Raw genomic sequence first — 55249 nt, 5'->3', positions numbered from 1 at the left:
CCGGCTCCGACGGGTCCTGCCTGGACGCCGAGGCCGCCGCCGCCGACCCCAACCAGCCGCTGAGGACCACGAGTTGCGCGGGGACGGCGGCCCAGGACGCCACGGTCGGCTCGGACGGCAGCCTCGGCGTCCTGGGGGGCTGCCTCACCCCGGCCGGCTCCGACGACGGCGCCGCCGTCCTACTGCGGGACTGCCACCCGGACGTTCGGGGCACCGAACAGGTCTGGCGGCCGAGCCCGGACAACTCGCTCCAGAACCCGGCCTCCGACCGCTGCCTCACCGCCGCCGACGGCCGCCTGCTGCTGCGCGACTGCTCGGGGGCCCCCGGGCAGCACTGGGCCACCCCCCGTCCGAGCGGACCGCTGACCGGCGTCGCCGGACAGTGCGTGGACATTGCCCGGGCCGCGACGGCCAACGGCAGCGCCGTCCAGCTCTACCACTGCAACTCCACCGGCGCCCAGGACTGGTCCGTCCAACAGGACGGCTCGCTACGGGCCCTCGGCAAGTGCCTGGACGTCACCAACGGCTGGACCGCCGCCGGCACCGCCGCCCAGCTCTACGACTGCAACGGCACCGGCGCCCAGAAGTGGCTGCCCCGCGCCGACGGAACCCTCCTCAACCCGGTCTCCAACCGCTGCCTGGACGCCCGCGACGGCAGCAGCGCCGACTGGACCAGACTCCAGATCTGGGACTGCCAGGCCAGCCCCAACCAGCTCTGGAAACTGCCCGGTTGAGCCGGTTCATCCGATCAGCCCGGCGGCCCGGCTCATGGCGCCGACCGGCGCTGACCATCCGGGCGGGGCGTCGGCGGTCCGGCGGCGGCGATGCCGCTGCTCCGGGGCCCGGTTCGCCGCTCGGCCCGCCGCACGGCCGTACGCTGTCCCGCAGCACGTGCACCACGCAGCGAGCACCAGCCAGCGAGCACCACGCGGCACGCACCACGCGGCGAGCACCAGGCAGTCGTGCGAGCACGCGCGGGCGCTCGGGGGAACCGGAGAAACCAGTGGAACTTCGTCAGTTGCGCGTCTTCGAGGCCGTGGTCACCCACCGCACCGTCAGCGCCGCGGCCGTGGCGCTCGGCCTCGCGCCGTCCTCGGTCTCCGAGCAGATCCGCACCCTCGAACTCGGCCTGGGCACCGAGCTGTTCGACCGGGCCCCGCACGGCATGGCCCTCACCGCCGCCGGTGAACGGCTGCTGCCCTGGTCCCGCAAGCTGCTCGACCAGGCCGAACAGGCCCGCCGGGAGGTGGTCGCCGACCGCGCCCGGCTCCGGCTCGGCGCCCTGGAGACCATAGCGACGACCCACGTCCCGGCCGTCCTGGCCCGGCTCGCCGAACGCCGGCCCGACCTCGACGTCTCCCTGCACACCGACACCGCCCGGGACGGCCTGCTCGGCGGCGTCGCGGCCGGGGCCCTGGAGGCCGCGCTGATCCTGGACACCGCCGGCCCGCTCGGCGACCTCGGCTTCTACCTGCCGCCCGCCCCGCTCGACCACCTCGACCTCAACGAGGTCCCGCTCGCCCTGGTCGCCGCCCCGGTCCACCCGCTCAGCGGCGCCACCGCCCTCACCCGCGCGGACCTGCACGGCCAGCGCCTCCTGGTGAGCGCCCCCGCCTGCTCCTTCCGGCTCGCCGGCGAACGCCTGCTCGGCCACGACGTCGAACGCGTCCGCACCGGCGGGGTCGCCGTCACCCGCGCCTGCGCCGAGCAGGGCCTCGGCATCGCCCTCCTCCCCGAGTTCGCCGTCCAGGACCCGCTGGCCTCCGGCGCCCTCGTCCGCCTCCCCCTCGTCCCCCCGCCCCTCCGCCTCCGCCTGGTCTGGCGCGCCGACCGCGAGACCGTCCCCGGTCTGCGCGAGGCCGCCGCGGCCTGAAACGCCGCGCGCCCCGGGCTCGCGGAGCCCCGGGGCGCGCCGTTCGACGTACCGGACGTACGGGCCGTCAGGCCTTCGGGCCCGCCGACTGGACGACCTCGAAGGACCACAGCGTCGACCCCGAGGCGGCCGGCCGCTTCGGCGCCTCGCCGCCCTCACCGCCACCCTGGTGGGCCGCCTTCATCGGGCCCTCCATCCAGGCCTTGAAGTCCTCCTCGCTGCGCCACCGGGTGTAGACGAGGTACTGGTCGGTCCCCTCGACCGGGCGCAGCAGCTCGAACCACTCGAAGCCGTCGGAGTTCTCCACCGCGCCGGCCCGCGAGGCGAAGCGCTGCTCCAGCACCTCGCGCTGCTCGGCGGGCACCGTCAGTACGTTGATCTTGACGACGGACATGCCGCTCCTCACTGATACGCCGGGGCCCCGCGTACGGCGCGGCCGCCGGCCCGGTTGCTGCCTAGGGTCAGCAGTCTCCTACACCTCACGCGCCGCGGCTCAGGCGATCCACGCCGGGAGCAGGCGTTCGGCGTCGCGCGGGGCGAGGGCGCAGGCGCCGTCGGGGGTGCGGGCGTCGGGGTTGTAGGCGTGGGACGGGGAGGGGGAGGCGACGACGGCGGTGAAGCCTTCGGCGGTGGCGATCCGGCGCGGGGCGTCGGCGGGGAGGACGAGGGTGTCGCCGGCGGCGACCGCGATGCTCTCCCCGGCCAGGTCCACTTCCGCCGAGCCGGTCAGGAAGGTCCAGATCTGCTCGGTGTCCATGGCGTGCAGCGGGCCCTGTCGGTCGGCGGGCATCTCGACCTTCCACTGGGCGAGGGCGGTCGAGCCCTGGGTGGGCGAGGCGTGGGTGGTCATGACGGCGTTCGGAGTCTCGGTGCGGCGGGCGTCGGCGGAACGGATCACGGGCATGGCGAAGGGACCCCCTAGAATGGACAATGAAGTTGTCTATATGGTCAATGAGGTTGTCTATCGTGTCAAGCGAACCCGCCCCGCCCGGCTTCGAGCTTCCACTGCGCCTGCTGCTGGCCTTCCGGACGATCATCGACGAGCTGCACGAGCGCATCGCCCACGAAGGGCACCCCGACCTGCGGCCGATGCACGGCTTCGTCTTCCAGGCGATCGGCCCGCAGGGCACCACCGCCGTCGAGCTCGGCCGCCGGCTCGGCGTCTCCAAGCAGGCGGCGGGCAAAACCGTCGAGAACCTGGAGCAGCTCGGCTACGTCGAGCGCGGCAGCGACCCGGCCGACGCCCGCCGCAAGGTCGTCCGGCTCACCGACCGGGGCGTGGACTGCCTGGTCCGCTCGGCGCGGATCTTCGACGAACTGCGCGCGGAATGGTCCGAAGCCCTCGGCGAGGAGCAGCTCCGCCGGATCGAGGACGGCCTGCGGCGGCTCGCCCCCGGAGACCCGTTCCGGCTCGATACCCCGCGCTGGTTCGGCGCTCCGTGACCCGTGCGGCGCCAAGACCCTAGAACGACCGCCCCTCGCCGTGGTAGGGCGGCTGGAGGCCGAGGGGTGGGTCCGGGCGGTCGCGCCGGTCGGCGCAGAGGGCGGAGCTGAGCCGGGTGAGGAGTTCGGCGAGGTCGTCGTACTGCTGCTCGTCCCAGTCACCCAGCAGTTCCGCCAGCTGGGTGCGCCGGGCGTCGACCAGGCGCAGCGCGGCCTCCTGGCCGGGCTCGGTGAGGCGCAGCGGCAGGCCGCCGGTGCGGGCGGCGAGGCCCCGGCTCTCCACTTCGCGGACGGCCTCCTCGACGACCGAGATCGGGACGATCCTCCGCTCGGCGAGTTCGGCGGGCTCGACCGAGCCGTGGTGGTGAATCTGGAGGAGCAGCCAGCTGGAGGCGGGCAGCAGGTCGAGTCCGGCGGTGGCGGTGATCCGCCGGAACAGGTCGTGCCGGGCCTCGCGGGTGCTCAGCACGGACAGCGCGCGGGCGATCTCGTCCAGGGAGGACCGCTCGACCGGGTTGATCCCGATGGACTCGCTCAGGTCGGGCGCGGTCACCGTGGAGCGCAGCTTCTGCTCCCGCAGGAACAGCGACAGCACGAAGGCGACCAGCGTGACGGGCACCGCGTACAGGAAGACCCGGGTGATCGACTCGGCGTAGGCGTGGTGGACCCCGGCCTGGGCGGCGGCCGGCAGCCGGGTGATCAGCCGGGGGTCCGCGCCGATCTGGTCCGCCCGGAAACCCGGCGGCAGCGGCTGCCCGGCCAGGGCGTCGGCGAGCCGGGAGCGCAGACCACTGGCGAAGACCGTGCCGAAGATGGAGACGCCGAAGGAGGCGCCGATGGAGCGGAAGAAGGTGGCGCCGGCGGTGGCGACGCCGAGGTCCTGGTAGCCGACCGAGTTCTGCACGATCAGTACCAGCACCTGCATCACCAGGCCCAGCCCGAGGCCGAAGACCACGAAGTAGAGGCTCATCTCGGCGGTGCTGCTGTGCTCGTCCAGCCGGGAGAGCAGCACCAGTCCGATCGTGGTGACGGCCGTCCCGGCGATCGGGAAGATCCGGTAGTGACCGGTGCGGGCGACGATCTGGCCGGAGCCGATCGAGGTGAGCAGCATTCCGAGCACCATCGGCAGCATGTGGATGCCCGACATGGTGGGCGAGACCTGCTGGACGACCTGGAGGAAGGTCGGCAGGTAGGTGAGCGCGCCGAACATCGCGAAGCCGACCACGAAGGAGATCACCGCGACCAGGCTGAAGGTCTGCGAGCGGAACAGCCGCAGCGGCAGGACGGGTTCGACGGCCGTCCGTTCCACCTGGACGAAGGCGAGCAGCAGCGCCACCCCGAGCACGCCCAGGCCGGCGATCTGCCAGGAGTCCCACGCCCAGGTGGTGCCGCCGAGCGAGGTCATCAGCACCAGGCAGGTGGCGACGGCGGCGATCAGCGCGGTGCCCAGGTAGTCGATCCGGTGCTCGCGCCGGACCTCCAGGCCGTGCAGCACGGCGGCGATCACCACCAGGGCGACCACGCCGATCGGCAGGTTGACGTAGAAGACCCAGCGCCAGCTGAGGTGGTCGACGAACAGGCCGCCGAGCAGCGGTCCGAGCACGCTGGTCACCCCGAAGACGGCACCGAAGACGCCCTGGTACTTGCCGCGGTCCCGGGGCGCGACGAGGTCGCCGACGATCGCCTGGGAGAGCACCATCAGGCCGCCGCCCCCGAGGCCCTGGAGGGCCCGGAAGGCGATCAACTCGCCCATGTTCTGGGCGAGTCCGCAGAGCACCGAGCCGATCAGGAAGATCACGATGGAGGCCTGGAAGAACCGCTTCCGGCCGTACATGTCGCCGAGCTTGCCCCAGAGCGGGGTGGCGGCGGTGGAGGCCAGCAGGTAGGCGGTGACCACCCAGGACAGGTGGTCCAGGCCGCCGAGGTCGCTGACGATCGTGGGCAGCGCGGTGGAGACGATGGTCTGGTCGAGGGCTGCGAGCAGCATCGCCAGCAGCAGGGCGCCGATCGGCACCCAGAGGTTGGGAACGGTGACCTCCGGCGGGCCGGGCTCGGGCGCCGGGGCCCGGTCGGACGCGGGACCAGGGTCCCCCCGGCCGGGGGTTGGGGGAGGGTCCGTCATGGCGTCTCCGTAGGGTCGCGGGGTTGCGGTGCCGGACGACCGGACGCCCGGCGGATGATCACTCCCGGTTCCCCATGCTGGCAGACATGTCCTGGTTTGCGCCGCCTGGTTGAGCCGAACGTAAGCACCGGGCCCGGTCGGGCCCCGTCCCGGCGCCTTCCGGCGGTTTCCCCCGGGCCCAACCACCACCAACCGGCACAACACCCCCGTCGGGGGCCGGACGCCCCTGTCAACCCTCCGGGGCGTCCTGCATAATCAGGCCCGATCGCGAGACCCGAGAACCGAGGAGGACCGGCCGATGCCGGACCAGCACTGCCCGACGTGCGGCACCGCCCGCTCCACCGGGTGCGGCTGCCTCCCCGACCGGAGCCTCGACGACCGGAGCCTCGACGAGACCGCCGTCCTCCCCCATCTGGAGGGGCCGCCGCTGGTCCGCCCGTACGTGCCGCAGGCGCCCGACCAGGTCGTGGACGAGGCACCGCCGACCGCCGACCCGTTCGCGACCACCGTCCTGCCGCCGGTCCAGCCGGGCCAGCAGAGCCACCACGGCCGGCCGGGCCCCCAGGGCGGGCCGAGCGCACCCCCGCTCGGGCCGGACGCGGACGCCTACGCGACGACCGTACTGCCGCCCGTTCCGGGCCCCGCGCCGGACGCGTACGCCGCCGGTGCCACCACCGTGCTTCCGGCGGTCCAGCCGCAGCCGCCCGTCCAGCCCGGCGGCGGGAACGACCTCGGCTACTTCCCGTTCGGCAACGGAGCCCCCGAGCCCGACTCGGCCGCCGGTGGACGGGCCGCGCGGCGGGCCGCCGAGCAGGCGGAGCGGAGTCCGTTCGCCGGGCGCAAGGGGCTGATCGCAGGCGTCGGTGCCGGCCTGCTGGCACTGACCGTGGGCCTCGCGTACGCCGTGACGCCCTCCTCCGGGCCGACCCGCCAGGCGGAGCCGGTGCCCGTCACCACACTCGCGCCCGCCCCGGTGGACCCGCCGACCCTGGCCGCACCGACGACCGGCGCCCCGGCGCCGACCACCGAGGCGCCGAGCCCCACCCCGACCCGGACGGCCAGACCCACACCGACCAGGACGCCGACCCCCACCCCGACCCACTCGGCGGCGCCGACCCCCACCCCGACACCCACGCCGCCCCCGACGCCCACCCCCACGCCGACGCCGACCCCGACCCAGACCCCGCGGTTGCTCCAGCTCGGGATGAGCGGACCCGACGTCCGGGCGATGCAGCAGCAGTTGGTCAACGCCGAATGCGGATTCGTCGACAAGTCGATCGTCACCGGTACCTTCGACGACTGGACCCGGACGGCGCTGCAGCAGTACCAGCGCGAGAACCGCATCAAGGGCGAGAACGGCGTCTACGGTCCCAAGACCCAGGCCGTCCTCACCGCCGACCCGGGCTGCTGAGCGCCGGGCTGCAGGGCAGGGCCGCCGCCGTCAGCCGGTGATCGCCCCGAAGATGCTGACCCCGGCCAGCACTACCATGATCGCCGCCGCCACCCGGATGATCAGCTTCATCGGCACGTACTTGAGCAGCTTCTGTCCGCCCACGATGGCGATCCCGCCGACCGCGCACAGCGCCAGCCAGGAGCCGAGGCCGACGGCCAGCGGATCGGCGTACTTGGCGGCCAGGTTGGCGGTCATGATCTGGGTCAGGTCACCGAACTCGGCGACCGCGACGACCGCGAAGCTGGTCCCCGCCACCTTCCAGAAGCTGTTCGAGGACGGCTCCCTGGCCGCGTGCTCGTCCTCGTCCTCGCCGCCGTGGAACAGCAGCATCGCCGCGCCGACCAGGAACAGCGTGCCGGTGACTCCCTCCACCCAGCGGTGCGGCAGCAGCGAGAGCAGGTGTCCGGCGACCAGCGCCAGCACCACCTGGACCAGCATGGCGGCGGCCACGCCCGCGAAGACGTAGCCCGCCCTGTACTTGGTGCCGAGCACCAGGCTGGCCAGCGCGGTCTTGTCCGGCAGCTCCGCCAGGAAGATGATGCCGAACGTCAACGCGGCAATGGTCGGATTCATCGGAGGAGATCCCTCGGTCGGGCTGCCCGGCCTCCGCAGGTCCGTCAGGGACGCTTCGGCCCGGCAGCACTGGAAACGGTCACAGCACTGCGGCCGAAGGTCTCGCCGGCAACCGCCAACCGAGCGGTGCCCCGGGCGCCGGGCCCGTGGGGGCCAGTATGTCGACGGTCCGGTGGAGGGCTACTCCCCTTCAACGTGCTCAAGGGTACCCGACCCCGCCGGCCGCCCCGGTCGTCGAGAACTCACGGCCCCGGGGCACCGGCCTCAGATCCAGCTGGTGAACCACATCCGGTCCTGCCAGGACGACATCGGGATGACCTCCGCCGTGTACAGCGGGTAGAAGAAGGCGAAGCAGCCGACGATCGCGAGCACGATCAGCCCGGCCCCGATCGCCCCGTACCGGCGGCGCTCGGGGCTGCAGCCCGCCGGGCCGAGGATCGCGCCGAGCATCTGGGCGACGGCCAGGCACAGGAACGGCACCAGCACGACCATGTAGAAGGAGAAGATCGTCCGCTCCTGGTACTGGAACCAGGGCAGGTAGATCCCGGCCACCGCGCACAGCACGGCGCCCGAGCGCCAGTCCCGGCGGAAGAACCAGCGCCACAGCAGGTAGACCAGCGCGAAGCAGGCCGCCCACCACAGGAACGGGGTGCCCAGGCCCAGGATCTGCGCCGCGCAGCCGCCGGAGGAGGTGCAGCCGCGCGTCCCGGCCGGGACCTGCTCCCAGTACATCGAGACCGGGCGGCCGTCGACCAGCCAGGCGAAGGGGTTCGACTGGTAGGTGTGCGGGGTGCTCAGGCCGGTGTTGAAGTCGTACATCTGCGAGTGGTAGTGCCACAGGCTGCGCAGCGCCGCCGGGACCCAGCTCATCGGAACCTGGGGCAGCGGGAGACCGAGGACGTGGTCCGGGGAGAGCCCGGCGCGGCCGTCCGCCCAGTGCCGGTCGTAGCCGCCCCCGCCGTTCGCGCCGCTGGCCAGCCAGCCGCTCCAGGCGCCGACGTACACCACCAGGGCGGAGCCGACCATGGCGAGGAAGGCGGGTACGGCGTCCCGGCGCAGCATCGACCGCCAGGGGTGGCGGGCGCCGGTGCCACGGCGGCCGGCCTGGTCCCACAGCACGGTCAGGACACCGAAGGCGGCGAGGATCGGGGCGCCGTTCCACTTGACCGCGCAGGCGGCGCCGATGAGCACCCCGGCGGCGATCCGCCAGGGGCGCAGCCCGAGCCGTACGGTGTCGCCGTCCTCGCCGGCCTCGACGGCGAGGGCCAGCCGGGCGCGGACGTGGTCGCGGTCGATCAGCAGGGCGCCGAAGGAGGCGAGCACGAAGAACATCTGGATGCCGTCGAGCAGGCCGACCCGGCTCATCACCAGCTGGAGGCCGTCGACGGACATCAGCAGGGCGGCGGTGCAGCCGACCAGAGTGGAGCCGAAGAGCCGGCGGCCGATCCGGGCCAGCATCAGGACGGTGACGGTGCCGAGCAGGGCGGTCATGAACCGCCAGCCGAAGGGGTGCAGCCCGAACAGCTGCTCGCCGATGGTCATCACCCATTTGCCGAGCGGCGGGTGGGCGATGAACTCGGGCGCGGAGCCGAGCGGGACGGCCTGCGGGACGGCCAGGATGTCGGTGTTGGCGTGGTCGGGCCAGGTGCCCTCGTAGCCCTGCTGGAGCAGGGACCAGGCGTCCTTGGGGTAGTACGTCTCGTCGAAGACGAAGGCGTTGGGGTAGCCGAGGTGCCAGAACCGCAGCAGGCCGGCGAAGATCGCGATGCCGATCGGGCCGAGCCAGCCGGAGCGGTCGGCGGCCCAGTGCAGCAGCCCGCGCCGGGCCGGGGCCGGGTCCGGGTCGGCGGTGGCCCGGGCCGCCGGGGGGTGCGTGAGCGCCGCTTGCGTCATTGCCTCGCCAGATTCGCCTGTCTGCGGGGCCGCGGGTGCTGCGCCGGGCCCTGGTCCGCTGCCCGAGCCGGGGCCGGGCGGTCAACAGCCACTGACACTATGTGGCGGTGCCCGGGAAGCCAAGCGGGACGGGCGCCGACCAGGTGACCTGGCCCGCGCCCGTCGCGAACAGCTTTGCGAGTGCCGTCAGGCGGCGGTCTGCAGCTCCCGGACCGGGGCCGGGGTGCGGACCACGGCCGGGGCGGCGTTGTCCTGCTCCGCCGTGAGGTACGGGCGCAGCCGCAGCGCCAGCAGGACGATCAGCAGGGTCGAGCCCGCCATGGCCGCGAGGTAGAGCGGCCAGGTGCCGGAGCCGACCAGCAGCACGCCGACGGCCGGGCCGATCGCGATCGCGATCTGCTTCACCAGGGCGTACCCGGCGTTGTAGGTGCCGAGCAGCCGGGCCGGAGCGAGGTCCGCGACGATCGGGCCCATGGTCGGCGCCAGCAGCGACTCGCCGACGCCGAACAGGGCGTAGATCGAGACGATCGCGACCGTGGCGGCCATGGCCTCGGTCCGGATCAGGCCGGCCACCAGGGCCATCGCCCAGGCACCGAGCCAGACCAGGCCGGCCGCGGCCATCGCCGTGGTGCGGCGGCGGCGCGCGGTGATCCGCACCATGAACATCTGCAGCACCACGATGGTCACCGCGTTGGCGCCGATCGCGAAGCCCAGGGTGGACGGCGCGGTGCCGACGGTGTCGGTGGCGAAGGCCGCGACGCCGGACTCGAACTGGCCGTAGCAGGTGAAGAAGATCAGCCCGGCGAGGATGCTGAGCCGCACCATCGCCTTGTCGGCGAACAGGGCACGCAGGCCGGTCGGGCCGTCGTTCTTCCCCTGGACGACGCTCAGCTGCGCCGTCGGTATCCGTGCGGTGCCGGTGACCAGGGCCAGGCCGAGGAAGGTGGCCGCCTCGATGGTGAACAGCCGGGTGAGGCTGGCCGGGTCGGCGACGTTCACGATCTGCCCGCCGACCAGCGCGCCGATGCCCATGCCCAGGTTGACCAGGGTGAACTGCAGCGCGAAGGCGTGCGAACGGGTCGCCGCCGTCGAGCAGCGGACGATCATCGTGGCGAGCGCCGGCTGGCAGGTGGTGACACCCGCGCCGAACAGGAACGAGGAGACCAGCAGGGTCGGCGTGCCGGTGGCGTGGCCGAAGGCGAAGGCGCCGGTGCCGGCCAGGCCCGCGCCCGCCAGCAGCACCGGACGGGGACCGTACCGGTCGATGCCGCGCCCGGTGAACGGGAGGACGGCGAGCGCCGCCAGCGCGAAGACGGTGAACACCATCCCGGCCGCCAGCGAACCCAGCCCGCGCACCTGGTCCACGTACACGAACATGTACGGCATCGTGAACCCGCTGCCGAACGCACTGAGCGCGTTGCCGATCTGGACGCGGCGCAGCGGGCCGCCCGCTCCACGCCGCTGCTGCCTCTGCTGCTTCACCGTGCCGGTCACCGTGCACATCCCTTCCTGGTTTCGACTGGAACTCTTAAGTCCAGAAGATTTCAGAGCTAAAGTTTGACGAGATAAAGTCTTAGCAGGGCAAGGCTGTGGAGTCAAAGGCTTAAGGGGTGCACGCCCGTGCGACACTGGTCCGCATGACTACGGACAAGCCGTCTCCGGCTGCCGAAAAGCCCCCGCGGGCCACTCCGCTGGAGTTCGGCATCGCCGAGCAAGTGGCCCTGTACCAGCGGGAGTTCCCGACCGTCGACCCTCAGGTCGAGACGATCGTGCAGACCCTCAACCGGGTCTCCCGGCGGATGGGCGTGGCGTACGACCGGCAGTTGACTGTGCTCGGAATCACCTCCGCCGAGTGGGAGGTGCTCAAGGCGCTGGTGGTGAGCGGCAGTCCGTACCGGCTGGGGCCGGGCGACCTGGCCAAGCGGCTGGGGCTCACCCCGGCCGCGATGACCCACCGGATCGACCGGATGGTGACCGAGGACCTGGTCACCCGGGAGCGCGACGAGTCCAACCGGGTGCGGGTGATCATCGAGCTGACCGAGAACGGCCGCGACAAGTGGCTGGAGTCGATGCGGATGGCGGCGGTGTTCGAGGAGGAGCTGCTCCAGGACATTTCGAGCGAGGAGCGCGCCGCGCTGTCCGGCCTGCTGGCCCGGATGCTGCGGCGGATCGAGGAGAGCCAGCCGGACGCGCTCGGGCGCACGGCCGACCTGGCGCCGTAGCGCCCGGGAGCGCGAAACGCACGGGTCCGGCCCGCCGGGGGGATGCTCCCTCGGCGGGCCGGACCCGTGCTCGTTCAGGTGCTGCGGGGCCCGTCAGGCCCCGGGCGGTCGACCGCCCGGTCGCTCAGCCGCTCAGCAGGGACCGTTGTCGGTCCAGACGCCCCACTGGCCGCTCTGGGACGGGTCCTCACCCTTGGTCCACCACTTGTTGGTGTAGTAGTGGCCCTTCCACGAGACCTTGGTGCCACCGGCCGCGTAGGTGGTGTTCGGGTCCCAGCTCGGGGCGGCCGGGCAGCCGGCCGGCGAGGTCGGGGTGCCGGTCGGGGTGCCGGTGGGGGTGCCCGTCGGTGTGCCGGTCGGGGTCTGGGTCGGCGTCGGGGTGCCGGTCGGCGGGGCCGGGCAGCCGGCGGCGGAGCCGCTGGTGGCGCTCACCATCTTGTCGAACAGGGTGGTGTTGGTGCCCAGGTCGTACAGCGAGAAGGCGAACGAGCCGCCGAGGCCGTTGCAGTGCGCGTAGTCGAGCTTGGCCTGGATGGACCGGACGTCCTCACCGCTCCAGAAGGTGTTGCCGTCGTAGAAGTAGGTCGCCTTGGCGTCGTCGTCCCAGAAGGTCTTGGACGGGTTGTCGACGAAGCCGGCCAGCTCCTTGTACATCTGGATGCCCGCGACGTTGCCGGACATCGCGGCGCCGGTCGCCGGGGCGGCGGCGGGCTGGAAGAGGCCGTTCCTGCCGTTGTTCTGGACGCCGGTCCAGCCGCGGTAGTAGAATGGCACGCCCATGTTGATCTTGTTGGCCGGGAAGCCGCCGGGGATGCCGTACTGCGGGTCGCCGACCGTCCACGCCTTGATGGCGTTGTCGATCGAGTACTTGCCGTTGCCCGGCTTGGCCGGGGTCGACGGGTCGTTCGGGCCGGAGTACAGCGGAGCCTGGTGGTTGGTCGGGCCCTGCGGGTCCCAACCGCCGTGCATGTCGTAGGTCATGACGTCCATGAACGTCAGGTACTGACCGATCTTGTCGGTCTCGACGTTCATGATCTTGTCCTGGCCGGCGCCGACCGCCGCCGAGAGGGCGTAGGTCTTGTTGTCGGCCTTGCCCTGGGCGTCCAGCTGGCTGCGGAACTCCTTCAGCAGCAGGGTGAAGTTCTGCTTGTCGGCCGGGCTGGAGATGTTGCCGGTGTGGCCGCCGCCGCCCGGGTACTCCCAGTCGATGTCGATGCCGTCGAAGATGCCGGCACCAGTGCCCGGACCGCCGTAGCCCGCGTCGGACGGGAGGTTGCCCTTGATGAACATGTCGATGCAGGACGACACCAGGTGCTTGCGCGAGGCGTCCGTGGCGGCCGCCGACGAGAAGTACTTGGAGTAGGTCCAACCACCCAGCGACAGCAGGATCTTGAGGTTGGGGTTCTTCGCCTTCAGCTTCTTCAGCTGGTTGAAGTTGCCCGCGATCGGCTGGTTCCAGACGTCGCCGACGCCGTCCACCGAGATGTCCGCGCCGAAGCTCTTCTGGTAGTCGGCGAACGCGTCGGCCGCGCCGTCACCGGCGTTGGGGTTGTTGTCGTTGGTGTCGGCGGCCTTGGTCGCCTCGAAACAGCCCAGGTCCGTCGGGGAGATGTTGGCGAAGTCGTAGATCAGGTAGTCCAGCTTCCCGGCCACGCCGGTGTCCTGGACCGTCTTCGGGTAGTACGCGTTGGCGTAGACCGACCACTGGTCGTAGTAGGCGACCTTGATGCCGCCGCTGGTGGCGGCCGCGCCGGTGGAGTTGGTGGTCGCGGCGTTGGCCGCGCCGCCGCCGGACAGCGCGAGGCCCGCGCCGAGCAGCAGGGAGGCGGTGGTGCCGGCCGCGACGGCGGCCAGGCCCTTCGGGCGGCGCCGGCGGGGCCCGGCCGGCGCCGGGGTCCCGGCCCTTTCGATACGTGAGCGCAGCATGGGTGCGTGACTCCTGGGTGTGGGGGGTTCCGTCGCCCGGTGGGGTTGCACGTCCGGGGTGGGGCCGGACGACCGGGACATGACAGATCAGGGGTGGGGGATCGAGCGAGGAGGCGTTGACGGACACTGACGGACACCGGGATGCGCCGAACCGGCGCCCCCGGCACGAGGCCGGTGACGCCGGTTCAGGGGCTCCCTGCACCTGGGCAACAAAAATGGACTAGACCAACTCCCCCGTCAAGGGGTGCTGTTGGCCCTTGAGACGCGCTTAAGGTTGCGCGCCCGCCGCCGCACCGCCCGGCAACCGGCCCGAGCTGCACGGCTTCAGTAGCGGACGGCGTTGGCGACCTCCGCCTTGACCGTGCCCGAGAGGGTCAGGTGGCTTCGCGCGGTGGCCTGGACGCTCTGGCCCGCGGCCAGGTCCTGGACGGTCGTCGCGGTCGCGTCCAGCACCTTGCCGTTCCCGTCGGTGAAGTTCACCTGGATCACGTACTGGTAGGACTGCTCGCCGTGGTTGGTGACGGTCAGTTGCGCCAGCGACTTGCCGTCCGTCCCGGTCGTCACCGCCCCGACCGTCACGTCCCCCTTCGCGTCCAGCCCGCCCTTGATCCCGGAGATCGCCGAGGAGGCGGCGGAGACCGCCTCCGAGGCCCGGGCCTCCGCCGAGGCGAGCGCCGAGCCCGCCTGGCTCGCCGCCGAGGCCAGCGCGGAGCCGGCGGAGGCGGCGACACTCAGCGCCGAGGAGGCCGTACCGCTCGCACTCTTGCCCGACGACGAGCAGCCCACCAGCACCGACGCGCCGACGACGGCCGCCACCAGTGCCCCGGCGACCAGGGACGGCCGGCGGCTCTCCGGTGGGTCCTGGCGCCGCGCGGTGACGCGTGGGGCGGGGGTGGCGCGGGTGAGCGGCTGGCGGTCCATGCGTCCTCGATTCTGGCCGGCGCCGGGCTGCCCGACGCGTTTTCTGCCCACCCTCCGAAGGCTCGGGAGCCGCCGCCAGCAGGGGTGCTGCCTCCGGGTGACCCGACCGTGGGACGTCGGTCAGGACAACCCTGAGCCCTCCTGCTGTTCCGCCTCCACCGCTGCCCGCTCCTCGCGCAGCCGCACCAGGTGACGGCGCCGCGCCACCACGCCGTACGCGCCCGCCGCGCTCCCCACGAAGGCCAGCAGACCCACCCACGAGCGGTCGAAGACGTGGCCGGTCAGGTGGTCCAACGAGTACCGCCCCGGGCCTGCCAGGCCGATGGCCAGGCCGGTCGCGCCGAGGAAGGCCGGGTACTCGTAGCCGCCGGACATCGCGAAGAAACCCGCCGGGGCGTGCACCGCCACCGCCCCCGCCATCGTCCCGGCCACCACCGCGCCGGCCGCCGGGGTGGCCAGCCCGGCCACCAGCAGCGCGCCGCCGCCCGCCTCGCCGACACCCGCCGCGATGGCGCTCTCCCGGGCCGGGTGGAAGCCCATGTGGTCCATCGCCTGGGTGGTGCCCTCCAGGCCGCCACCGCCGAACCAGCCGAACAGCTTCTGGGTGCCGTGCGCGATCAGCACCCCGCCGACCGCGCTGCGCAGGGCCAGCAGACCCAGGTCCTTACGGTTCAGGCACATGTCGCATCCTCGTTTCCGCCACGGAGTGGACGTACCGCCAAGGTGTGGACGGACGTACCTCCATGGCACCCGAGAGCGCCCGCCCGTTCGAGCCGGGACCGCCATCCGGGCGAATTCGCCCGCAGCCGGGAATGAACGGGCGGACCGGGAGATCAGAGCCGCGGCCGCGGGGCGTGGCGGACCGGCCGTCCCGGGCGCCACGGCCATGCTGGGCCCATGTTCGTCTTCAACCTGAGCAGCGCCTTCATCACCTTCTTCGCCGTGGTCGGGCCGCCGAAGACCCTGCTGGCCTTCGCCCGGCTGTCCCGCACCCGCAGCGACCGGGAGCTACGGCGGCTGGCGGCGTGGACCACGGTGATCTCGGCGCTGATCGGCCTGGTGCTCGGCTTCGGGGCGGACGAGGTCACCACCCTCTTCCACATCAGCGACCAGTCGCTGCGGCTCGCGGGCGGGACGATCTTCTTCTTCTACGCGGTCGCGCTGGTCTTCGGCATCCACCTTGGTGCCGACGGCGACGACGCCGAGCACCTGACGAACCCGCTGGCCGACGGCATCCGCGAACTGCTGCTGCCCTACATCGCCAGCCCCCTCGCGATCAGCGCCGTCATGGTCGTCTCGCTCAACCGCGACGACTGGGCCTGGAAGGCCGCGGTCTCCGGCGCCTACGTGGGCGTGGTGGTGCTCAACTACCTCTGCGTGGCCGTGCTGGCGCCTCTGATGCGGCGCACTCACAGAACCTCGCTGGAGGTGCTGTCCCGGCTGCTCGGGCTGCTGCTGGCGGCCGTCGGCGTGGAACTCTTCCTGGAGGGCCTGGCCGGACTCGGAGCCCACCTGCCCGTGGCGCACTGAGCTCCGGCCGCTCGGCCGCGGAGGGACCAAGCGGCCGTCAGGCGGCCACGGAGGGATCAGGCGGCCGCCAGGCGGGCCAGCACCTCGCCGATCCGCCCGCGCACCAGCGGGTCGGCGACCAGTCCGTCCGGGCCGACCGCGCCGCGCTCCAGGGGGATCCGGGCACAGGCGTCCGCCAGCACCGCCGCGCCGGTGTAGCCGAGGACGGTGCCCAGGGTGGCCTCCGCGCCCTGCCCCCGGCCCGGGGCGGCGCAGTTGATCCAGGCGGCGGGCCTGTCCGAGATCTCGACCCCGCCGACCGTCCAGTCCAGCAGGTTCTTGAACGCGCCCGGCAGCGTCCCGGCGTACTCGGGGGTACAGAACAGCAGCGCGTCGGCCGCCTCGATCGCCGCCCGCAGCGCGGCCACCGGCTGCGGCAGCGGGTCGGTGTCGTGGTCCGGGTTGAAGTGCGGGAGCCCGGCCAGCCCGGTGTAGTAGGTGGTCCGGACGCCCGGCAGTTCGTCGGCCACCGCGGCGGCGGTGCGCAGCACGGCCTCGTTGACGGATCCGGCCCGCAGGCTCCCGGGCAGCAGCAGGATGTGGCGCTCGTTCGGCATGCGGGGGAACCTACTCCCTGACGTCCGCGTCAAGGCCAGCCGGGCACCGGCCACCGACTGCCGACCGCCGGTCCTCAGCTCGGCAGCAGCGGACGCCAGGGCACCGGGCTGGAGAGGATCATCGAGCTGGCCGGCGGCCCGTACCCGCCGAGCCGGTCGCAGAGCGCCTCGAACTCGGCCATCGTGGCCACCGCGACCAGCAGCACGCAGCAGGCCCCTCCGGTGACCCGGTGCAGCTGGAGCACCTCCGGCCAGGTCGCCACCTCGGGGTCGCGCAGCACGCAGCGCGGACCGTAACACTGGACCTGGACCAGGGCGGTGATCGGCAGCCCGGCCCGGGTGGGGTCGACGTGGGCGTGGTAGCCGCTGATCACCCCGTCCGCCTCCAGCCGACGGACCCGTTCGGCCACCGCGGGTGCGGACAGGCTCACCCGGCGGGAGAGTTCGTTGTACGAGAGCCTGGCGTCGGCCTGCAGCTCGGCCAGCAGTCGGCGGTCGACGGCGTCCATGACGGCTCCCCACGAGCGGTTGTGATCAGCGGTTTTTCGTTCGTAAAGCGGATCGACCGAACGCCTCGCGAACGACAGCTCGGAACGCGGTTGCGGTGCCCGTCGACCATTCAACCGGGGGGCACAACCGCCGCACAATGGGCATCCCGGTGGAACCAGGACGTCCGTCCGCTCCGCCGGCCCCGGGCGACGACGCCCGGACGGATCAGGAGGGATCGGGATGGGGCACGACACGGTGGAGACACCCAACCTTTCGTTCGGTCGGGGCGGCCAGCCGGGTCGGGGCACCCCGTACGCGCAGTACGTGCGCCTGGAGCAGTTGCACAGCCTCCAGCACCCGCGCAGCAAGGAGCCGGCCGAGCTGTCGTTCATCGTCACCACCCAGGTGATGGAGCTGCTCTTCGACCTGCTGCGGCACGAGTGGACGATCGCCGGGCAGTCGTTGCGCGAGGACGACCTGACCGCCGCGCTGGCCGCGCTGCGCCGCGGCACCCACGTGCAGGACGTGCTGGTGGAGTCCTGGGACCTGCTGGCCACCATGACGCCGCAGGAGTTCAACTCCTTCCGCCCGCTGTTCGGCGAGGCCTCCGGCTTCCAGTCCTCGGCCTTCCTGCACCTGGAGTTCCTGATCGGCAACAAGAACGCCGCGCTGCTGAACATGTACGACGGGATGCCGGAGGTCCGGGCCGAGCTGACCGAGGCGCTGCGCTCCCCCGGCCTGTACGACGAGGTGCTCGGCCTGCTGGCCCGGCGCGGCCTGGCCGTGCACGCGGAGCCCTCCGAGCAGCGCTACCGGCCCACCGAGGAGGTCGCGGCGGCCTGGCGCCGGGTGTACACCGAGCCGGAGTTCGCGGCCCTGCAGCCGCTCGGCGAGGCACTGCTGGACGTGGCCGAGCGGGTCACCCGCTGGCGCCAGCGCCATCTGAGCTCGGTCAAGCGGACCATGGGCGCCAAGCCCGGCTCGGGCGGCTCCAGCGGGCTGACCTGGCTGCGCAAGGCGGCCGAGCAGGACGTGTTCCCGGAGCTGTGGACGATCCGGGACGAGCTGTGACCGAGCCGGTGACGAACGAGAGGACGGGCATGATCACGCGCGAGGAGTGCGCGGCGCTGGACGCCGCCGACCCGCTGGCGGCGTTCCGCAAGGAGTTCACCCTGCCGGACGGGGTGATCTACCTGGACGGCAACTCGCTGGGCGCGCTGCCGGTGCGCACGCCCGAGCGGGTGGCGCAGGTGGTCGAGCAGGAGTGGGGCCGGGAGCTGATCCGCAGCTGGAACGACGCCGGCTGGTTCGAGCAGCCGTACCGCCTGGGGCGCCGGATCGCGCCGCTGATCGGCGCCGATCCGGCGGAGGTGGTCGTCTGCGACACCACCTCGGTGAACCTGTTCAAGGTGCTCTCGGCGGCGCTGGAGCTGCGCCCGGGGCGGCGCACGGTGCTGGGCGACGCCGAGGCCTTCCCCACCGACCTGTACATCGCCGAGGGCGTGACCGGTCAGGTCGAGGGCGGGCGCAGCGTGCTGGTGCACCCCGAGGAGCTGGACCGGCACCTGGACGGCGACGTCGCCGCGGTGGTGCTGTCGCACGTGGACTACCGCACCGGCGAGCTGCTGGACATGCCCGGTATCACCGCCCGGGTGCAGGCCGCGGGCGCCCTGATGATCTGGGACGTGTGCCACTCGGTGGGTGCGCTGCCGGTCGAACTCGGCGCCGCCAAAGCGGACTTCGCGGTCGGCTGCACGTACAAGTACCTGAACTCGGGCCCCGGCGCCCCGGCCTTCCTGTACGTCGCCGAGCGGCACCTGGCGGCCGGTCCGCGGCAGCCGCTGAGCGGCTGGTTCGGGCACGCCCGCCCGTTCGCCTTCGAGCCCGGGTACGACCCCAAGCCGGGCATCGGGCGCTTCCTGACCAGCTCGCCCTCGCTGCTCGGCCAGGCCGCCCTGGGCGCCTCGCTGGACGTCTGGGAGCGCGCCGATCTGGCCGCCGTACGGACGAAGAGCCTGGCGCTGACCGACCTGTTCGTCTCGCTGGTCGAGGGCCTGGACGGGGTCGAGGTGGTGACCCCGCGCGAGCACGCCCGACGGGGCAGCCAGGTCGCGCTGCGGCACGCGGACGGCTACCCGGTGGTGCAGGCGCTGATCGCGCGCGGGGTGATCGGGGACTTCCGCGCGCCGGACCTGATGCGGTTCGGCTTCACGCCGCTCTACCTCTCGTACACCGAGGTGTGGGACGCGGCCCGGCAGCTGGCCGAGGTGCTGGCGAGCGGCGAGTGGCGGGAGGAGCGCTTCTCCCGTCGGGGCGAGGTGACCTGACCGGGGAGACGGGGGCCGGGGCGCAGCGGTCCTTCTGGACCGCAGCGAGGGCCGGTGACGTCATGGACCGGTGACGCCGCCCGGAGCGTGACGTGACGCAGGTCATGGACCGGCCGAGTTCCACCGCCACAGCCGCCGGGAAACCTCATTCTTGACTGTTCGTCAGACCACGGGGAGGTTGACGTGCACTTCGAACTCGGCCCGCTCGGGCCCGATCCCGGCATGCTGGTCCTCGGCCTGGCCCAGCTCTTCCTGTTGATGTTCGCACTCGGCGTCGTCCTGCTCCCGCGCATCGAACGGATGCGGGCCCAGCGGTGGGACGCGACCGAGGGCCGCACGGAACGCGCCGAAGCCGTCCGTGCCGAGGCTGAGGCGACCAGGGACGCCGCCCTGGACGAGATCGCCGGGGCCCGGCACGAGGCGGCCCGGATCCGCCAGGAGTACGCGGAACGGGGCGCGGCGGCGATCGCGGCGGCCCGCGCCGAGGGCACCCGCGACCGCGACCGCCTCCTCACCACCGGCCGCGCCCGGATCGCCGCCGGCCGGAGCGCCGCCGCCGACCGGCTGCGCCAGGACGTCGGCGACCTGGCCGTCGCCCTGGCCGGCCGGGTGGTCGGCGAACCGGTGCACGCCGTCGCCGCCGAGCGCCGCACGGTGGAGCGCTTCCTCGCGCGGCCGCTCGACTAAACGACCGTCAGTTCGCCAACCAGCTTCCGGTACACGTCGAAGGCGGGCTTGGGCGTCCAGTCGTCCCGCAGCAGGCCGAAGTGGTGGAACAACCCCGGGCCGGCACTGTCCGCGTCCCGGAGGCCGAAGAACGAGTAGCTCCGGACCCCGAGCCGCCCGGCCAGTCCCACCACCGTCCGGACCACCTGCTCCACCACCTCGGCCTGCCGCTCCTCACTGCGCCCCGGCCCGGTGGGCCAGCCGTTCTCGCAGACCCGCAGCGGAACGGCCGGCCCGATCCCGGCCCGGGGCAGCGCATTCTCGCGGAACCCGGTGAGCACCGCCCCCACCGAGTCGACGAGTCGCCCCTCCGGGACGGCGCGGAAGACGTCCGGGAAGAAGTCCAGCCCGACGTAGTCCAGGGAGCGGTGGAAGCACTCGTCGGCGAGCTCGCCGAGCTCCGGCCAGAAGGTGTCGGCCGGATCGAAGGACGGCACCGCGTTGAAGCCGACCGCAAGGTGGCCATAGCCGCAGGTCAGCGCCTCCTCCTTGGCCGCGATGACGCCCTCGACCAGCGCCCGGAGGACGTTCGGGATGCTGCCGTCCAGGATGGGGAGGTCCAGGTTGGGCTCCTCGCAGATCTGCACGACGGCGAGCCGGGGGCCCTCGGTCCGGACGACCTGCCGGACGTAGTCCGTCCAGCCGTCCAGCTCCCCGCTGCGGACACCGAACTGCAGCACCAGGTCGAGCTTGCGACCGTCCGTCGCGTACCGCTCGGGCCGCTCGGGGGTGCGGTGCTCGTCGGCTGCGTACGAGCGGTAGGCGCGGACCAGGAACTCCTCCGCGTCGCCCTGGAGTTCGCGCAGCGCGGCGGTGATCCGCTCGGGGTCGTCGGGGCGGACGGGCTCGATCAGGCCGGTCTCGTCGCCGAGGGACCCGCCGGGGTAGATGCCGAAGGTGAAGGTCATGCGGACACCGTAGCCTGATTTTATTGGTGTCACTCCAAGTTTTAAGTGACACCACGATCTGGCGATAGGATTCCGCCATGGGACTTCGCGAACTCAAGAAGCAGCAGACCCGGGAGCTCCTGGCCGACACCGCCATGGGCCTGTTCGCCGAGCGCGGCTTCGAGCAGGTCACGGTGGTCGAGGTGGCCCGGGCCGCCGGGGTCTCGCCCAACACGGTCTTCAACTACTTCCCGACCAAGGAGGACCTGTTCTTCGACCGGCAGGACGAGGTGGTCGCCCATCTTGCCGAGGTGGTCCGGCGGCGGCCGGCCGGCAGCTCCGCCGTGGACGCCGTCCGGGCCGACCTGCTGACAGGCGTCGCCGACGGGGACCCGACGGTCGGGCTGAACCCCGGGATCAGCGCGTTCTGGCGGATCATCGCGGACAGCCCGGCGCTGCGGGCCCGACTCCTGGAACTCGGCGAGCGCGCCGAGGCGGCACTGGCGACGGCCCTCGCCGAGGAGTCGGGGGCCGGCCCGGAGGACCCGCTCCCCCGGATCGTCGCAGGTGCCGTCGCCGGGGCCCACCGGGCGGTGCTCGTCGAGATCCGGCGGGCGATGGTCGCCGGGGAGCCCGCCGAGGCGGTGCGGGAGCGGATCGAGGCGGCGGTGGAACGGGCCTTCGGACTGCTCGGCTCGGGGCTCGCGGGGTACCCGGCGGGGCGCTGAACGGGCGGGGGAGCGAACCGGAGGGCGGCCGGAACGTCGGCCGCCGAGCGGGCGGGCTAGGTTGGACGGCATGACCACCGAGGCCCAGGAGCAGGGCGCACCGCTCGTCGTCGTCGCGTCCGCCGACGCCGTACTGCGACACCCCGAGGCGGGCGAGCACCTGCTCACCGAGATCGAGCGGGGGCGCGCCGCGCGCTTCCGGCAGGAGTCCGGACGGACCGACTTCGTCGCCGGGCACGTCCTGGTCCGGCTTTGCGCGGCCCGGCTGCTCGGCGTACCGGCGGCCGCTCTGGTCCTCGCCCAGGAGTGCCCGGACTGCGGCCTGGCCGACCACGGCCGGCCCTACCTTCCGGACCACCCCGGGGTGCAGGTGAGCCTGTCGCACACCCGGGGCGTGGTCGCGGCCGGTGCGGGTCACCAGCCCGTCGGCGTGGACGTCGAACTGGCCGCCCGGGGCGGCTCGCTGGGCGCGGTCGCCCGCCGGGTGCTCGCCCCGGCCGAACTGGCCCTGGTCGAGGCCGCCGCGGAGCCCGACCGGGCGTTCCTGCGGCAGTGGGTGCGCAAGGAGTCGCTGATCAAGATCGGACGGGCCACCCTGGACACCCTCGGGCGGATCGACATGTCCGCTCTGCCGCTGGACGTCCCGGCCGGGGCCCCGCTGCGCAGCCGGTTCGAGGACCTCCACCTGCTCGACTGGACCGCCCCCGAGCACGGCGCCGCAGTCGCGGCCGTCAGCACCGCCCGGCCCCGCATCGTGGAGCTGGTCCCGGCGGGCTGAGCGGAGCCGGTTGCGGAGGCCGGGCAGAGCCGGTTGCCGCGGGCCGAGCCGGGAGCCCGTTGCGGAGGCCGAGCCGGGACGGGTGGGGCACCCGAGCGTGGGGCCGGTGAATAAGCGGTGTTAGCGTGCCTGGTCGTGGACGCGCCGACCGCGCACGCCCGCCGACCCCAAGCTGCCCACCGGACCAAAGGGTGCCCCCGCCATGGCCAAGTTCCTGCTGAGCCTGCACGTCCTCGCGTCGGTCCTGTTCATAGGCCCCGTCGCGGTCGCCGTCAGCATGTTCCCGCGCCGGGCGAAGGCCGCCCTGGCCGGCGGACCGGACCAGGCCTCGGACGCGGGCGTGCTGCGCGTCCTGCACCGGATCACCCAGGTCTACGCCCTGCTCGGCGTCGCGGTGCCGGTGCTGGGCATCGGCCTCGCCCAGGTGATGAACGTGCTCGGCCAGTCCTGGCTGATCGCCTCGATGATCATCACCGCCGTCGCCGCGCTCTCGCTGCTGCTCTTCGTCCTGCCCGGCCAGCAGGCCGCCGTGGACGCGCTCGGCCTCGCCCCGGAGGACGAGCAGCACACCAAGGCCGTCAGCGGCCTGCGGATGCTGCCGATGACCGCCGGGGTGTTCAACCTGCTGTGGGCCGTGGTCGTGGTGCTGATGGTCGTCCGCCCGGGCTCGTCCACCGGCGCCTGACGGCCGCAACCGATCCGCACCGCCCCCTCCCGCAGGCCGGACCGTTCCAGTAGCGTCCTCGACCATGACGATCATGGCGGGCATGGGCAGCCCGACGGGGACCGGCGTCGGCCCGCTGCTGCGCGGCTGGCGGGAACGGCGGCAGCTCAGCCAACAGCACCTGGCACTGCGCGCGGACTGCTCGACCCGGCACCTCAGCTTCGTCGAGAACGGCCGCTCCCACCCGAGCCGGGAGCTGGTGCTCCGGCTGGCCGAACAGCTGGACGTCCCGGTGCGCGAGCGCAACACCCTGCTGCTCGCGGCCGGGTACGCCCCGCACTACCCCGAGACGCCGTTGGACGACCCGTCGATGACCGCGCTGCGCGGCGGCGTCGAGCGGCTGCTCGCCGCCCACGAGCCGTACCCGGCGCTGGTCGTGGACGGGGAGTTCCGGGTGCTGGGGGCCAACGGTGCGCTCTCCCTGCTGCTCGACGGCGTCGCCCCGCACCTGCTGCGGCCGCCGTTCAACGCGGTCCGGACCGCCCTCCACCCCGACGGGCTGGCACCGAGGATCGTCAACCACCGGCAGTGGCGCGGGCACCTGCTGGAACGGCTGGACCGGCAACTGGAACTGGTCGGCACCGAGTCGCTGCGGCGGCTGCGCGCGGAGGTCGGCGGCTACCCCGAGCCGGCCGGGGATCCGGCGGAGGACGTCACGGAGACCGGCCGTCCCGTCGCGCTGCCGCTGCGGCTCCGGCACGACGGCCGGGTGCTGTCCTTCCTCTCCACGGTCACGACCTTCGGCACGCCGCTGGACCTGACCGTCTCCGAACTGGCCCTGGAGACCTTCCTGCCGGCGGACGCGGAGACGGACCGCTTCCTGCGGTCCGCGGTGGGCCCGGAACACTGACGGCCGCCCCGGCACGACGACACCCACCCCGGTCCTTCCCGCCCCACTCCTTCCTGCCCTGAGCCGCCCAAGGGCCGCCCCGAGCCGTACGGCGGCCCGCTCACGGGCGGCGCGGCCGGTGCAGCAGCACGCCCGCCCGCTTCACGGCGCGGGCGGTGATCGTGGTCTCGGCACGGGTGACACCGAGCGGCCCGAGGGTGTCGGTGAGGAAGCGGTAGAGGCCGCCGTGGTCCGGGCAGAACAGCGTGGCCAGCAGGTTGGTCGGGCCGCTGGTGGCGAAGACGCCGTGCACCTGGGGGTGGCGGGCCAGTTCGGCGCCGACCTCGGCGAGCCGGCCGGGCGGCACGTCCAGCCAGAGGTTGGCGTCCACGGCCATGCCGAGCAGCCGGGGGTCCACGGTGGCGTGGGTGCGCAGCAGCCCGAGCCGGTCCAGCCGGTGCAGGCGCCTGCGGACTGTCGACTCGGGTGCGTCGACCGCACCGGCCAGCACGGCGTGCGACTGCCGGGCGTCCTCGCCCAGGCTTTCCAGCAGGGCTCGGTCCAGGTCGTCCAGCGGCGGGGGCGTGGCGGGGCGCGGGACCGGCGGCCGGGCGAGCGCGGCGGCCTCCTGGCCGGTCAGCCAGCCGGCCTGCCACTGACCGGCGTCCGCGAAGGCGTGCAGCACGGCGTGGGTGGTGGTCTCGGTGACGGCACCGGTCGCGGGCAGCTGACCGTACAGCAGGCGGTCGCGGGCCCCGGCGTCGCTCATCATCACGGCGCCGACCTCGTGGCCACCGAGCATCACGTCGACGAAGGGGATGTCGGAACGGTCGGCCAGCGCCTGGGCGATGGTGTCCACCCGGCCGCGCAGCACCCGGACCCGCAGCAGCAGCGCGCCCACGGCGGCGTCCTCGATGTCGGGCATCCGGACCACCCGCAGCACCCCGGCCCGGCGCATACGGCCGAGCCGCCGGGTGACCGTCCTGGCGGAGACCCCCAGCACCTCGGCGATCCGGCCGGGCTCGGCCCGTCCGTCCACCTGGAGGGCGCAGACGAGGCGGCGGTCGAGTGCGTCCAGCACGCTGTCCGGATCGGTCGTGGCGAGGTCCATGGATGTCCGATCTCCGTCGCTGATGAGCCGTTGAGCGTCCTCTTCGGCAGCCCTGACGGTACTCCTTGTCCTGTTCGGCCGGGACGGACCGGCCCGCGGACGTGATCGATCGTTCGAGTCGAGGAGTACGACATGGTGGGGTACGACGTGGCGGGGCAGGACATGGCGGGGCACGACGTGGAGCTGTGGGCGCTGGCGGAGGGCGTGGAGGCGGCGGTGCGCGTGGTCGGCGCCGGGCTGGCGGCCGGTCGGCCGACCGATCCGGCCCCGGAGCGGACGGCCGAGGAGGCGATGGCGCGGTTCGCGGCGCTGGACGGCCCGGCCGCCGCCGAACTGCGCGAGCGGCTGGGCGCACTGCGCCCGCAGGCCGGTTGGGTGCCGGAGGAACTGGACGGCTCGGTGCCCGCCGAGGGCGAGTGGTGGGTCTGCGACGCGACCGACGGCGCGGTGCAGTACCTGCTGGGGCAGCCGCACTGGGCGGTGACGGCGACGCTGGTACGCGACGGCGCGGCGGTGCTGGCCGTGGTGCACGCCCCGGAGCTGTTCGGTGCGGGCCGGACCTACCGGGCGGTGCTGGGCGGCGGGGCACAGCTGGACGGTCGGCCGATCGCGCCGCTGGAGCGGGAGTTGGCGGCCACGGTGGCCGCCACCAGCCAGCCGCCGCTGGTGGCCGTCGACCCGGTGGCGGTGCGCCGGGCCGGGGAGTCGCTGTCCGCAATGGTCGGAGCGGTGCTGGCGGTGCGCAACCTCGGCCCGACCGCCCTCCAGGTGGCCCAGGTCGGCTCCGGGCACCTGGCACTGTTCTGGCAGTACGGGCGGGACGCGGGCAACCTGCTGCCCGGGGCGCTGATCGCGAGCGAGGCGGGCGCGGCGGTGACGGACGCCACCGGGGCGGCCTGGACGGCCGACTCGGACAGCGTCCTGGTCGCCGCGCCCGGCCTGCACGCGGACGCGGTGGGAGTGCTGCGGGCGGTCAGCTGAGCTGGAAGAGGGCGGCCGCGTTGTCGTGGCAGACCGCCCGCAGCCACTCCTCCCCCAGCCCCAGCCCGGCCAGCGCCTCCAGCTGGTGGACGTACCGGTAAGGGATGTTGGGGAAGTCGCTGCCCAGCAGGACGCGCTCGCGCAGCCCGCGCAGACGCGGCAGTTCGTCGCGCGGGAACGGGTCGTCGGCCTCCGCGAAGTCCGTGAACGCCATGGTGGTGTCCAGCCGGACGGCCGGGTGGCGCTCGGCCAGGTCGAGGAAGTCGCGGTACTCGGACATGCCGAGGTGGGCGACCACCAGGACCAGGCCGGGGTGCCGGTCCAGCACCGCGCCGATCGGCCCGGGGCCGGTGAACTTGCCCGGCACCGGCCCGGATCCACAGTGGGTGACCACCGGGGTGCCGGTGTCGGCGAGCAGGCCCCAGACCTCGTCCAGCCGGGCGTCCGTCGGGTCGTAACCGCCGACCTGGAGGTGGGCCTTGAACACTCGGGCGCCCTCCTCGACCGCCCGCGCCACGTAGCCGGCCGCCCCGGGTTCGGGGAAGAAGGTCGCGGTGTGCAGGCAGTCCGGGGTGCGGGCGGCGAAGTCGGCGGCCCAGGCGTTCAGCCAGTTCGCCATGCCCGGCTTGTGCGGGTAGAGCATGGACGTGAAGGCCCGGACACCGAAGTCCCGCAGCCGCTGGAGGCGTTGCTCCTCGGCTTCGCGGTAGGTGATCGGCCAGGGGCGGTTCACCAGCGGGCCGGCCGCGTCGAAGTACGCCCAGACCTTGTCGAGGACGTTCTTCGGCATGAAGTGGGTGTGCACGTCGACCAGCCCGGGCAGTCCCAGGGACTGCCAGAACTCCCTCACGGCCGCGGCCTCTTCGCTGCTCACGCGGGCGCCGGGTTCGCTACTCACACGGGCACCGGGTTCGATGCTCACGCGGGCACCGGGCGGGCGCGGTCGATGATCTCCCCGGTGTCGACGCCGGCCGGCAGGGTGCCGAAGGCGGCGCCGCGGTCGCCGCCGAGCCGACCGGCGCAGAAGGCGTCGGCCACCGCCGGGCTGCCGTACCGGACCAGCAACGAACCCTGGAAGGCCAGTGCCATCGACTCGACCAGCCGCCGCGTGCGGTACTCCAGGTCGGACAGGTCGCTGAGCTGCTTGCGCAGTTCGGCGACTGCGGCGTCCAGTCGGCGGTCCGCGCCGGCCGCCGCGTCGAGTTCACCGAGGAAGGCCTCGACCGTCTCCGGGCGCTTGGCCATGGCGCGCAGGGCGTCCAGGGCGGCGACGTTGCCGGAGCCCTCCCAGATCGACACCAGCGGCGCCTCCCGGTAGAGCCGGGGCATCCCGGACTCCTCGACGTAGCCGTTGCCGCCCAGGCACTCCAGCGCCTCGGCGGCGTGCGCCGGACCGCGCTTGCACACCCAGTACTTGGCCACCGCAAGGCCCAACCGCCGTACCAGCGCCTCGGTCTCGTCCCCGGCGAGGGCGAGGTCGGTGGCCCGGGCGAGCCGCATCGCGACGGTCGTGGCCGCCTCGGACTCCACCACCAGGTCGGCCAGCACGTTGCGCATCAGCGGCTGGTCGACCAGCGCCTTGCCGAACGCCCGCCGGTGCAGGGCGTGGTGGACGGCCCTGGTGGCGCCGTAGCGCATGCCGGAGGCGGCACCGATGGTGCAGTCCAGGCGGGTCATGTTGACCATCTCGATGATGGTCGGCACGCCCCGGCCCTCCTCGCCGACCAGCCAGCCGACCGCGCCGTCGTACTCCAGCTCGGCGGAGGCGTTGGACTTGTTGCCCAGCTTGTCCTTGAGCCGCATCAGGTGCAGGCGGTTGCGGCTGCCGTCCGGGAGGACGCGCGGCAGCACGAAGCAGCTGAGACCGCCGGGGGCCTGGGCGAGCGTCAGGAAGAGGTCGGACATCGGCGCCGAGGTGAACCACTTGTGCCCGGTGAGCCGGTAGGTGCCGTCGGCGTGCGGGGCGGCGGTGGTGGTGTTGGTGCGAACGTCCGAGCCGCCCTGTTTCTCGGTCATCGACATGCCGGCGATCAGCCCGCGCTTGGTGTGCGGCTCGCGCAGGCCGAAGTCGTACTCGGTGGCGGTCAGCAGCGGCTCCAACTCGGCGGCCAGGGAGGGGCTCTGGCGCAGGGCCGGGACGGCGGCGTAGGTCATCGAGATCGGGCAGGTGTGGCCGGCCTCGACCTGGCTCCAGACGAAGAACTTGGCGGCGCGGGCGGAGTGGGCGCCGGGGCGCTCGTCCCGCCAGGGCGCGGCGTGCAGGCCGTACGAGACTGCGGTGCGCATCAGCTCGTGCCAGTACGGGTGGAACTCGACCTCGTCGATCCGGTGGCCGAAGCGGTCGTGGGTGCGCAGCACCGGCGGGTTCTCGTTGGCCAGCCGACCCCAGTCGGCGGCCTGCTCGGAGCCCGCCAGGCGGCCGAGTCCGCGCAGTTCGGGCTCCGCCCAGCCGGCGCCCGCCCGGTGCAGGGCGGCGAGCAGGGTGGGGTCGGCGGCGGTGTCGTGGCCGTACGGCAGGGGCACCTGGTTGGTGACCTCATGCGTCGCTGTCATCGCGTCCTCCCAGGGCACGCAGGGTGAAGGAGACCAGGGCGGGGACCACCGTGGTGTTGTCGCTGTGCGCGGGCGCGGGCGCGGGCTCGTGAGCGGGCGCGGGCGCGGGCTCGGCCGCGAGCGGGCCGGCCAGTGCCTCGCCGACCGCGCCGACCAGGGCGGCGGCGGTCAGCACCGGATCCTGCTCGGGGAGTTCGCCGGCCGCCACGGCGGCGGCGATCTCGGTGGCGATCACGTCCCGGAACGCCCGCCGAAAGACCAGGCGCTCACCGTCCACCACCGCGTCGGCGGGCTCGACCAGCAGAGCGTAGGCCAGCCGGGGGGCGCGCAGGGCGCGGGCGGCGAAGGTCTCGACCACGGCGGCGATCCGCTGCTGCGGGGCGTCCCGGCGGGCGACGGCGGCGTTCACGGCGGCGATCTCGCGGGTGACCACCCGGCGGAACAGCTCCACCGACAGCTCGGCCTTGTTGGCGAAGTGCTGGTAGAGGCTGCCGGTGGCGATCCCGGCACGGTCCGCCACGGCGGCCATGGTGCAGCCGCCGTAGCCGCGCTCGGCGAGCAGGCCGACCGCCGACTGCAGTACCGCCTCGCGCTGGGCGTCCAGGCGGGCTTGGACGGCGGGGGTGCGTCGGTAGGCCATGGAAGCATTGAAGCACTGATTCACTGCTTCGGGGAGAGGGTGGATGCGAGTGGCCGTCGCCCCACCCGAACGGCGGGAGGCCGCCCCGTGGCGGGGCGGCCTCCCGGTGCTGCGGAACTGCTACCGGGGTTACAGCGGGCGGCGCTCCTGCTCCAGCCGCTGGCCCTCGACGTCGAGCGGACCGAACGGCGCTCCCACCTGCGGCGACTTGGCGAGCGAGCGGGCAGCCGCGGCGGCCTGGTCGTCCAGACCGGCCCACTCCAGCACCTTGGCGGTCGCCTCCGCCGACTGCTCGGCCGGCAGCTTGCCGATGTTGGAGCCGTGGTTGCCGCCGGGCACGACGTAGACGTAGCTGTCGTCGCTGCCCCGGCCGAGGCGGAACGGCTTGGCACCCCAGGGGTCGTTGCCGCCGTAGACGAACATGATCCGCTCGCCCTCGCGCTTCACCCAGCGGTCGATGTCGGGCATCGCGTACGGGTTGAAGACGGTCGGGATCTCCTTCGGCACGTAGGAGCGGGCCGAGTAGAGCTCCTTGTAGTCGTAGTGCAACTGGTCCTTCAGGTACGAGACGTCGAAGAACGGCGCACCCAGCTCGGTCGCGGCCTGGTAGTAGTACGCGGTGTACTTCGCCAGCGACTGGTCGCTGTTGCCGGTGATGCCCGACTGCGCGTCGTACCAGGCGTACAGCTCGTCGTCGGTCGCGGTGGCGGCCACCGGGACCTTCGCGCAGTCCGCCTCCAGGCTGTACTGCCAGAACGCCCAGACCACGTCGAGCACGCCGGCCTCGTAGGCGCGGTCCGGAGTGCCGAGGGTGTTGAAGGTCGAGCCCGCCGCCTTGTTGTCGGCGATGTAGCGGGGCTCCAGGCGGTCGCGGCGCACCAGCAGCTCGCGCTGGGCGGCGTTCAGCTTGGCGCGGCACTCGGGGGTGCCGACGTTGCGGAAGAAGTCGGTGTAGGCCGAGTAGTCGTTGACGTCGGTGTTGTTCGGCGCGACGTAGGCGATCGTGCCCGCCACGTCGTCCGGGTAGAACCGGCGGTAGAAGGTGGAGGACATGCCGCCCTTGCTGGCCCCGGTGGAGAGCCACTCCTGCTGGTAGATCCGCTTGAGCGCGGTCACCAGCTTGTGCGAGTCGGCGGCCTGCTGGCGGATGCCAGCCTTGGACCAGTCGGCCGGATCGGGGCGCGAGGGCGTGAAGAAGCGGTACTCGATGGAAACCTGGTTGCCGTCCACCAGCCGGGTCGGCTCGGTGCGGGACGGGGTGGTGCCCAACGTGTAGCCGTTGGTGTAGAAGACGGTCGGGCGGTCGTAACCGCGGTGCAGCACGCTGAAGCGCTGCTGGAAGGTGCCCAGCCAGGGGCGGAAGTGGTCGATCGGCTGGGTGTAGGTGGCCAGGAAGTAGCGGTGGCCGGTGGTGGTGGGCTGCTCCCCGGTGATGGTCACCCCGGGGATCGCCGCCAGCCGGTCCTTGATGTCGGCGTTCGGGTCGTCGGCGGGGCTCCGGCCGTGCGCGGCCGCGGCCGCCTCGCTCCCCTGGCCTGCGGTCGCGGCCGCGGCCGGGGTGGCCAGGCCGGTGATCGCGAACATCGGTATCAGCAGGACGGAGACCAACAGCCTCTTCAGCTTGGTCGTCATCAACTCTCCATCTGATCAACGGACATGACAGCTGCCTCGTCGGCATCACACTGCGGTGCGGGTGGTACGCCGGCCGCCCGGGGACGGCCGAATGGGCCACCCGCCTGGTGGCGGGCGGCCCATCGGGGGAAGGTGCTGGTCAGGGGGGGTTTTCCTCGGTTCCGTCGGCTGCTGGGTGACCGCCCGCTGAAGGGGTGCGGCGCGGGCGGTCGGGTGGGGCGGGTCGGGTCGGGTCGGACCGGGTCGGACCGGGTCGATCGTGGTGTCCGAATCCGGCGCGGACGTCGGTGGCCTCACGGGCGACGGTCCTACGGTCCGCGGCCTTACGGTCCGCGGCCTTACGGGCGGGGCAGGGTGCAGCCCGCGAGGGTGAGGTCGAGGCGGTTGCCGGGGCCGAAGCAGGCGGGGATGCCGTAGGTCTCCTGGGCGTAGCCGATGCCCTGGTGGACCGTGACCCCGCCGTTCTCGTCGACCTCGCACGGGTTGTCGAGAGTGCAGGACTCGCCGTTCTCGTTGATCGTGTTGTTCACCGCGACGAGCCGACCGGTCGAGGTGTCGACCACCGGCGAGCCGGAGGTGCCGCCGATCACGTTGCAGCCGGAGGTGTAGCGGACCGAGTCCTTGAAGGTCCAGTCGGCCTCGTTCAACTGGTAGGCGAAGCCGTCGATCGAGCAGGAGTAGATCTTCTTCCAGTAGCCGGAGACGACCCGGATGTCCGCACCCTGGGTGGGGTGGGTGTCGGCGATGGTCAGCGGCGAGATCCCGTACTTCGACTTGATCGAGGCGTAGTTGGTGTTCAGCTGGTAGATCGACACGTCGGTGTCGGTCATGGCGCCGTAGACCACCTTGGTCGCCCGGAGGGTCGCGAGGCGACCACCGGTGGGGTTGAGCAGGGTGAAGGTCCGGCTGGAGGGCTGGTCGAGCACCACTTCGCCGGGGCCGGGCATGCCGGACTCCAGGCAGTGGCCGTTGGAGAGCACCAGGGCCGGGTCGGTCGCGGCCGAGTTCGGCATCCGCACCAGCGAGCCGGAGCAGTTGCTGAGCGCGACCGTCCCGGCGAAGTTGACGGTGACCGCCTTGGCCGCCGGGGTGGCGGCCTGAGCGGAAGCCTGGGCCGGGGCGGAGACCTGGGCCGGCGCGGCGGCCTGGGCCGGCGCGGCACCGACGAGGGCGGAGGTGCCGGCGGCCAGGAGCGTGGCGAGCATGCCTATGAGCGGCTTCTTCATGAGAGACCTCTCGGTGTGGGGGTCCCCCAAAGCTGTCGCGGACATGACTTACTGTCAAGGGTCAAAACCAGAACAAGAAAGCACCCCCCGACCGCGCGGACCGGGAAGCCCCTCAGTGGCCCGGGGCGCTCAACTCCCCTGCCAGTGACGCCGACCGAGGCTGATCAGGCGCAGCTGCAGTCGGGCAGTGGCGGCGATCCGCCGCTCGCGGGCCGGATCCACCTCCTCCTGGGCCTCCAGGAAGGCGGAGGCCGTCGACACCATGTGGTCCACGTACAACTCGGCGAGCATCCGCAGGTCCTGCTCGCTCCAGCCCTGCGAGACCGGCTGGAGCGCCAGGGCGGAGCCGACCTCGGCGGCGAAGCGGCCCAGCTCGGCGTCGATCGCCTCACGCACCCGCCGGACCCCGCCGTGCCGCTCGCGCGCCAGGAAGCGCACGTGCGGCCGGTGCTCACGGACGTGCTGCCGTATCACCTCCACCGCACGGTCGATCAGCTCCTCGGCGCCGTCGGCCTCGGCGAGCACCGAGCGGATCATGACGTGCAGGCTGGCCAGCGACTCCTCGACCAGTACGACGCCGAGGGCGGCGAGGTCGGGGAAGTGCCGGTAGAAGGCTGCGGGGGACAGCCCAGCCTCCCGGGTGACCTCGCGGACGCCCAGGCTCGCCAGGTTCTGATCGGCCAACAGGTGCAGACCCGCGTCCATCAAGGCCCGTCGACTCTGCTGCTTCTGGGCCTGCCTGGCCCCAACGGTGTGACTCACGCCATTCAGTAAACAGTCGTTTGCCGAACTTGGCCAGCGGGCGTACAGTGGGACTCGAAGTCAGCGAACACTTGTCAACCGAAATCGGCGCAGTAGCAGCCTCAGCTGAAGGAGCCAGCCGTGATCCTGTTCTCCGCACTGGTCGCCATGGGAGTCCTGATCGGCACCGCCGCCCACCTCCCCCTCCCGGTGTTCCTCGCCGCCTCCGCCGCCATCACCACCTGGCTGCTCGCCTTCGGCGCCCGCGAGGGCATCGCCCGACTGCGGCACCGCTGACCCGGGCAGCCGCCTTCCCGTCCACTCCTACTGAGAGGACCAGCACCGTCATGAGCACCGCCACCGACCGCGGCATCACCGACCCCGCCGGCACCGACCGCCGGCGCACGGCCGAGGCCGAGGCCGACAGCCTGGCCGTCGCCTCCTTCCTCCTCGGCCTCCCGGGCCTACTGCTCTTCAACATCGTCCTGGGGCCGATCGCCATCACCCTGGCCACACTGGCCCTGGTCCGCGGCACCAGCCGCCGCGGCCGCGCCTTCCTCGGGCTGGCCCTCGGCATCGCCTCGCTGGCCATCCTCGCCGTCACCACTGCCACCTCCCACGGTGTGCTCATCGACGTCAGTTCCTGATCCGAGCTCACCTCACTCCGCATCGACTCGTCTCGTCTCACCTCGGCTCACCTCGGCTCCCCCGCGTCCGCGTCGAACAGCTGATCGCGACAACCCGGCCCACAACCCCCGCCCGCCACGTAGGGTGGCCACATCGGCCGGGTGAACCCAGGGGGCAGGAGTGAGTACCGAGATCCGCAGCGACGCGCAGTCGACGCCCAGCGGGACGGGCGAGGGCGGGCGACTGCTCGCGGTGAGCGATCTGCACATCTCCTACCAGGAGAACCGCGACCTGGTGGAGAAGCTCAAGCCCACCCACCCCGACGACTGGCTGCTCGTCGCCGGGGACGTCGCCGAGCTCACCACCAGCATCGAGTGGGCGCTCGGCCTGCTCGCCGAACGCTTCGCCCGCGTGGTGTGGGCGCCCGGCAACCACGAGCTGTGGACCCACCCCGAGGACCCGGTCCAGCTCCGCGGTGTGGCCCGCTACGACCACCTGGTGGAACTGTGCCGCGCCCTCGGCGTCGTCACCCCCGAGGACCCGTACCCGCTCTGGCAGGGCGCCGGCGGACCGGTCAGGATCGCCCCGCTCTTCCTCCTGTACGACTACTCCTTCCGTGCCCCGGGCACGGCCACCAAGGAGGAGTCCCTGGCGGCCGCCTACGAGAGCGGGATCGTCTGCGCGGACGAGCGGATGCTCCACCCGGACCCGTTCCCGGACCTCGACTCCTGGTGCCGCGAGCGCGTCCGGCTGACCGAGCAGCGGCTCGCGGCCTGCGACCCGGATGTCCCGCTGGTCCTGGTCAACCACTACCCGCTGGTCCGCCACCCCACCGAGGTCCTCTGGTACCCCGAGTTCGCCCAGTGGTGCGGCACCGAGCTGACGGCGGACTGGCACCGCCGCTTCAACACCGCCGCGATGATCTACGGACACCTGCACATCCCGCGCAAGACCAGCTACGACGGAGTCCCGTTCGAGGAGGTCTCGCTCGGCTACCCGCGCGAGTGGCGCAAGCGCGGCCTGCCGGACCCGCTCCTGCGGGAGGTGTTCCCGCAGGCCGCGAGGTCCTGAGCGGAGCGGCGCGGGGGTTTCTCCCTCCTGTCCCGGCTTCACCTCCGACTCCTCCTGGTCCTCCTAGTCCGTCGCGATCGCCCGCAGCACGTCCAGCCGCGCCGCCCGGCCCGCCGGGCGGAGCCCGGCCACGGCTCCCGCCAGCAGCCCGGCCAGCAGGACCACGACCAGTTGCTCGGGCGGTATCGCGAACGAGCCCGTCCCGGCGCTGTCCGAGGCCTCCACCAGCGCCCAGCCGAGGAAGGCGCCGAGCCCCAGCCCGCCGACCGTCCCGAAGGCCGCCACCAGCACCGACTCCCAGCGGACCATCCCGCGCAACTGTCCCCTGGTCTGACCGACCGCCCGCAGCAGCCCCAGCTCCCTGGTCCGCTCGTGCACCGCCAGGGTCAGTGTGTTCGCGATGCCCAGCAGCGCGATCAGCACCGCCAGCGCCAGCAGCGCGTAGACCACCGAGAGCATCGTGTCGACGCCGGAGGCCGCGGTTTTGGCGTACTCGGCCCGGTCCTGCACCTGGGGACTGCCGAAGGGGAGCAGTGCCTTGGTCACCGCCGCCTTGCCGACGCTCAGCGGGACGCCGCCACGGAGCCCGACCGCGACCATGGTGTCCGCGTCCTGGACCCGGTGCGGGGCCCAGGCCTGCCTGGTTATCAGGTAGTCCCCGGCCAGCGTTCCGCCCTCGTACAGCGCGCGGATGGTGAACGGCCCGCTCGCTCCGTCGGTGAAGCCCACGGTGACGGACTGTCCGAGCTTCCAGCCGTTCTGCTGCGCCTCGCTGCGCGAGACCGCGAGCCCGTCCGTGCCGAGCGCGTCGAGCGAGCCGTCGACCCGGCCGAGGTCGACGATCCCGGACAGCCGGGCCGGGTCGGTGACGTCCAAGGTACGGCCGTGCCCGTCGATCCGGGCGACGCCCCGACCGAGCCCGACCGTCTGCCGCACCTCGGGCAGGGCCGCCAGGGCGTCCGCCACCTTGGGGCTGATCCCGCTGCCGCCCGCCCCGAACGAGGCGGTGGTGACGGCCAGGTCACCCGCGAAGGACTTGCTCACCGTGTCGTCCAGGGTGGCCTTGATCGACGCCCCGAAGACGGTGAACAGGGTGACCACCGCGACGCCGATCATCAGCGCGCTCGCCGTGGCCGCCGTCCGGCGCGGGTTGCGGGCCGCGTTGCGCCGGGCCAGTACGCCGGAGACCCCGCGCAGTCCGGGCAGCGGCGCGCCCAGCACACGGACCGCGAGGGCCGCGGCGACCGGGCCGAGCACCACCGTGCCGGCCAGCACCGCCAGTGCCCCGCCCGCCGTCAGCAGGACCGACGGACCGTCGGTGGCTCCCAGGACGGCCACCGGCGCTCCCCCGGCCAGCAGCACTCCGCCGAGCACCACCCGGACGGCGCCCGCCCTGCCCTGGGCCGCCCGGTCGACACCCGCCTCCCGAAGGGCGGCCAGCGGAGCCGTCCGCCCGGCCCGGAGGGCCGGTAGCAGCGCCGAGCCGACCGCGACCAGCGTCCCGACCAGCAGCGGCAGCAGTACGGCGGCCGCGCTGATCACCATGCCTCCGGTCGGCAGGGCGAAGCCGAGCGTCGAGAACAGCGCCTTGAGGCCCGCCGCCACCCCGATCCCGCCGAGCAGCCCGCCGAGCGAAGCCAGCAGGCCGACCGCCGAGGCCTCGGCGAGCGTCGCCCCCAGCACCTGGCCGCGCACCGCGCCGAGCGCCCGCAGCAGCGCGTTCTCCCTGGTGCGCTGGGCGACCACGATGGCGAAGGTGTTGTGGATGGTGAAGGTCGCCACCAGCAGCGCGATCCCGGCGAAGACCAGCAGCAGCGTGGTGAACATGCTCAGGAACCGCCCGGACAGCTGCTGGGTGCTCTCCTGGGTGGCCGCCGCTCCGGTGACCGCCTGGACGCCGGAGGGCAGTTGCGGGCCGATCCGGTCGGCCAGCTCCCGCTGGGAGATCCCGCCCGCGGCCCGGACCTGGATGGAGCTGGCCTGCCCCGCGCCCTTGGGCGTGAGGTGGTGCTCGGCGTCCGTGAAGGTCATGGCGGTGAAGGTGCTCGGCCCCATGCCGTCCGCGTTCGCCCCGAAGGTGGCGATGCCGACGACGGTGACCGGCACCGGATCGGGGGTGCGCAGCACGGTGGTCGAGCCGACGTACAGCCCACCCGTCTTCGCCGCGCCCCGGTTGATCACCACCTCGCCCGGGGCGGCCGGTGCCCGGCCCTCGGCCAGCCGGTAGGGGTTCAGCCGACCGTCGGTGAGCCAGTTGCCCGCCAGGGTGGGCGGGCCCTGGCCTCCGATCGGTTTGCCGTCGCTGCCGACGAGTTGGCCCGCGCCCTGGACGGACGGCTCGGCGGCCGCCACTCCGGGGATCGTGCGCAGCCGGTCGGCGAGTGCGACGTCGACCGGGGCCCGCACCCCGCCGGCCGAGCCGGGGGAGTCCAGGACGTCGGCGCTGCGGACCACCACGTCGGTGCCCGCGTTGGCGTCGGCGAAGAGGGTGTCGAAGTTGGCGCGCAGGGTGTCCCCGAGCACCATCGTGCCGGTCAGGAAGCTGACGCCGAGCAGGATGGAGAGCAGGGTGCCGGCCAGCCGACGCTTGTGGGCGCGCAGCGAGCGCAGGCTGAGCCGGAAGGTCACCGACGTCATGACCGCCTCCGTTCGAAGGCCTTCATCCGGTCCAGCACCGAGGCGGCGGTCGGCCGCTCCATCCGGTCCACCAGTCGGCCGTCGGCGAGGAACAGCGCCTCGTCGGCGAAACCGGCCGCCGTCGGATCGTGGGTGACCATGACCACGGCCTGCCCCATCTCGTCCACCGCGCGGCGCAGCAGGCCGAGCACCTCGGTGCCGGTACGGGAGTCGAGGTTGCCGGTCGGCTCGTCGGCGAAGACCACCTGGGGGCGCCCTGCCAGCGCCCGGGCCACGGCGACCCGCTGCTGCTGGCCGCCGGAGAGCTCGCTCGGGCGGTGCTGCAGCCGGTCACCGAGGCCGACGACCTCGATCAGCGACTCCAGCCAGGCCTGGTCGGGAGCGGCCCCGGCGAGGTCCAGCGGCAGGGTGATGTTCTCCCGGACGGTGAGCGTCGGCACCAGGTTGAAGGCCTGGAACACGAAGCCGATCCGCTCCCGGCGCAGCAGGGTGAGCCGCCGGTCGTTCAGCGAGCCGAGTTCGGCGTCGCCGATCCAGGCGCTGCCGGCGGTGAGCGTGTCCAGCCCGGCCGCGCAGTGCATCAGGGTGGACTTGCCCGAGCCGGACGGCCCCATGATCGCGGTGAACCGCCCGGCCGGGAACTCCACCGTCACGTGGTCCAGCGCCCGGACCTCGGTGCCGCCGACGCCGTAGATCTTCACGGCGTCGGCGACCCGCGCGGCGGTGCCCCTTACGACGTCGAGGGTGGTCACCTGGCGCCACCGCCCCCGGGGACGTCCTTCGTCGGCTCCGTCAGCACGGCCCGCTTGGCGCGGTACTCCTCGGCGTCGATGTCGCCTTCTGCGAAACGGCGGCCCAGGACGGCGAGCGGGTGCTCCACCACGCCCGGGGCCCCGGCGCCGAACCCGGTCCCGAACCCGCAGGCGCCGTACCGCCGCCACACCGACCGGCGCAGCATCGTGATCACCAGAACCACCACGGCGATCCAGAACAGGGGCACCAGCAGGATCCAGGCGCCCGGCCCGTGCCAATCTGCCAGTTGTGTGTACATCGTGGTTCATCTCCTCGCGGTCGGCTCCACGGCCCCGGGGTCTTCCCGAGGTGCCTTGAGCGTCCCGCCGAGGGGTCTCATCACGCGTCCTACCAGCAGCGGCAGTTGGGATACTCCCCAGAGAGTACGGCCGTCCTGCGACACGCCGGGCCGGGAGTAGCCGCGGGGAGCCGGCCCCACCCCGCCGACTGCTCCGACTGCCCCGTCAGCCCAGCCAGCCCGGCCGCACCAGCCCCGACTCGTAGGCCAGCACCACCAGTTGCGCCCGGTCCCGCGCCCCGAGCTTCACCATCGCCCGGCTGACGTGCGTCTTGGCCGTCAGCGGGCTGACCACCAGCCGCCGGGCGATCTCCTCGTTGGACAGCCCCATCCCGACCAGCGCCAGCACCTCGCGCTCCCGCTCGGTCAGCACCGAGACGTCCGTGAGCCCCTCCGGAGCCGTCTCCGGCCCCTTCGAACGGGCCGCGAACTCGCCGATCAGCCGCCTGGTCACGCCCGGCGAGAGCAGCGCGTCCCCGGCCACCGCGACCCGGACCGCCCGCAGCAGGTCGGCCGGCTCGGTGTCCTTGACCAGAAAGCCCGCCGCACCCGACCGGAGTGCCTCGAAGACGTACTCGTCCAGCTCGAAGGTGGTCAGCACGACCACCCGTACGGAGGACAGCGCCGGGTCCTCGGCGATCCTCCTGGTCGCCTCCAGCCCGTCCATCCGGGGCATCCGGACATCCATCAGCACGACGTCCGGCACCAGTTCGCGGGCGAGCCGCACCGCCGCCTCGCCGTCGTCCGCCTCGCCGACCACGGTGAGGTCGTCCTGGAGGTCCAGCAGGGCCCGGAAGCCCGCCCGGACCAGCAGTTGGTCATCCGCCAGCAGTACCCGAATCAATCGCTCTCCGCCTTCGGTGTCGGCAGCTCCGCCCGGACCCGGAAGCCGCCGCCCGGCAGCGGTCCCGCCGTGATGGTGCCACCGAACGCGGCCGCCCGTTCCCGCATCCCGACCAGTCCGCTGCCGGACCCGCCGGCGTCGCCGACCACCCCGGGCCCCGGGTCCTCGACCCGGACCACCAGCACGGCGGCGTCCCGCCAGTCCAGCACCACGACCGCCTCCCGGGCCACCGAGTGGCGGATGACGTTCGTCAGCGCCTCCTGGACGATCCGGAAGGCGGTGAGGTCGACGGTGGCGGACAGCGGGCGGCGCTCACCGTCCTCCAGCACCTCGACCGCCAGGCCCACCCGGTCGGCCTGCTCGGTGAGTTCGTCCAGCCGCCCCAGCCCCGGAGCGGGCCCGCGCGGCGCCTCCCCGGGCCCGCGCAGCGTGGCGAGCACCTGGCGGACCTCACCGAGCGCCTCCTTGCTGGTCGACTTGATGGTGACCAGCGCGGTACGGGCCTCCTCCGGCCGCCGGTCCAGCAGCGCCAGCGCGACCCCGGCCTGGATGTTGATCAGCGACAGGCTGTGCGCCAGGATGTCGTGCAACTCCCGAGCCATCTTCAGCCGTTCCTCGTTGGCCCGGCGCTGATCCAGCTGCTGCCGGTAGGCCCGGTGGGCGGCGATCCGCTCGCGCCGGAAGCGGAGCAGTTCGGCGATCGCCAGCACCAGCAACAGCCAGGCCAGCAGCCCGAGTTCCTCCTGCCAGACGAACTTCGACCGCGGCGCGCGCTGCCAGCCGTCCGGCAGGACGAAGGTGGCCAGCACGTGCACCAGGTACACCCCGCCGACCCCCGCCCACGCCGCCCGGCGGTGCCCGCGGCCGATCGCCGAGCAGCAGGCGATCACCCAGCTCGCGAAGACCGGCCCGTACGGGTACCCGGCGGCCAGGTACGCGGCGGTGACCACCGACGTCCCCGCCACCGCCGCGACCGGCCGGCGGCCGCGCAGCACCAGCAGGGCCGGGCCGACCAGCAGCAGCAGGTAGCCGAAGGCGTCCAGCGGGACCCGTTCGCCCTGGTGCCGCGCGGCGAAGCCCGAACCGACCACCTGGACCAGCGCGACCACCGCCGCCAGCCCCACCGGCAGGCCCGCCCGGGCGGCGCGCACCCACGGCGGGCGCCAGGGCTCGGGCGGCCCACCTGGCGACGGCGACGACGACGACAGCGACGGCGGCGACGCCCCCGACGGGGACTCCGACGGCGGCACCGGCGACGGCTCCGGCGGCTGTGACGTGGGCGGCATCATGCCCGGAAGGCTAGACCCGCGCCCCGCCCCCGCGCGTCCTCCACCAGTGGCGTTCGGGCGTACTCCCGCTGGAGTACGCCCGAACCGAAGGGCAGCACGAGAGGGCCCAGCCCTCGGCCCGCTCCGCCGCAGCCTGCGCCCTCCCCGCCGCGGTCTACGCCCCCTCCGCCGCGGCCTGCGCCCTCTCCTCCGCCTGCTCGAAGGTCGCCGACGGCTCCGGCCGCGCCAGCGTCACCACCAGCTCACCGTCGCTGACGTCCGCGATCAGCGTGTCCCCCTCCCGCACGGTGCCGTCCAGCAGCAGGTTGGAGATCCGGTTGTCCAGCTCGGACTGGATCGTCCGGCGCAGCGGCCGGGCCCCGAACTCCGGCTGGTAGCCGCGGTTGACCAGGAACTCCTTGGCCGCGTCGGTGACGTCCAGCCGCACGTCCTGGGCCCGCAGCCGCCGCCGGGTGCGTTCCAGCAGCAGGTCGACCACGGACACCAGGTCCTTGCGGGTGAGTGCGTGGAAGACGATCACCTCGTCGATCCGGTTGAGGAACTCCGGCCGGAACTGCTGGCGGAGGTCCCGCATCAGGTCGTCCCGCAGTGCCTGGTCGGGAGCTCCGCTCCGGGGGTCGACGTTCCCGGAGCGGTCCAGGATCCGCTGCGACCCGATGTTGCTGGTCATGATCACCACGGTGTTGCGGAAGTCGACCGTACGCCCCTGGGAGTCGGTCAGCCGCCCGTCGTCCAGCACCTGGAGCAGCAGGTTGAAGACGTCCGGGTGCGCCTTCTCCACCTCGTCGAAGAGCAGCACGCTGTACGGCTTGCGCCGCACCGCCTCGGTCAGCTGCCCGGCCTCCTCGTAGCCGACGTACCCGGGCGGGGAGCCGACCAGCCGGGAGACGGTGTGCTTCTCCTGGAACTCGCTCATGTCGAAGCGGATCATCCGGTCCGGGTCTCCGAACAGCAGCGCGGCCAGCGCCTTGGCCAGCTCGGTCTTGCCGACGCCGGTCGGCCCGAGGAAGAGGAAGGAACCGGTGGGCCGCTCCGGGTCACCCATCCCCGCCCGGCCGCGGCGCACCGCCTGGGCGACGGCGGTGACCGCCTCGTCCTGGCCGATCACCTTCTGGTGCAGGTGCTCCTCCAGCTTGAGCAGCCGCTCCTTCTCGGTCGCGTTCAGCTCCGCGACCGGGATGCCCGTACGGGAGGACAGCACCTGCGCGATGTCGTCGGCCGTCACGTCGACGACCTCCTCGCGGGACTCGGAGATCGCCGCCAGTTCGTCCTCGGTCTGCCGCAGTTCGGTCTTCAGGTTGGCGGCCCGTACGAACTCCTCGTCCGCCACGGCCTCGTCCAGCTCCCGCCTCAGCTTGGTGATCCGGTCCTGCACGGAGGTCGCCTCGGTGGAGCCGGTCAGGCTGCGCAGCCGCACCCGGGCGCCGGCCTGGTCCAGCAGGTCGATCGCCTTGTCGGGCAGGAAGCGGTCGCTGACGTAGCGGTCGGAGAGCGTCGCCGCCGCGTCCAGCGCCTCGTCGCTGAACCGCACCTGGTGGTGCGCCTCGTAGGCGTCGCGCAGCCCCCGGAGGATCTCGATCGTCTCCTCGACGGTCGGCTCCGGCACCAGCACCGGCTGGAAGCGGCGCTCCAGCGCGGCGTCCTTCTCCACGTGCTTGCGGTACTCGTCCAGCGTGGTGGCACCGACCACGCTCAACTCACCGCGCGCCAGAGCCGGTTTGAGGATGTTGCCGGCGTCCATCGAGCCCTCGCCGCCACCGCCCGCGCCGACCACGGTGTGCAGCTCGTCCAGGAAGAGGATCACGCTCTTCCCGGCCGCCGTCACCTCGTCGATCACGCTCTTCAGCCGCTCCTCGAACTCGCCCCGGTACTTGGAGCCGGCCACCAGGGCGGTCAGGTCGAGGGTGACCACCCGCTTGTCCTTGAGGCTCTGCGGCACGTCCCCGGAGACGATCCGCTGCGCCAGGCCCTCGACGATCGCGGTCTTGCCCACCCCCGGCTCGCCGATCAGCACCGGGTTGTTCTTGGTCCGCCGGGAGAGGATCTCGACGGTCTGCTCGATCTCCTCGGCCCGCCCGACCACCGGGTCCAGCCGGCCGGAGCGAGCCGCCTCGGTGAGGTCCTGCCCGTACTCGTCCAGCGTCGGCGTCCCGCTCGGCTGCGCCCCCGCACTGCTGCGCTCACCGCCGGTGCCGCGCCCCTCCAGCACCGACTTCAGCGCCTCCTGCGAGGGCGCGGCGTTGCGCAGCGCCGTCCCCGCGCCGGAACGTTCCTGCTCCAGCAGCGCGCCGAGGATGTGCTCCGGGCCGATGTACGAGGCGCCGACCGCCTGCGAACGGGCGTGCGCGGCGAGCAGCGCGCGCTTGGCCGAGGGGGTGAGCGCGGGCCGGCCGTCCGGCGAGGACGGGCCCCCGGACGGCAGCGCGTGCTCCAGGGCCTCGGACAGCTGGTCAGGGTCGACGCCGGCGCGCTCCAGCATCCGCCGCGAGGGTTCCACCCGGCTGGCCGCCCAGGCCAGGTGCGCGGTGTCGAGGTCGCTGCTCCCGTCCTCGGACGCGCGCCGCGCGGCGAGCCCCAGCAGCTCCTGGGAGGACTCGCTGAGCAACCGCCCGATCGGCACCCGCTGCACGGCGGGCGGGGAGGCCAGCGGACTCATCCCGAAGAACCGGCTGAGCAGGTCGGAGAACGGGTCACTCGATCCGAACGGGGGCATGGTCACGGCACTTCACCTCTCCGAAGCGGTTTGCAGCCACACAAACACAGGGCACGGGAGCCCGCCTCCCGAGCGCATCCGTCCCGCGCGCGGCCGCTCCGAACACACGCCGCCGTGGAGGCCTCCGCCCGAGCGCCACCCGCCGGCGCACCGTCCCGAGCGCCTCACCCGGTGACGTAGTCCAGCAGCACGCCGCCGCTGTACGTCACCGCCATCGCCAGCAGCCCGCCCGCGACGTTGCGTACCACCGCCCGCCCCGGCCCGGCCCCGCCCAGCCGGGCGCTGGTCCAGCCCGAGAGGGTCAGCGCGAGCACCACCGCGGCCACCGTCACCCCCAGCCGCCACGACTCCGGCGGCAGCATCACCGCCAGCAGCGGCACCAGCGCGCCCAGGGTGAACGCGGCCGCGCTGGCCAGCGCGGCCTCCCAGGGATTGGTCAACGCCTCGGGGTCGATGCCCAGTTCGGTCTGCGCGTGCGCCGCCAGGGCGTCCCGCTCGGTCAGCGCCGCCGCCACCTCCCGGGCCAGGCCGGCGGCGAGCCCGCTGTCCCGGTAGTAGTCGGTGAGTTCGTCGAGCTCGCCCTCCGGGTCCTCGGTCAGCTCGCGCTGCTCCTTCTCCAACGCGGCGCGCTCGGTGTCCCGTTGGGTGCTGACCGAGACGTACTCGCCGACCGCCATCGACATCGCCCCCGCCAGCAGCCCTGCCACCCCCGCCGCGAGCAGCGCCGTACGGGAACCGGCCGCGCCGGCCACCCCGGTCACGATCCCGGCCGTCGACACCACACCGTCGTTGGCGCCCAGCACGGCCGCCCGCAGCCAGTTCAGCCGCGCCGACAGCTCCGCCCGGGTCTCCCCCACCTGCTCCGCCATCCGCGTCCACCGCCCTCAGGGGTCCGTACGGTCCCCCCGATCCTCACCTGCCCCCTCCTGCCCCGCCACCTGCCGCCGTCCGGCGACCGGTCGCGGTCGCGGTCGCGGTCGCCCCACGCGTCGCGTCGCAGTCCCCGCGGGCAGGCCCCGTGGTGCGCGGTGGCATCCCCCGGTGAAATGCGTGCCAGTTTCAGATGCTTCCGCAGTAGCGCCGCCGAACGCGAGTACGCTTCCACAGTCATGTGCGAGCCAGGTTTTCCAGGTCGGATGAATCATGGGCAACAGCCAGCACCACCCTCTTTCAGGTGACGGCCGGGAAGGCGAGCAGCCGCTACGCCGTCTCCTGAAGTCCGTCCTCGGCTCCGCCCCCGCGCCGATTCCCGATCTCAGCGACGAGGAACTGGTCGCCGAAGTCCGCAAGGCGTCCGCCGAGGGCGGCCCGGAGCGGGCTTCCCGGTGAGCCTCCCCGACGGGGGACATTCCTGGTAGTCGGCTGCCGTCGGGCGCACGCCGGGACCGCTCCCGGCTCCGCCGGATCACCCGGGCGGCGTCCGTTCCGCCTTCCGCCTTCCGTCCCCCGCCTTCTCTTCCGGGCTCGACGGTCGACGCGGAAACATCCACCCCTGCGGACAATTCCCTCGGCTGTCGAATCAGGCCGTGTCGTCCGAGTAAAGAGCCCCCAAACGCTCCCGAAGAATGCGCAACGTCCGTGATGTGGAACTCCGGACGGTAGCGGGCGAACACCCCACGGTCCGGGCCGTCTCCTCGATGCTCAAGTCCTCCCAGTACCGCAGAAACACCAGGCTCCGCTGTCTGGGCGCGAGTTCGGCGAGCGCGCCGAGCAACAGGACCCGGTCGCCGACGCAGGCGACGTCCTCCGGAGCCGGCTCCGGTTCCGGCAAGGGGTTCTGGATCAACTCGCGGGACCAGCGATGCCCCCGGCGCTCGCTGATGAACTGCCGCACCATCACCGTCCTCGTGTAGGCGTTCAGATCGTCGCGCTGCTCCAGCCGGTCCCAGCGCCGGTAGACGGCGATCAGTGTGCGCTGCACCAGGTCGTCCGCCTCGAACCAGTCCCCCACCAGTACGAACGCATTGCGCCGAAGCCTCGGCCTGACCTCCTTGACGAACTGGGTGAACCCGTCGTCGAACGCCTCGTCCACGAGCCGTATCCCCGTCATCCCCCGCCATCCCCGTCTTGGCCCGATCGAAAAAACCTGCGACTCCCGAGCAGCGCCCCTGCGGGTCCGACGCGTGTAGGGAGTGAAGGCGCTCACCACAAAGCAGGAGCTCTGTCAATTGGATGCCACTGCGGAGGAGTCAACCAGGCCGAGCGCCATCCCGCCAGTGGCTGAGTCGAGCAGGGTGTTCGAAGCGACGAGTTCCGATACGAAGCGGAATTCAACCGTCTACATGCACCGAACTCCCACCCCTCATCGCAGCAAAGATCTTGATCCCCGGCGGGATTCGGTCAAGGTCACGAACGAGCAAAGAGGATAAGGATGAGAACGTCTGACAAGGCACCCGGGAATAGGGCCGTTCCTGAATCCCTGCTCGCCATGGGGAAGCTGGTTTCCCCGTTCGGCCTGGTCTCCAGGCTGACCTGGCTGCCGGTCACCGAAGGGGAGCCCGACTTCCCGATCTTCTCCGGTTCCCTGGGGAATCCGGGAGCCGTCCTCTCGGCCCAGGCGGAGTGGGCGCACGACCCGTCCTCCGGCAACTTCGACGGCGCCGGCGGCGCCCTGGACCGCGAGACGGCGGCCCACCTGGCTGCGGCCGAGTCCCTCGAACGGTACTCCTCCTGCGCCTGGGACCCGTCGGACATGATCTGGGCCACCGCGGCCGAGCTCGGCGACGACGCCATACCGCCCTGGGAGTGGCCGAACTGCTCGCCCACCGAACTCGCCGACCCCCGCTGCGGACTGGCGCCCGCCGACCCACGGGTACCGCTCCGCTGGCTCGAAGGCTGGTCCTTCGCCCGCAACCGCAAGGTGTACGTGCCCGCCGTCCAGGTCTATCTGAAGTGCTCGCCGGAGTCCGCGTCCGAGCGCTACCTCCACCCCGTCTCCACCGGCTGCGCCACCCACTCGGATCCGCTCGCAGCAGTCACCAACGGACTGCTGGAGGTCGTCGAACGCGACTCGATCGCACTGACCTGGCTCCAGCGGCTGCGACTTCCCCGGTTGGGCTTCAGCCCGGACCAACTGCTCCCCGAACACCGGGAGTACGCCGAACGGGCGTCCTCGGAGAACATCCGCACGCTGCTCTTCGACGCCACGACGGATCTGGGGATCCCGGTCGTCTACGGGCTCCAACTGGCCGACCACGACCGGGCCCTGGCCCAGCTGGTGGTCGCCACCTGCGACGTCGATCCGGGCCGGGCGATCGCGAAGCTGTACCGGGAGGCCGCCTCGCTGCGCATCGCGCTCCGCTCGCTCTCGGGCCGGGGAGCTCCTCCGGAAGCGCCCGAGAACACGCTGAGCGTGATCGGCGGAGCCCTGCGGGCCGGGCCTCGCGACCAGCGACACCGGTTCGACTTCCTGCTCGAGGGCGAACGCCCGGTCCGGAACCTGGCGGACCTCCCCCGCCCGGCCGCCGGCTCCCCCGAACTCCCCTGGCTGCTGCGGCGGATGAGCCTGGCCGGCTGCGAGGTCGTGGTGGTGGACATCACCACCGACGAGGCCCGGCAGGTCGGCGCCACCGTCGTCCGGGTGCTGGTGCCGCAGCTGATGCCGCTCTCCTTCGCCCACCGGGCCCGGTACCTCGCCCACCCGCGCCTCTACCGGGCTCCCCGCGCCATGGGCCTGCCCGTGCACGACGAGGAAGACGTCAATCCCTGTCCGCAGCCCTTCGCGTGAGGACCGACCATGATGAACCCCCAGTTGCTCGTCCTCGCTTCAGGACCGTTCGGCAAGAGCGTCGCCGCCCGCCTGAGCCGGCTCCACCGCACCGCTCTGCAGGAGATCGACGACGGGACGCATCCGAGCCTGTGGCCGTCCGCCGACCTGATCGTGCTCGCGACCTCCCATGAGCGCCCCCGCATCGCCGAGGCCCTGGACCGGGCCTCCTTCGCCTGGCGCCGCCCGTGGTTCGCCGTGCGCACCAGCGCCACGGAGGTCCAGTGCGGACCGGTGGTGGTCCCCGGCCGCACCGCCTGCCACCAGTGCTTCGAACGCCGCCGGAACCAGCACAAGCGCCCGGAGCACGCCACGGCCGGCGACGACCGGCACCCGTCCGGTCACCCGGAGCACCACGTGGGCATCGCCGTGGGCTTCGCCCGCCAGGCCGTCCACGAGGTGTTCGACCCGCGGCCGAGCAGCGGGATCGGCGGCACCGTACGGCGGTTCGACCAGATCAGCGGAGCCACCAGCAAGGCCTCGGTGCTGGCGGTCGACCGCTGCCCGCGCTGCCGCACCCGATCCACTCGCGACGCGCTCTGGCCGGAGTTCGCCGCGCTCGGTGAAGGGCGGACCCGTTGAACGACCACCCTGTGATCACCAGCGACCACCCTGTGGTTACCGGCGACCATCCTGTGATCACCGCGGAAACCATCGGCACGGCAGCACGGTTCGACCCCCAGCTGCGGGTACCGCGGCATCCCCGCCTGCGCCGCGGACTGGTGGTCGGCTACGAGCCCGATCAGGTGGTGGTCCTGGGCACGCCGAAGAAGCAGCTGTTCCGCGGCAGGTCGGCCACCGATCTGCTCCCCGCGCTCCTGGAACGGCTCGACGGCACCCGGAACCACGACGAACTGGCCCGTGAACTCGGGCGGCCCGAGGAAGTCGTCTTCAAGGCGCTCTCACTGCTGTGGACGTGCGGCGTGGTCGAGGAGGGGCCGCCCGACCGGCCACTGGCCCGGGAAGTCGAGGACGAGCTCGCCGACTTCCTGTCCCGGGTGGGAAGCGCCACCGAGGCCAATCCGGCCTGGGAGCAGGCGGCCGCCCGGCTCCAGACCACGCGGGTGGAGGTCTTCGGCCCGGCCACGGTGTCCGGGTTGCTCCGCCGCGAGCTCACCGGTTCGGTCCCGGCCGCCGTGGGCGACGACTGCCTCCCTTCGGCGGGGACGACCCTCGCCGTCCTGATCGAGACCCCGGACGACCACGCCCCCGCCGACCGCCGCCAGGCGCTGGCCGCACACTGCTGGAACAAGGGGGTGCCACTGCTGCGCCTGCGGCTGAGCGGTCGCCGGGCTGCCCTCGGCCCCTTCGTCGATCCGCGGACGACTCCGTGCCTGGACTGTCTCACCGTGGACGACGAGACCGACGAGCGTACGCCCCTGGACGGCGACGTCGAGCTGGCCGTCGCGCTGTTCGCCCGCGACCTGTTCGCGGCGGTCTCCCGGACGACACCGTCCCCGCTGCCGATGCGCTGGAGGCTGGTGGACCTCGAAACCCTGGCGCACCGGGACACCTCCTCCGCGACGCGGCCGGGCTGCCCACGCTGCTCGATCGCCGAGGGGCCGACCGCGGAGCGCGCTTCGCTGGCGACCCGGTTCGAGGCCTCGGTGGCCATGCCGCCGAAGGAGTTCGCCGACCTGAAGGCCCATCAGATGCACTACAAGCCTTCCAACCTCGCACTGCAACGGGTCTCGCGCACCTGGCCGGTCGCGCCGGCCGTCGAGCTTCCGCCGCCCTCGCACGAACGGCTGTCACGGCAGTGGCCGCCCTCGGAGCCGACCGCCGGCACGCTCTCGCTGTTGCTGTCCGTCACCGCCGGGATCCGGGCGGACAGTGCGGAGCGGGTGGCCCGGTGGACGGCGAGCGGGGGCAACATCGGCTCGGTGACCGCCTACGCGGTGGTCCGTGACGTGCCGGGGGTCGAACCGGGGATCTACGGGTACGTGGCGACGGAACACCGGCTCGCCAGGCTCTCCTCCGGGATCGGCACGGTCCCCGGGGACTCACCGGCGACCGTCGTCCTGACCGGCGACTTCCCCAAAGTGGCCCAGAAGTACTCGGCGTTCGCCCTGCGCATCGTCCTGCTGGACAGCGGCTGCGCGCAAGCCACGGCCCGCGAAGCCGCCCGCACCCTGGGCCTCGGCCTCGCCCTGCGCCCGCACTGGGACGACGACGGCATCGCGGCGGGGCTCGGGATCAACCCCGATGTGGAACCGATCACGGCGGTCATCGACCTGGGAGGCAATCGGTGAGCAGCCCGCACGAGCTGGCAGCGGAACTCATCGGCGCCTTCAGGACGACCGCCGGCTCCGCGCCGGGCCCCGCCCGCGAACGGTCGGCGCCGAGTCCACTCCGGCCGCCCACCCGGTTCGACCCGGTCGACCGGCCCCGGACGGACCTGCTGACGACACTCCGCAGGCGCAGGTCCGAACGGTTCTTCAGCCCCGACGCCGTTCCCGCCGCCCTACTGGCCGACGTCGTCGCGCGCGGAATCAGGGCCGACGCCGACTCCTGGCCGCAGGAGCAGGAGCAGTCCGCGTTGCAGGTCGACGTGGTGGCCTTCCGGCTGGACGGACTGGAGCCCGGCATGTTCGGGCTCGACGCCGGGCAGCGTGAGTACACCCCGGTGGCTCCCCTGCCGGCGCCGGAGGCGCTCCACGACCTGACCCTCCAGTGGGAGTTCTGCGACTCCGCGGCGATCGTCTCGATAGCGGCGGACCTCGACCGGGCGAGCGAGCTGCACGGGGCGCACGGCTACCGCAAGCTCATGGGCCGGGCGTCCGCCGCCGCGTACACGATGTGGCTCGACGCCGTGGCCGCCGGTCTGGTCGGCACCGTCTTCGCGGGGTTCATCCCCGCCTCGGTCCGTGGACCGCTCCGCAGTGACGGCACGAGCCGCCACCAGCTCTTCGCGCTGGCCCTCGGTGGCGCACCCGTGCAGCCACCCCACACACCCCCGGGGCCGTCCGGCCACCGGTGATCCACAAGGAAGAACGGAAGGAGTGATTCCGATGAACGACACGACTCCGCCGGAACTCGACCTGCACACCGTCGAACTGCCGGAGGACGGCCTGTTCCTGGAGCAGGTCCCCGACGGGGTGGCGCTGGGCACCTTCAGCACCACCTCGACGGCGTCGACGGCGTCCTGCCCCGCCAGCAGCGCCGGCAGCGTGATGACGGCCAACTGCACCGGCTAGTACGGAAAGGAAGGGGAAACCCATGACCGAACTGGAACTCTACGTGCTCGGCGACCTCGAGGACGCCCTCGAGATGGAGACCCTCACGGACGGCAACGCCCTCTCGTCCGTCTCCACCGCGGGTTCGGTGGGCACCGCGTCGTGCCCGGCCACCTCCGCGTCCTCGTTCACGTCGTTCTCCTCGTACACCTGATCCCCAGGCACCACTCCCAGAGAAGGGATGTCGATCCATGACCGAGAACACCACCGACAGCCAGTTCGACCTCTACGCCCTGGAGGGCGACCTCGCCCTGGAGGAGCTGCCGCAGGGCAACGCCCTGGGCTCCTGGTTCTCCGCGGCCTCCGCGTCCACGGCGTCCTGCCCGGGCAGCTCGGCCGCGACCGTGGGCACCGCCTCCACCTTCGGCTGACCGGACCCGCGCAACCCACCACCCCACGGAAGGAAGGGAAATCCGCATGACCGAGAACACCGCCGACGGCCAGTTCGACCTCTACGTGCTGGAGGGCGACCTCGCCCTGGAGGAGCTGCCGCAGGGCAACGCCCTGGGCTCCTTCTCCAGCGCGACGTCCGCGTCGACCGCGTCCTGCCCGGCGACCTCCGCCTCCAGCCTGACGTCCGCCTCCACCATCGGTTGACCGATCCCGGCGGGCGGTGTCGTACGGCCGTGACCACCTGACACCGTCCCGCCGGGCCCGGCCCGACCGGCCCACGGCGCTGAGCGAAGCGCCGTGGGCCGGAAGGACATCGCACCATCCCGCAGCATCCTCCGCAATGACACGTCCGGGGTGGCCGAGGAGCGACTCGGTCACCCCGGGCGTCCAGGTGTACAGGGAGAGGCAGAGAGCAGTGATCAGTTCGCCACCGAAGCTCCGGGAGGAACTCGAAGTCATCCGCGGGATGGACGACATTCCGTTGATCTTTGATCCGGTCACCGGGAACTACCACCGCATCACCCGGGCCAGCGAGGTGGTGCTCACCTACCTGGACGGGACCCGCACCAGGGACGACCTCGTCGACTTCTTCGCGAGCCACGGCCGATCCGGATCCGAGGCGTTCACCCGGCAGTTGGACTCCTTCCTGGCGAGCCTGGAGAAGAGCGGTCTGCTGGAAGGCTCGCAGCCGCCGGAGAAGCCCGGGGGCAACCGGGTCCGCACCTCGATGCTGATGCCGCGGATCGTACTGACGAAGTCCCTGCCGACCGTTCTGGAACCCGTCGCCCGGCTCCTGCGCGCAGCGCCCGCACGGCTGCTGGTCTCCGTCGCCGTGCTCGCGGCGCTGGTCGGGTACGCGACCGGCTTCCACACCCTGTTCACGGCCACACCGTCGCTCCAGCAGCTGGCCGGCCCCGCCTTCCTGGTGGCCACCGGCGTGATGCTGTTCCTCGTCCTGCTGCACGAGACCGCGCACGCCCTGGTCGCCCAGATGCTCAGGGCCCCGATCCGCGGGCTCGGCGTCGCGCTGCTCTTCTACTTCATGCCGGTGGCCTACGTCGACCGCACCGATGCCTACCGGGTCCGCGCCCGCAGCGGCAGGGTCGTCCTGGCGCTGGCCGGGATCCTGAGCGACGGCGTGTTCTGCGGACTCACCGGGGTGGTGGCCACCCACTCCACCGGATTCGTGCAGCACACCGCGACCTTCGTGCTGGGCATGCAGCTGCTCATGCTGATCGTCAACCTCAACCCGCTGATGCCGAGCGACGGGTACACCGCGCTGGAGGCCGCGAGCGGCCGGACCAACGCCCGCGGCCGGGCCTTCGCGCTGCTCCGCGGCATCCTCAAGCGACAGCCGCTTCCACCCCACCTGGAGAACCTGACCACCCGCGCCCGCGCGGCCTACGTGGTCTACGGGCTGTTCTCGGTCGGCTACGTCTGCTTCCTGGCCTTCTCGATGATCCGGGCCGTCCCGGTCAGCATCCACCTGGCACTCTCGGCGGTGGGCCGATGACCGCCGTCGCCTCCGTCCTGTTGACCCGGGTGGCGGGCCTTCCCGCCGACTCGCTCGACCTGGTCGGCCCCACCACCCGGAAACTGCTGTCCGAGCTCTCCGCCGGCGCGGAGCGGCTCGACGCCCTGGCCCCCGAGCTCACCGAACTCCTCTTCTCCCTGGTCCCCCGACTGGACGACGACGTGTCGTTGCGCCGAAAGGTCCTGGCCGGCAAGCGGGCGGTCAACCGGCTCGATCCGCTGCCCTGGGACGCCGAGGTGCTGCGGCGGTTGGCGAAGCGCATTCCTCCCGAGCAGGTCTCGACCATCGAGAGCTGGATCCGACTCACCCTGGCCCGGCAGGAGTTGGCGGCCGAACTCGGCGAGCAGCTGGCCGAGGACCGGGAACGGGCCGTCCAGCGACTGGACCACGCACTGCGGTCGACGGAGTTCGCCGAGTCCCTCGCCTTGGCGGCACCCGACTGGACCGTCCACGGCCGGCGCCGGGCGGGGTCGGCCAGGAACCTGAAGACCCTCTACTCCTACGTCGCCCGGGCCGCGGTGAAGACCAGCCCCTTCTCGGGTTTGACCACCGTCGGAGTGGCCGGGACGACCGGGCTGGGCCGGGCGCGCAGCCGCACCTCCGCCGCCCTCGCACACCTGGCCCTGCACCGTCTCGCGCGCGACGTCCGGACCGCGGGCCTGCTGCGGTACCGGACCGCCCCGGTCCGCCCGGGCGGCCCGACCGAACCCGACGGGCTGCTGCTGCACAGCGAGGTGACGGCCGCCGAGGGGGTCATCTGGCGCCATGACCGCACGGTCGAGGCGGACTACGCCCTCCCGTGGCTGAGCCGGTTGCCGGAAACCACGACCCTCTACGAACTGCTCGAAACACTCGGCGGGGAGCGCCCGTTCGCCCGCTTCCGGCGACTGCTCGACACCGGTCTCCTCCATCCGATCCCGCCCTGGCAGCGGGGTGACGACCCCCTGGCGGCCCTGGCAGCCCTGGCCGAGCCGGTGGGCGCCGAATCACCCGTCCCCCACGCCGACCTCCTCCGGGCGCACGAGCTCGGCGCCCACGCCCACCGGGACGGCGTGACCGGTCGGATCGAGGCCACGACCCGGCTCCAGAGCATCACCGCCGACTGGACCGAGCACAGTGACCGCAACGAACGCAGGCCCAGCGGGCTCATCTACGAGGACCGGGAAACCGATCTCCGGCTGCCGGACCCGCTGGCGGTGCCCCAGGTCCGTGCGGACCTGGAGGCCCTGGGCGCCAAGATCCGGCCGTACGTCTTCCGCTCCCACGTCTACGACCTCCTGCTGGAGCGGTTCCTCGCCGAGTTCGGTCCGGGCGGAGTCTGCCGGGATCCCCTTGGCTTCCTGATGCGGCTCACCGTGGACGGCGACTCGAACCCTCCGCTCGACCGCGCCACGGCTGCGGACATGGTGAGCCGCAACGACCCCGGGGACCGCTCCCGGCTGCCGGTCGGACCGACCAGCGCTCCACCGACGGCCGGGGTGCTGTTCCAACTGGAGGCGGCCGACCGGTCCGGGGTCGCCGACGGACGGTACCGACTGGTCGTCAACCACTTCGGCGCCGGCAGCGGCGGACTGTTCACCCGCTTCGGCCGCCTGCTCGGCGAGGACTTCCGGCGGGAGCTCGCCGCGCACGTCCAGCGCTGCTGGCCGGGAGTCCGGTGCCGGGAGCTCGTGGTCTGGACGGACTGCAACACCGTGCAGGCCGAGTGCAGCGGGCTGCTGCCGCCCCTGCTGCTGCCCGGCGAGGTCGGCTCGGACGACGGGATCACGCTCGACGAGACCGTGCTCGCCCACGACCCGGCGGACGACACCCTGTCCCTGTTCGACCGGCTCGGGGACCCGGTCGGCCTGGCCTACCTGGGCCTCATCCCGCAGCACCTGCTGCAGTCGTACCTCCGGCTGCTCGCCGTGCTGGCCGACCCGTGGGTGAACGGGTCGCCGCACTCCGACTACACGATGACCAAGGCGTTCGAACTGCGGGCGCACTGCGGTGCGGAGGTCGTGGCCCTGCCGCGGCTGGCGGACGGTCGGCTGGTCACTCGCAGGGCCTCGTGGATCGTCCCGGTCGACGCCGTTCCCCGGCCCGGCCCCGGCGACCGGGACGAGGCCTCGCTGGCCCTCCGGCTGGACGCGTTCCGGCGTGCCCACGGCATTCCGGAGGAGGTCTTCGTCCACCAACTCGGCCTCCCCGGCTTCAGCGTGACCGGCGACCGGAAGCCGATGTGGGTCTCGCTGGCGTCCCCGCTCTCGGCCGGGGTCCTCCGGCAGTGGCTGAGCCCGGAAACCAGCCATGTCCGCATGGTCGAGGCCCTGCCGGAACGGCACCTGCACCCGCAGACCGACGCCGTCGGACGGCCCCGGGTCACCGAGCACGCGGCCCTTCTGCACTGGCCCAAGGAGGTCTGACCGTGGACTGGTGGTACGTCCGCGCGTATCCCGGACACCCGGACCTGATGGACCCGGCCACCCGCGTCCTGGTCCCCTGGCTCGCCGGTCTGGCGGCCGAGGAGTCCGCCCCGAAGTGGTTCTTCACCCGCTACTGGGACATGACCGGACATCACCTCCGGCTCCGGATCCAGTGCTCCGAGGAGGGGGCGGACCGCATCCACGGCCGGCTGCCCGAACTCGTCGCACTCATGGACTCGCTCGGCAGGCCGGTGGTGACCGAGCGGCTGGTCCCCGGCTCGGTACCGCAGGGCCTGCCGGCCGGCCGGCGGGTCAGGTGCTGCCTGTACGCCCCCGAACTGGCCAAGTACGGCGGGATCCGAGGCGTTTCCCGGGCCGAGGAACTGTTCACCGCCTCGTCGTCCTGGTACTCCGAGGACGACCTGGCCGCACTGGACCCGCTCCGGGAGCGTGCGGCCCTCGCGGTGACGTACATGGACTCCCTGGTGCGCGCGGCACTGCCGGCGGAGCACCGGCAGGAGTTCTGGGCCGCGCACCGGCGCCAGTGGGGCCGGCAGCTCAGGACGGCCGTTCCGGGAAGGGACGAGCTGCGCGCCCTCCTCACCCGCCGGGCCGCGGACGTGAACACCGGCACGACGGTTCCCGAGCGTCTTCGGCGCGGAGTCGAGGAGCACGTCGACCACGTCGTACTGACCCTCAACCGGGCTGCGGCGGACGGGA

At 72.8% G+C, this 55249-nt stretch carries 56 protein-coding genes (2 of these 56 cut by a window edge); 29 read left to right on the top strand and 27 right to left on the bottom strand.

Annotated features, from left to right (window positions below):
• On the top strand, nucleotides 1-734 hold the 3' portion of the coding sequence (locus HS99_RS45990) for a glycoside hydrolase family 3 C-terminal domain-containing protein (protein ID WP_078958627.1). Its footprint begins 2128 nt before the window's first position; only the last 734 of its 2862 coding nucleotides appear in the window; its start codon lies off the left edge, out of view; it ends in the stop codon at nucleotides 732-734.
• 269 nt (nucleotides 735-1003) lie between these two features.
• Nucleotides 1004-1873 carry a LysR family transcriptional regulator gene (locus tag HS99_RS34135; protein WP_030549901.1) on the top strand — a complete coding sequence of 290 codons (870 nt, stop codon included), beginning with the start codon at nucleotides 1004-1006 and terminating at the stop codon, nucleotides 1871-1873.
• A 67-nt stretch (nucleotides 1874-1940) separates the two neighbouring features.
• On the opposite strand, the gene HS99_RS34130 is transcribed toward HS99_RS34135, so the two are convergent.
• Nucleotides 1941-2267, bottom strand: a complete 327-nt coding sequence (locus HS99_RS34130; RefSeq protein ID WP_030282314.1) for an antibiotic biosynthesis monooxygenase family protein — start codon at nucleotides 2265-2267, stop codon at nucleotides 1941-1943.
• A gap of 99 nt (nucleotides 2268-2366) precedes the next feature.
• Nucleotides 2367-2777, bottom strand: coding sequence for a cupin domain-containing protein (locus HS99_RS34125; RefSeq protein WP_030549892.1), 411 nt, complete (start codon nucleotides 2775-2777; stop codon nucleotides 2367-2369).
• Between the two features lie 62 nt (nucleotides 2778-2839).
• On the opposite strand from HS99_RS34125, the gene HS99_RS34120 reads away from it, so the two are divergent.
• Complete coding sequence (locus tag HS99_RS34120) at nucleotides 2840-3316, top strand: MarR family winged helix-turn-helix transcriptional regulator (RefSeq protein ID WP_030549890.1); 477 nt, start codon at nucleotides 2840-2842, stop codon at nucleotides 3314-3316.
• 19 nt (nucleotides 3317-3335) lie between these two features.
• Here HS99_RS34120 and HS99_RS34115 read toward each other — a convergent pair whose 3' ends face one another.
• A complete protein-coding gene (locus HS99_RS34115) occupies nucleotides 3336-5438 on the bottom strand; it encodes an MDR family MFS transporter (RefSeq protein WP_046387168.1) in 2103 nt (700 codons plus the stop codon).
• 298 nt (nucleotides 5439-5736) lie between these two features.
• Here HS99_RS34115 and HS99_RS34110 point away from each other — a divergent pair, with 298 nt between their 5' ends.
• Nucleotides 5737-6849, top strand: a complete 1113-nt coding sequence (locus tag HS99_RS34110; protein ID WP_030597185.1) for a peptidoglycan-binding protein — start codon at nucleotides 5737-5739, stop codon at nucleotides 6847-6849.
• Nucleotides 6850-6879: 30 nt separating this feature from the next.
• Here the strand turns inward: HS99_RS34110 and HS99_RS34105 are convergent, their stop codons facing one another.
• From HS99_RS34105 to HS99_RS34095, 3 genes are all read right to left on the bottom strand, one after another.
• A complete protein-coding gene (locus tag HS99_RS34105) occupies nucleotides 6880-7464 on the bottom strand; it encodes a TMEM165/GDT1 family protein (RefSeq protein WP_030288669.1) in 585 nt (194 codons plus the stop codon).
• Between the two features lie 264 nt (nucleotides 7465-7728).
• A complete protein-coding gene (locus HS99_RS34100; protein WP_078867572.1) occupies nucleotides 7729-9357 on the bottom strand; it encodes a dolichyl-phosphate-mannose--protein mannosyltransferase in 1629 nt (542 codons plus the stop codon).
• A 186-nt stretch (nucleotides 9358-9543) separates the two neighbouring features.
• The gene (locus tag HS99_RS34095; RefSeq protein WP_223886081.1) at nucleotides 9544-10851 is read right to left on the bottom strand and encodes an MFS transporter; all 1308 of its coding nucleotides are present in this window, start codon (nucleotides 10849-10851) and stop codon (nucleotides 9544-9546) included.
• Between the two features lie 143 nt (nucleotides 10852-10994).
• Between HS99_RS34095 and HS99_RS34090 the strand changes: the two genes are divergently transcribed.
• Nucleotides 10995-11579, top strand: a complete 585-nt coding sequence (locus HS99_RS34090) for a MarR family winged helix-turn-helix transcriptional regulator (protein ID WP_078867576.1) — start codon at nucleotides 10995-10997, stop codon at nucleotides 11577-11579.
• A 132-nt stretch (nucleotides 11580-11711) separates the two neighbouring features.
• On the opposite strand, the gene HS99_RS34085 is transcribed toward HS99_RS34090, so the two are convergent.
• The 3 genes from HS99_RS34085 to HS99_RS34075 form a co-directional block, all read right to left on the bottom strand.
• On the bottom strand, nucleotides 11712-13505 hold the full coding sequence (locus HS99_RS34085) for a glycosyl hydrolase family 18 protein (protein WP_078938413.1): 1794 nt from the start codon (nucleotides 13503-13505) through the stop codon (nucleotides 11712-11714).
• Nucleotides 13506-13829: 324 nt separating this feature from the next.
• Nucleotides 13830-14426 carry an FxLYD domain-containing protein gene (locus tag HS99_RS34080; protein ID WP_050366808.1) on the bottom strand — a complete coding sequence of 199 codons (597 nt, stop codon included), beginning with the start codon at nucleotides 14424-14426 and terminating at the stop codon, nucleotides 13830-13832.
• A 120-nt stretch (nucleotides 14427-14546) separates the two neighbouring features.
• Nucleotides 14547-15107, bottom strand: a complete 561-nt coding sequence (locus HS99_RS34075) for a DoxX family protein (RefSeq protein WP_030288681.1) — start codon at nucleotides 15105-15107, stop codon at nucleotides 14547-14549.
• A gap of 216 nt (nucleotides 15108-15323) precedes the next feature.
• On the opposite strand from HS99_RS34075, the gene HS99_RS34070 reads away from it, so the two are divergent.
• Entirely contained in the window at nucleotides 15324-15956 is a 633-nt protein-coding gene (locus HS99_RS34070) for a MarC family protein (protein WP_030555558.1), read from the top strand.
• 56 nt (nucleotides 15957-16012) lie between these two features.
• Here HS99_RS34070 and HS99_RS34065 read toward each other — a convergent pair whose 3' ends face one another.
• Both HS99_RS34065 and HS99_RS34060 read right to left on the bottom strand, forming a co-directional pair.
• Nucleotides 16013-16552: an NADPH-dependent FMN reductase gene (locus tag HS99_RS34065; RefSeq protein ID WP_030555556.1), complete on the bottom strand. Its 540-nt coding sequence runs from the start codon at nucleotides 16550-16552 to the stop codon at nucleotides 16013-16015.
• 74 nt (nucleotides 16553-16626) lie between these two features.
• A complete protein-coding gene (locus tag HS99_RS34060; RefSeq protein ID WP_030288688.1) occupies nucleotides 16627-17061 on the bottom strand; it encodes an Lrp/AsnC family transcriptional regulator in 435 nt (144 codons plus the stop codon).
• Between the two features lie 220 nt (nucleotides 17062-17281).
• On the opposite strand from HS99_RS34060, the gene HS99_RS34055 reads away from it, so the two are divergent.
• From HS99_RS34055 to HS99_RS34045, 3 genes are all read left to right on the top strand, one after another.
• The gene (locus HS99_RS34055) at nucleotides 17282-18112 is read left to right on the top strand and encodes a tryptophan 2,3-dioxygenase (protein WP_030288690.1); all 831 of its coding nucleotides are present in this window, start codon (nucleotides 17282-17284) and stop codon (nucleotides 18110-18112) included.
• Nucleotides 18113-18141: 29 nt separating this feature from the next.
• Entirely contained in the window at nucleotides 18142-19368 is a 1227-nt protein-coding gene (gene kynU / locus HS99_RS34050; protein WP_030288691.1) for a kynureninase, read from the top strand.
• Between the two features lie 183 nt (nucleotides 19369-19551).
• A complete protein-coding gene (locus HS99_RS34045; RefSeq protein WP_030288692.1) occupies nucleotides 19552-20055 on the top strand; it encodes a F0F1 ATP synthase subunit B family protein in 504 nt (167 codons plus the stop codon).
• Here HS99_RS34045 and HS99_RS34040 read toward each other — a convergent pair.
• A complete protein-coding gene (locus tag HS99_RS34040) occupies nucleotides 20052-21002 on the bottom strand; it encodes a hypothetical protein (RefSeq protein WP_030288694.1) in 951 nt (316 codons plus the stop codon). The genes HS99_RS34045 and HS99_RS34040 overlap by 4 nt on opposite strands.
• A 77-nt stretch (nucleotides 21003-21079) precedes the next feature.
• Here HS99_RS34040 and HS99_RS34035 point away from each other — a divergent pair, with 77 nt between their 5' ends.
• The 4 genes from HS99_RS34035 (at nucleotide 21080) to HS99_RS34020 (ending at nucleotide 24061) form a co-directional block, all read left to right on the top strand.
• Nucleotides 21080-21709 (top strand): TetR/AcrR family transcriptional regulator, encoded by a 630-nt coding sequence (locus HS99_RS34035; protein ID WP_030555553.1) that lies wholly within the window; start codon nucleotides 21080-21082, stop codon nucleotides 21707-21709.
• A gap of 70 nt (nucleotides 21710-21779) precedes the next feature.
• Nucleotides 21780-22487, top strand: coding sequence for a 4'-phosphopantetheinyl transferase family protein (locus HS99_RS34030; RefSeq protein ID WP_030555551.1), 708 nt, complete (start codon nucleotides 21780-21782; stop codon nucleotides 22485-22487).
• A gap of 202 nt (nucleotides 22488-22689) precedes the next feature.
• Nucleotides 22690-23172 (top strand): DUF2269 family protein, encoded by a 483-nt coding sequence (locus HS99_RS34025; RefSeq protein WP_030288699.1) that lies wholly within the window; start codon nucleotides 22690-22692, stop codon nucleotides 23170-23172.
• 64 nt (nucleotides 23173-23236) lie between these two features.
• The gene (locus HS99_RS34020; protein ID WP_030555549.1) at nucleotides 23237-24061 is read left to right on the top strand and encodes a helix-turn-helix domain-containing protein; all 825 of its coding nucleotides are present in this window, start codon (nucleotides 23237-23239) and stop codon (nucleotides 24059-24061) included.
• Between the two features lie 100 nt (nucleotides 24062-24161).
• On the opposite strand, the gene HS99_RS34015 is transcribed toward HS99_RS34020, so the two are convergent.
• Complete coding sequence (locus tag HS99_RS34015; RefSeq protein ID WP_030555547.1) at nucleotides 24162-25151, bottom strand: Lrp/AsnC family transcriptional regulator; 990 nt, start codon at nucleotides 25149-25151, stop codon at nucleotides 24162-24164.
• Nucleotides 25152-25283: 132 nt separating this feature from the next.
• Between HS99_RS34015 and HS99_RS34010 the strand changes: the two genes are divergently transcribed.
• The gene (locus HS99_RS34010; protein ID WP_223886079.1) at nucleotides 25284-26132 is read left to right on the top strand and encodes an inositol monophosphatase family protein; all 849 of its coding nucleotides are present in this window, start codon (nucleotides 25284-25286) and stop codon (nucleotides 26130-26132) included.
• On the opposite strand, the gene HS99_RS34005 is transcribed toward HS99_RS34010, so the two are convergent.
• The 6 genes from HS99_RS34005 to HS99_RS33980 form a co-directional block, all read right to left on the bottom strand.
• Nucleotides 26125-27006, bottom strand: coding sequence for an amidohydrolase family protein (locus tag HS99_RS34005; RefSeq protein WP_030555543.1), 882 nt, complete (start codon nucleotides 27004-27006; stop codon nucleotides 26125-26127). The two genes, HS99_RS34010 and HS99_RS34005, sit on opposite strands and share 8 nt — an antisense overlap.
• 44 nt (nucleotides 27007-27050) lie before the next feature.
• On the bottom strand, nucleotides 27051-28685 hold the full coding sequence (locus HS99_RS34000) for an acyl-CoA dehydrogenase family protein (protein WP_030555541.1): 1635 nt from the start codon (nucleotides 28683-28685) through the stop codon (nucleotides 27051-27053).
• The gene (locus HS99_RS33995) at nucleotides 28669-29325 is read right to left on the bottom strand and encodes a TetR/AcrR family transcriptional regulator (protein WP_030555539.1); all 657 of its coding nucleotides are present in this window, start codon (nucleotides 29323-29325) and stop codon (nucleotides 28669-28671) included. The genes HS99_RS34000 and HS99_RS33995 overlap by 17 nt, the downstream gene beginning before the upstream one ends.
• 129 nt (nucleotides 29326-29454) lie before the next feature.
• Nucleotides 29455-30957, bottom strand: a complete 1503-nt coding sequence (locus HS99_RS33990) for a S28 family serine protease (RefSeq protein WP_046386698.1) — start codon at nucleotides 30955-30957, stop codon at nucleotides 29455-29457.
• Between the two features lie 338 nt (nucleotides 30958-31295).
• On the bottom strand, nucleotides 31296-32183 hold the full coding sequence (locus HS99_RS33985; RefSeq protein WP_030555535.1) for a S1 family peptidase: 888 nt from the start codon (nucleotides 32181-32183) through the stop codon (nucleotides 31296-31298).
• A 129-nt stretch (nucleotides 32184-32312) separates the two neighbouring features.
• Nucleotides 32313-32945: a TetR family transcriptional regulator gene (locus HS99_RS33980; RefSeq protein ID WP_030288724.1), complete on the bottom strand. Its 633-nt coding sequence runs from the start codon at nucleotides 32943-32945 to the stop codon at nucleotides 32313-32315.
• 120 nt (nucleotides 32946-33065) lie between these two features.
• On the opposite strand from HS99_RS33980, the gene HS99_RS45445 reads away from it, so the two are divergent.
• The 3 genes from HS99_RS45445 (at nucleotide 33066) to HS99_RS33970 (ending at nucleotide 34622) form a co-directional block, all read left to right on the top strand.
• The gene (locus HS99_RS45445) at nucleotides 33066-33221 is read left to right on the top strand and encodes a hypothetical protein (protein WP_157846532.1); all 156 of its coding nucleotides are present in this window, start codon (nucleotides 33066-33068) and stop codon (nucleotides 33219-33221) included.
• A gap of 50 nt (nucleotides 33222-33271) precedes the next feature.
• Nucleotides 33272-33571, top strand: coding sequence for a hypothetical protein (locus HS99_RS33975; protein WP_046386699.1), 300 nt, complete (start codon nucleotides 33272-33274; stop codon nucleotides 33569-33571).
• 160 nt (nucleotides 33572-33731) lie between these two features.
• Nucleotides 33732-34622 (top strand): metallophosphoesterase family protein, encoded by an 891-nt coding sequence (locus HS99_RS33970; RefSeq protein WP_094743017.1) that lies wholly within the window; start codon nucleotides 33732-33734, stop codon nucleotides 34620-34622.
• A gap of 63 nt (nucleotides 34623-34685) precedes the next feature.
• Here HS99_RS33970 and HS99_RS33965 read toward each other — a convergent pair whose 3' ends face one another.
• The 7 genes from HS99_RS33965 to HS99_RS33935 form a co-directional block, all read right to left on the bottom strand.
• The gene (locus HS99_RS33965; RefSeq protein ID WP_030555533.1) at nucleotides 34686-37259 is read right to left on the bottom strand and encodes an FtsX-like permease family protein; all 2574 of its coding nucleotides are present in this window, start codon (nucleotides 37257-37259) and stop codon (nucleotides 34686-34688) included.
• The gene (locus tag HS99_RS33960) at nucleotides 37256-38011 is read right to left on the bottom strand and encodes an ABC transporter ATP-binding protein (RefSeq protein WP_030288732.1); all 756 of its coding nucleotides are present in this window, start codon (nucleotides 38009-38011) and stop codon (nucleotides 37256-37258) included. The genes HS99_RS33965 and HS99_RS33960 overlap by 4 nt, the downstream gene beginning before the upstream one ends.
• Nucleotides 38008-38310: an SHOCT domain-containing protein gene (locus HS99_RS33955; RefSeq protein ID WP_030288734.1), complete on the bottom strand. Its 303-nt coding sequence runs from the start codon at nucleotides 38308-38310 to the stop codon at nucleotides 38008-38010. The genes HS99_RS33960 and HS99_RS33955 overlap by 4 nt, the downstream gene beginning before the upstream one ends.
• Nucleotides 38311-38515: 205 nt before the next feature.
• Nucleotides 38516-39193 carry a response regulator gene (locus tag HS99_RS33950; RefSeq protein ID WP_030288736.1) on the bottom strand — a complete coding sequence of 226 codons (678 nt, stop codon included), beginning with the start codon at nucleotides 39191-39193 and terminating at the stop codon, nucleotides 38516-38518.
• Nucleotides 39190-40344, bottom strand: a complete 1155-nt coding sequence (locus HS99_RS33945; RefSeq protein WP_046386700.1) for a sensor histidine kinase — start codon at nucleotides 40342-40344, stop codon at nucleotides 39190-39192. Before HS99_RS33945 ends, HS99_RS33950 begins: the two co-directional genes overlap by 4 nt.
• Nucleotides 40345-40636: 292 nt before the next feature.
• Nucleotides 40637-43195 carry an ATP-dependent Clp protease ATP-binding subunit gene (locus HS99_RS33940; protein WP_370863331.1) on the bottom strand — a complete coding sequence of 853 codons (2559 nt, stop codon included), beginning with the start codon at nucleotides 43193-43195 and terminating at the stop codon, nucleotides 40637-40639.
• 164 nt (nucleotides 43196-43359) lie between these two features.
• Nucleotides 43360-44064 (bottom strand): VIT1/CCC1 transporter family protein, encoded by a 705-nt coding sequence (locus HS99_RS33935; protein ID WP_030288744.1) that lies wholly within the window; start codon nucleotides 44062-44064, stop codon nucleotides 43360-43362.
• Nucleotides 44065-44338: 274 nt separating this feature from the next.
• Between HS99_RS33935 and HS99_RS33930 the strand changes: the two genes are divergently transcribed.
• Nucleotides 44339-44524: a hypothetical protein gene (locus HS99_RS33930; protein ID WP_030555529.1), complete on the top strand. Its 186-nt coding sequence runs from the start codon at nucleotides 44339-44341 to the stop codon at nucleotides 44522-44524.
• Nucleotides 44525-44714: 190 nt separating this feature from the next.
• On the opposite strand, the gene HS99_RS33925 is transcribed toward HS99_RS33930, so the two are convergent.
• Nucleotides 44715-45227, bottom strand: a complete 513-nt coding sequence (locus tag HS99_RS33925) for a SigE family RNA polymerase sigma factor (protein ID WP_094743019.1) — start codon at nucleotides 45225-45227, stop codon at nucleotides 44715-44717.
• Nucleotides 45228-45623: 396 nt separating this feature from the next.
• On the opposite strand from HS99_RS33925, the gene HS99_RS33920 reads away from it, so the two are divergent.
• From HS99_RS33920 to HS99_RS33875, 11 genes are all read left to right on the top strand, one after another.
• Entirely contained in the window at nucleotides 45624-46922 is a 1299-nt protein-coding gene (locus HS99_RS33920; RefSeq protein ID WP_046385636.1) for a YcaO-like family protein, read from the top strand.
• Between the two features lie 9 nt (nucleotides 46923-46931).
• On the top strand, nucleotides 46932-47543 hold the full coding sequence (locus HS99_RS33915) for a TOMM precursor leader peptide-binding protein (RefSeq protein WP_050366807.1): 612 nt from the start codon (nucleotides 46932-46934) through the stop codon (nucleotides 47541-47543).
• Nucleotides 47544-47596: 53 nt separating this feature from the next.
• The gene (locus HS99_RS45440) at nucleotides 47597-49213 is read left to right on the top strand and encodes a hypothetical protein (RefSeq protein WP_030288749.1); all 1617 of its coding nucleotides are present in this window, start codon (nucleotides 47597-47599) and stop codon (nucleotides 49211-49213) included.
• The gene (locus HS99_RS33905) at nucleotides 49210-49941 is read left to right on the top strand and encodes a nitroreductase family protein (protein WP_050366805.1); all 732 of its coding nucleotides are present in this window, start codon (nucleotides 49210-49212) and stop codon (nucleotides 49939-49941) included. The genes HS99_RS45440 and HS99_RS33905 overlap by 4 nt, the downstream gene beginning before the upstream one ends.
• 31 nt (nucleotides 49942-49972) lie before the next feature.
• On the top strand, nucleotides 49973-50158 hold the full coding sequence (locus tag HS99_RS33900) for a thiocillin family RiPP (protein WP_030555519.1): 186 nt from the start codon (nucleotides 49973-49975) through the stop codon (nucleotides 50156-50158).
• A 22-nt stretch (nucleotides 50159-50180) separates the two neighbouring features.
• Nucleotides 50181-50351, top strand: coding sequence for a thiocillin family RiPP (locus tag HS99_RS43710; protein WP_106973767.1), 171 nt, complete (start codon nucleotides 50181-50183; stop codon nucleotides 50349-50351).
• A 37-nt stretch (nucleotides 50352-50388) separates the two neighbouring features.
• Nucleotides 50389-50568 carry a thiocillin family RiPP gene (locus tag HS99_RS33895; protein WP_030288754.1) on the top strand — a complete coding sequence of 60 codons (180 nt, stop codon included), beginning with the start codon at nucleotides 50389-50391 and terminating at the stop codon, nucleotides 50566-50568.
• Between the two features lie 46 nt (nucleotides 50569-50614).
• Nucleotides 50615-50794, top strand: a complete 180-nt coding sequence (locus HS99_RS33890) for a thiocillin family RiPP (protein WP_030288756.1) — start codon at nucleotides 50615-50617, stop codon at nucleotides 50792-50794.
• 211 nt (nucleotides 50795-51005) lie between these two features.
• On the top strand, nucleotides 51006-52103 hold the full coding sequence (locus tag HS99_RS33885; protein WP_050366804.1) for a zinc metalloprotease: 1098 nt from the start codon (nucleotides 51006-51008) through the stop codon (nucleotides 52101-52103).
• Nucleotides 52100-54529: a lantibiotic dehydratase family protein gene (locus tag HS99_RS33880; RefSeq protein WP_030555517.1), complete on the top strand. Its 2430-nt coding sequence runs from the start codon at nucleotides 52100-52102 to the stop codon at nucleotides 54527-54529. The genes HS99_RS33885 and HS99_RS33880 overlap by 4 nt, the downstream gene beginning before the upstream one ends.
• A gap of 2 nt (nucleotides 54530-54531) precedes the next feature.
• Nucleotides 54532-55249 carry the 5' portion of a thiopeptide-type bacteriocin biosynthesis protein gene (locus HS99_RS33875; RefSeq protein ID WP_030288761.1) on the top strand. Its footprint extends 125 nt past the window's final position, so the window shows 718 of its 843 coding nt (coding positions 1-718); it begins with the start codon at nucleotides 54532-54534; its stop codon lies beyond the right edge, outside the window.

Origin of the sequence: Kitasatospora aureofaciens, from assembly GCF_001188955.3 — a bacterium.
GTDB lineage: Bacteria > Actinomycetota > Actinomycetes > Streptomycetales > Streptomycetaceae > Kitasatospora > Kitasatospora aureofaciens.
Note: the sequence above shows the minus strand (reverse complement) of the source record. Positions and strands in the feature narration are given on the sequence as shown.

Excerpts from the sequence above, each read along its gene's own strand:
- HS99_RS33955 (WP_030288734.1), bottom strand. The coding sequence starts at position 38,310 with ATGTACACACAACTGGCAGATTGGCACGGGCCGGGCGCCTGGATCCTG.
- HS99_RS34105 (WP_030288669.1), bottom strand. The coding sequence starts at position 7,464 with ATGAATCCGACCATTGCCGCGTTGACGTTCGGCATCATCTTCCTGGCG.
- HS99_RS33935 (WP_030288744.1), bottom strand. The coding sequence starts at position 44,064 with ATGGCGGAGCAGGTGGGGGAGACCCGGGCGGAGCTGTCGGCGCGGCTG.
- HS99_RS33985 (WP_030555535.1), bottom strand. The coding sequence starts at position 32,183 with ATGAAGAAGCCGCTCATAGGCATGCTCGCCACGCTCCTGGCCGCCGGC.
- HS99_RS34000 (WP_030555541.1), bottom strand. The coding sequence starts at position 28,685 with ATGACAGCGACGCATGAGGTCACCAACCAGGTGCCCCTGCCGTACGGC.
- HS99_RS33895 (WP_030288754.1), top strand. The coding sequence starts at position 50,389 with ATGACCGAGAACACCACCGACAGCCAGTTCGACCTCTACGCCCTGGAG.
- HS99_RS34055 (WP_030288690.1), top strand. The coding sequence starts at position 17,282 with ATGGGGCACGACACGGTGGAGACACCCAACCTTTCGTTCGGTCGGGGC.
- HS99_RS33995 (WP_030555539.1), bottom strand. The coding sequence starts at position 29,325 with ATGGCCTACCGACGCACCCCCGCCGTCCAAGCCCGCCTGGACGCCCAG.
- HS99_RS34030 (WP_030555551.1), top strand. The coding sequence starts at position 21,780 with ATGACCACCGAGGCCCAGGAGCAGGGCGCACCGCTCGTCGTCGTCGCG.
- HS99_RS34040 (WP_030288694.1), bottom strand. The coding sequence starts at position 21,002 with ATGACCTTCACCTTCGGCATCTACCCCGGCGGGTCCCTCGGCGACGAG.
- HS99_RS34110 (WP_030597185.1), top strand. The coding sequence starts at position 5,737 with ATGCCGGACCAGCACTGCCCGACGTGCGGCACCGCCCGCTCCACCGGG.
- HS99_RS33900 (WP_030555519.1), top strand. The coding sequence starts at position 49,973 with ATGAACGACACGACTCCGCCGGAACTCGACCTGCACACCGTCGAACTG.
- HS99_RS34100 (WP_078867572.1), bottom strand. The coding sequence starts at position 9,357 with ATGACGCAAGCGGCGCTCACGCACCCCCCGGCGGCCCGGGCCACCGCC.
- HS99_RS34085 (WP_078938413.1), bottom strand. The coding sequence starts at position 13,505 with ATGCTGCGCTCACGTATCGAAAGGGCCGGGACCCCGGCGCCGGCCGGG.
- HS99_RS33940 (WP_370863331.1), bottom strand. The coding sequence starts at position 43,195 with ATGCCCCCGTTCGGATCGAGTGACCCGTTCTCCGACCTGCTCAGCCGG.
- HS99_RS34020 (WP_030555549.1), top strand. The coding sequence starts at position 23,237 with ATGACGATCATGGCGGGCATGGGCAGCCCGACGGGGACCGGCGTCGGC.
- HS99_RS34065 (WP_030555556.1), bottom strand. The coding sequence starts at position 16,552 with ATGCCGAACGAGCGCCACATCCTGCTGCTGCCCGGGAGCCTGCGGGCC.
- HS99_RS33965 (WP_030555533.1), bottom strand. The coding sequence starts at position 37,259 with ATGACGTCGGTGACCTTCCGGCTCAGCCTGCGCTCGCTGCGCGCCCAC.
- HS99_RS33890 (WP_030288756.1), top strand. The coding sequence starts at position 50,615 with ATGACCGAGAACACCGCCGACGGCCAGTTCGACCTCTACGTGCTGGAG.
- HS99_RS34070 (WP_030555558.1), top strand. The coding sequence starts at position 15,324 with ATGTTCGTCTTCAACCTGAGCAGCGCCTTCATCACCTTCTTCGCCGTG.
- HS99_RS34010 (WP_223886079.1), top strand. The coding sequence starts at position 25,284 with ATGGTGGGGTACGACGTGGCGGGGCAGGACATGGCGGGGCACGACGTG.
- HS99_RS43710 (WP_106973767.1), top strand. The coding sequence starts at position 50,181 with ATGACCGAACTGGAACTCTACGTGCTCGGCGACCTCGAGGACGCCCTC.
- HS99_RS33880 (WP_030555517.1), top strand. The coding sequence starts at position 52,100 with ATGACCGCCGTCGCCTCCGTCCTGTTGACCCGGGTGGCGGGCCTTCCC.
- HS99_RS34075 (WP_030288681.1), bottom strand. The coding sequence starts at position 15,107 with ATGTGCCTGAACCGTAAGGACCTGGGTCTGCTGGCCCTGCGCAGCGCG.
- HS99_RS34025 (WP_030288699.1), top strand. The coding sequence starts at position 22,690 with ATGGCCAAGTTCCTGCTGAGCCTGCACGTCCTCGCGTCGGTCCTGTTC.
- HS99_RS33920 (WP_046385636.1), top strand. The coding sequence starts at position 45,624 with ATGGGGAAGCTGGTTTCCCCGTTCGGCCTGGTCTCCAGGCTGACCTGG.
- HS99_RS34015 (WP_030555547.1), bottom strand. The coding sequence starts at position 25,151 with ATGGACCTCGCCACGACCGATCCGGACAGCGTGCTGGACGCACTCGAC.
- HS99_RS34125 (WP_030549892.1), bottom strand. The coding sequence starts at position 2,777 with ATGCCCGTGATCCGTTCCGCCGACGCCCGCCGCACCGAGACTCCGAAC.
- HS99_RS33915 (WP_050366807.1), top strand. The coding sequence starts at position 46,932 with ATGATGAACCCCCAGTTGCTCGTCCTCGCTTCAGGACCGTTCGGCAAG.
- HS99_RS34060 (WP_030288688.1), bottom strand. The coding sequence starts at position 17,061 with ATGGACGCCGTCGACCGCCGACTGCTGGCCGAGCTGCAGGCCGACGCC.
- HS99_RS34035 (WP_030555553.1), top strand. The coding sequence starts at position 21,080 with ATGGGACTTCGCGAACTCAAGAAGCAGCAGACCCGGGAGCTCCTGGCC.
- HS99_RS33990 (WP_046386698.1), bottom strand. The coding sequence starts at position 30,957 with ATGACGACCAAGCTGAAGAGGCTGTTGGTCTCCGTCCTGCTGATACCG.
- HS99_RS34115 (WP_046387168.1), bottom strand. The coding sequence starts at position 5,438 with ATGACGGACCCTCCCCCAACCCCCGGCCGGGGGGACCCTGGTCCCGCG.
- HS99_RS33930 (WP_030555529.1), top strand. The coding sequence starts at position 44,339 with ATGGGCAACAGCCAGCACCACCCTCTTTCAGGTGACGGCCGGGAAGGC.
- kynU (WP_030288691.1), top strand. The coding sequence starts at position 18,142 with ATGATCACGCGCGAGGAGTGCGCGGCGCTGGACGCCGCCGACCCGCTG.
- HS99_RS34130 (WP_030282314.1), bottom strand. The coding sequence starts at position 2,267 with ATGTCCGTCGTCAAGATCAACGTACTGACGGTGCCCGCCGAGCAGCGC.
- HS99_RS34090 (WP_078867576.1), top strand. The coding sequence starts at position 10,995 with ATGACTACGGACAAGCCGTCTCCGGCTGCCGAAAAGCCCCCGCGGGCC.
- HS99_RS33975 (WP_046386699.1), top strand. The coding sequence starts at position 33,272 with ATGAGCACCGCCACCGACCGCGGCATCACCGACCCCGCCGGCACCGAC.
- HS99_RS34080 (WP_050366808.1), bottom strand. The coding sequence starts at position 14,426 with ATGGACCGCCAGCCGCTCACCCGCGCCACCCCCGCCCCACGCGTCACC.